At 64.9% G+C, this 57,671-nt stretch carries 42 protein-coding genes, 1 tRNA gene, 1 pseudogene and 1 riboswitch; of the genes and pseudogenes, 26 read left to right on the forward strand and 18 right to left on the reverse strand.

The features are described 5' to 3' along the window. Positions 1-778 precede the first annotated feature (778 nt). The 4 genes from ASF32_RS13200 to ASF32_RS13215 all read left to right on the forward strand — a co-directional run bounded on the left by ASF32_RS13200 (position 779) and on the right by ASF32_RS13215 (position 5,173). On the forward strand, positions 779-1,630 hold the full coding sequence (locus ASF32_RS13200; RefSeq protein WP_082470270.1) for a DNA/RNA non-specific endonuclease: 852 nt from the start codon (positions 779-781) through the stop codon (positions 1,628-1,630). Positions 1,631-1,656: 26 nt separating this feature from the next. Beyond that, entirely contained in the window at positions 1,657-1,956 is a 300-nt protein-coding gene (locus ASF32_RS13205) for a hypothetical protein (protein ID WP_244483640.1), read from the forward strand. A gap of 308 nt (positions 1,957-2,264) precedes the next feature. Then, positions 2,265-3,917 carry an energy-dependent translational throttle protein EttA gene (ettA, locus tag ASF32_RS13210; protein WP_056429151.1) on the forward strand — a complete coding sequence of 551 codons (1,653 nt, stop codon included), beginning with the start codon at positions 2,265-2,267 and terminating at the stop codon, positions 3,915-3,917. Positions 3,918-4,306: 389 nt separating this feature from the next. Then, positions 4,307-5,173, forward strand: a complete 867-nt coding sequence (locus ASF32_RS13215) for a porin family protein (RefSeq protein WP_056429153.1) — start codon at positions 4,307-4,309, stop codon at positions 5,171-5,173. A 130-nt stretch (positions 5,174-5,303) separates the two neighbouring features. Here ASF32_RS13215 and ASF32_RS13220 read toward each other — a convergent pair whose 3' ends face one another. From ASF32_RS13220 to ASF32_RS13230, 3 genes are all read right to left on the reverse strand, one after another. Further along, positions 5,304-6,158, reverse strand: coding sequence for a formyltransferase family protein (locus ASF32_RS13220; RefSeq protein WP_056429156.1), 855 nt, complete (start codon positions 6,156-6,158; stop codon positions 5,304-5,306). Then, positions 6,155-6,925, reverse strand: coding sequence for an SDR family NAD(P)-dependent oxidoreductase (locus ASF32_RS13225; protein ID WP_056429160.1), 771 nt, complete (start codon positions 6,923-6,925; stop codon positions 6,155-6,157). The genes ASF32_RS13220 and ASF32_RS13225 overlap by 4 nt, the downstream gene beginning before the upstream one ends. A 117-nt stretch (positions 6,926-7,042) precedes the next feature. After that, the gene (locus ASF32_RS13230) at positions 7,043-8,350 is read right to left on the reverse strand and encodes a capsular biosynthesis protein (RefSeq protein WP_056429163.1); all 1,308 of its coding nucleotides are present in this window, start codon (positions 8,348-8,350) and stop codon (positions 7,043-7,045) included. 316 nt (positions 8,351-8,666) lie between these two features. Between ASF32_RS13230 and ASF32_RS13235 the strand changes: the two genes are divergently transcribed. The 3 genes from ASF32_RS13235 (at position 8,667) to ASF32_RS13245 (ending at position 13,060) form a co-directional block, all read left to right on the forward strand. Further along, positions 8,667-10,163, forward strand: a complete 1,497-nt coding sequence (locus tag ASF32_RS13235) for a capsular biosynthesis protein (protein WP_348271425.1) — start codon at positions 8,667-8,669, stop codon at positions 10,161-10,163. Beyond that, entirely contained in the window at positions 10,163-11,656 is a 1,494-nt protein-coding gene (locus ASF32_RS13240; protein WP_056429166.1) for an LTA synthase family protein, read from the forward strand. The genes ASF32_RS13235 and ASF32_RS13240 overlap by 1 nt, the downstream gene beginning before the upstream one ends. Before the next feature lie 234 nt (positions 11,657-11,890). After that, on the forward strand, positions 11,891-13,060 hold the full coding sequence (locus ASF32_RS13245; protein WP_056429168.1) for a polysaccharide biosynthesis/export family protein: 1,170 nt from the start codon (positions 11,891-11,893) through the stop codon (positions 13,058-13,060). 177 nt (positions 13,061-13,237) lie between these two features. On the opposite strand, the gene ASF32_RS13250 is transcribed toward ASF32_RS13245, so the two are convergent. Together ASF32_RS13250 and ASF32_RS13255 are read right to left on the reverse strand one after the other, a co-directional pair. Continuing rightward, entirely contained in the window at positions 13,238-14,611 is a 1,374-nt protein-coding gene (locus tag ASF32_RS13250) for an aminotransferase class I/II-fold pyridoxal phosphate-dependent enzyme (RefSeq protein WP_056429169.1), read from the reverse strand. A 66-nt stretch (positions 14,612-14,677) separates the two neighbouring features. Continuing rightward, positions 14,678-22,090, reverse strand: a complete 7,413-nt coding sequence (locus ASF32_RS13255) for a type I polyketide synthase (protein WP_156467805.1) — start codon at positions 22,088-22,090, stop codon at positions 14,678-14,680. A 736-nt stretch (positions 22,091-22,826) separates the two neighbouring features. Here ASF32_RS13255 and ASF32_RS13260 point away from each other — a divergent pair. From ASF32_RS13260 to ASF32_RS13270, 3 genes are all read left to right on the forward strand, one after another. Further along, positions 22,827-22,901: transfer RNA gene (locus ASF32_RS13260), tRNA-Val, on the forward strand. Positions 22,902-23,196: 295 nt separating this feature from the next. Then, positions 23,197-24,633, forward strand: a complete 1,437-nt coding sequence (locus tag ASF32_RS13265; RefSeq protein WP_244483642.1) for a DUF1800 family protein — start codon at positions 23,197-23,199, stop codon at positions 24,631-24,633. A gap of 22 nt (positions 24,634-24,655) precedes the next feature. Then, entirely contained in the window at positions 24,656-25,891 is a 1,236-nt protein-coding gene (locus ASF32_RS13270; protein ID WP_056429173.1) for a DUF1501 domain-containing protein, read from the forward strand. A 37-nt stretch (positions 25,892-25,928) separates the two neighbouring features. Here ASF32_RS13270 and ASF32_RS13275 read toward each other — a convergent pair whose 3' ends face one another. Then, the gene (locus ASF32_RS13275) at positions 25,929-26,348 is read right to left on the reverse strand and encodes a PilZ domain-containing protein (RefSeq protein ID WP_056429175.1); all 420 of its coding nucleotides are present in this window, start codon (positions 26,346-26,348) and stop codon (positions 25,929-25,931) included. A 425-nt stretch (positions 26,349-26,773) separates the two neighbouring features. Here ASF32_RS13275 and ASF32_RS13280 point away from each other — a divergent pair, with 425 nt between their 5' ends. From ASF32_RS13280 to ASF32_RS13300, 5 genes are all read left to right on the forward strand, one after another. Then, positions 26,774-28,534, forward strand: coding sequence for a type I secretion system permease/ATPase (locus ASF32_RS13280; RefSeq protein WP_056429177.1), 1,761 nt, complete (start codon positions 26,774-26,776; stop codon positions 28,532-28,534). Continuing rightward, a complete protein-coding gene (locus ASF32_RS13285) occupies positions 28,534-29,877 on the forward strand; it encodes an HlyD family type I secretion periplasmic adaptor subunit (protein ID WP_056429178.1) in 1,344 nt (447 codons plus the stop codon). Before ASF32_RS13280 ends, ASF32_RS13285 begins: the two co-directional genes overlap by 1 nt. 232 nt (positions 29,878-30,109) lie before the next feature. After that, positions 30,110-30,235 carry a type B 50S ribosomal protein L36 gene (ykgO, locus tag ASF32_RS13290; RefSeq protein ID WP_003601867.1) on the forward strand — a complete coding sequence of 42 codons (126 nt, stop codon included), beginning with the start codon at positions 30,110-30,112 and terminating at the stop codon, positions 30,233-30,235. A gap of 84 nt (positions 30,236-30,319) precedes the next feature. Beyond that, on the forward strand, positions 30,320-30,964 hold the full coding sequence (locus tag ASF32_RS13295) for a hypothetical protein (RefSeq protein ID WP_056429180.1): 645 nt from the start codon (positions 30,320-30,322) through the stop codon (positions 30,962-30,964). Between the two features lie 6 nt (positions 30,965-30,970). Continuing rightward, the gene (locus tag ASF32_RS13300) at positions 30,971-31,984 is read left to right on the forward strand and encodes an alpha/beta hydrolase (RefSeq protein ID WP_056429182.1); all 1,014 of its coding nucleotides are present in this window, start codon (positions 30,971-30,973) and stop codon (positions 31,982-31,984) included. Between the two features lie 7 nt (positions 31,985-31,991). On the opposite strand, the gene pyk is transcribed toward ASF32_RS13300, so the two are convergent. From pyk to ASF32_RS13320, 7 genes are all read right to left on the reverse strand, one after another. After that, complete coding sequence (pyk, locus tag ASF32_RS13305) at positions 31,992-33,428, reverse strand: pyruvate kinase (protein WP_056429184.1); 1,437 nt, start codon at positions 33,426-33,428, stop codon at positions 31,992-31,994. A gap of 195 nt (positions 33,429-33,623) precedes the next feature. Next, positions 33,624-33,893 carry a hypothetical protein gene (locus ASF32_RS13310; protein ID WP_056429187.1) on the reverse strand — a complete coding sequence of 90 codons (270 nt, stop codon included), beginning with the start codon at positions 33,891-33,893 and terminating at the stop codon, positions 33,624-33,626. A 204-nt stretch (positions 33,894-34,097) separates the two neighbouring features. Then, positions 34,098-34,862 carry a glycosyltransferase family 25 protein gene (locus ASF32_RS24565; protein ID WP_082470266.1) on the reverse strand — a complete coding sequence of 255 codons (765 nt, stop codon included), beginning with the start codon at positions 34,860-34,862 and terminating at the stop codon, positions 34,098-34,100. 57 nt (positions 34,863-34,919) lie between these two features. Then, a complete protein-coding gene (locus tag ASF32_RS25340) occupies positions 34,920-36,035 on the reverse strand; it encodes a hypothetical protein (RefSeq protein ID WP_156467806.1) in 1,116 nt (371 codons plus the stop codon). Between the two features lie 110 nt (positions 36,036-36,145). Further along, positions 36,146-38,095 (reverse strand): hypothetical protein, encoded by a 1,950-nt coding sequence (locus ASF32_RS25345; protein WP_156467807.1) that lies wholly within the window; start codon positions 38,093-38,095, stop codon positions 36,146-36,148. 119 nt (positions 38,096-38,214) lie between these two features. Then, positions 38,215-38,712, reverse strand: coding sequence for a DUF1036 domain-containing protein (locus ASF32_RS13315; protein WP_280136559.1), 498 nt, complete (start codon positions 38,710-38,712; stop codon positions 38,215-38,217). Next, on the reverse strand, positions 38,678-40,006 hold the full coding sequence (locus ASF32_RS13320; RefSeq protein WP_056429193.1) for a glycerate kinase: 1,329 nt from the start codon (positions 40,004-40,006) through the stop codon (positions 38,678-38,680). Before ASF32_RS13320 ends, ASF32_RS13315 begins: the two co-directional genes overlap by 35 nt. 205 nt (positions 40,007-40,211) lie before the next feature. Here ASF32_RS13320 and ASF32_RS13325 point away from each other — a divergent pair, with 205 nt between their 5' ends. Further along, entirely contained in the window at positions 40,212-40,958 is a 747-nt protein-coding gene (locus ASF32_RS13325; RefSeq protein WP_056429194.1) for an N-formylglutamate amidohydrolase, read from the forward strand. An 84-nt stretch (positions 40,959-41,042) separates the two neighbouring features. Here ASF32_RS13325 and ASF32_RS13330 read toward each other — a convergent pair whose 3' ends face one another. Then, complete coding sequence (locus ASF32_RS13330) at positions 41,043-41,315, reverse strand: hypothetical protein (RefSeq protein ID WP_056429196.1); 273 nt, start codon at positions 41,313-41,315, stop codon at positions 41,043-41,045. Positions 41,316-41,667: 352 nt separating this feature from the next. On the opposite strand from ASF32_RS13330, the gene ASF32_RS13335 reads away from it, so the two are divergent. Then, positions 41,668-41,976 (forward strand): DUF1244 domain-containing protein, encoded by a 309-nt coding sequence (locus ASF32_RS13335; RefSeq protein WP_056429233.1) that lies wholly within the window; start codon positions 41,668-41,670, stop codon positions 41,974-41,976. Between the two features lie 82 nt (positions 41,977-42,058). After that, entirely contained in the window at positions 42,059-42,325 is a 267-nt protein-coding gene (locus ASF32_RS13340; protein ID WP_018044356.1) for a DUF2312 domain-containing protein, read from the forward strand. Positions 42,326-42,552: 227 nt separating this feature from the next. Here the strand turns inward: ASF32_RS13340 and ASF32_RS13345 are convergent, their stop codons facing one another. From ASF32_RS13345 to ASF32_RS13360, 4 genes are all read right to left on the reverse strand, one after another. After that, positions 42,553-43,893, reverse strand: a complete 1,341-nt coding sequence (locus tag ASF32_RS13345) for a voltage-gated chloride channel family protein (protein ID WP_056429198.1) — start codon at positions 43,891-43,893, stop codon at positions 42,553-42,555. A gap of 24 nt (positions 43,894-43,917) precedes the next feature. Further along, positions 43,918-43,988, reverse strand: a riboswitch (Fluoride riboswitch). A gap of 122 nt (positions 43,989-44,110) precedes the next feature. Continuing rightward, positions 44,111-45,646 carry a DUF882 domain-containing protein gene (locus ASF32_RS13350; RefSeq protein WP_082470274.1) on the reverse strand — a complete coding sequence of 512 codons (1,536 nt, stop codon included), beginning with the start codon at positions 45,644-45,646 and terminating at the stop codon, positions 44,111-44,113. A gap of 221 nt (positions 45,647-45,867) precedes the next feature. Beyond that, on the reverse strand, positions 45,868-47,976 hold the full coding sequence (locus tag ASF32_RS13355) for a L,D-transpeptidase family protein (RefSeq protein ID WP_056429200.1): 2,109 nt from the start codon (positions 47,974-47,976) through the stop codon (positions 45,868-45,870). Between the two features lie 181 nt (positions 47,977-48,157). Further along, the gene (locus tag ASF32_RS13360) at positions 48,158-49,651 is read right to left on the reverse strand and encodes a sigma-54 dependent transcriptional regulator (RefSeq protein WP_056429202.1); all 1,494 of its coding nucleotides are present in this window, start codon (positions 49,649-49,651) and stop codon (positions 48,158-48,160) included. A gap of 340 nt (positions 49,652-49,991) precedes the next feature. On the opposite strand from ASF32_RS13360, the gene ASF32_RS13365 reads away from it, so the two are divergent. The 8 genes and pseudogenes from ASF32_RS13365 (at position 49,992) to ASF32_RS13400 (ending at position 57,666) form a co-directional block, all read left to right on the forward strand. Then, entirely contained in the window at positions 49,992-51,833 is a 1,842-nt protein-coding gene (locus tag ASF32_RS13365; RefSeq protein WP_156467811.1) for a M3 family oligoendopeptidase, read from the forward strand. Positions 51,834-51,892: 59 nt separating this feature from the next. Then, complete coding sequence (locus tag ASF32_RS13370) at positions 51,893-52,117, forward strand: AbrB family transcriptional regulator (RefSeq protein ID WP_056429206.1); 225 nt, start codon at positions 51,893-51,895, stop codon at positions 52,115-52,117. After that, the gene (locus ASF32_RS13375) at positions 52,114-52,500 is read left to right on the forward strand and encodes a type II toxin-antitoxin system death-on-curing family toxin (protein WP_056429208.1); all 387 of its coding nucleotides are present in this window, start codon (positions 52,114-52,116) and stop codon (positions 52,498-52,500) included. The genes ASF32_RS13370 and ASF32_RS13375 overlap by 4 nt, the downstream gene beginning before the upstream one ends. A gap of 107 nt (positions 52,501-52,607) precedes the next feature. Beyond that, on the forward strand, positions 52,608-53,972 hold the full coding sequence (locus ASF32_RS13380) for an AarF/ABC1/UbiB kinase family protein (protein WP_056429239.1): 1,365 nt from the start codon (positions 52,608-52,610) through the stop codon (positions 53,970-53,972). Positions 53,973-54,272: 300 nt separating this feature from the next. Beyond that, the gene (locus tag ASF32_RS13385) at positions 54,273-54,566 is read left to right on the forward strand and encodes an aa3-type cytochrome c oxidase subunit IV (protein WP_056429210.1); all 294 of its coding nucleotides are present in this window, start codon (positions 54,273-54,275) and stop codon (positions 54,564-54,566) included. Positions 54,567-54,660: 94 nt separating this feature from the next. Then, positions 54,661-55,797, forward strand: a pseudogene (locus ASF32_RS13390) (Re/Si-specific NAD(P)(+) transhydrogenase subunit alpha); the annotation flags it as partial. Positions 55,798-55,820: 23 nt separating this feature from the next. After that, entirely contained in the window at positions 55,821-56,261 is a 441-nt protein-coding gene (locus ASF32_RS13395) for a proton-translocating transhydrogenase family protein (protein WP_056429213.1), read from the forward strand. A gap of 4 nt (positions 56,262-56,265) precedes the next feature. Further along, complete coding sequence (locus ASF32_RS13400) at positions 56,266-57,666, forward strand: NAD(P)(+) transhydrogenase (Re/Si-specific) subunit beta (RefSeq protein ID WP_056429217.1); 1,401 nt, start codon at positions 56,266-56,268, stop codon at positions 57,664-57,666. Positions 57,667-57,671: the final 5 nt, after the last annotated feature.

Genomic DNA, 57,671 nt, shown 5'->3' on the forward strand with positions numbered 1-57,671 from the left:
CACAGCGTCCGCCACCGCCTGAAGCTGGCTCTCGGGAAGCGCGCGAAGAGCAGACGTCTCGTCAAGCCCGTCGAGGATCGAGGTTTCTATCCGTGACAATGGCTCACTCACTTCTTTGAATCAGGTAACCGATCGACAGCGCGCCCCACCTGCCGCTATCGGCTTCGGGCGAGACATCCGTCGATCCTGGCTTTGGCGACTTTCATGCAGCGTGGCCGCCGTGACCAACGCGCATTATAACGCTACCGTCGGTCAATGCCACGTCGCCATATCGAGTCTTCTGGCCGTGCCCCACGCATTTGGTGCCTGGAACGGCCGAAGGAGGTAAGGATTTGTGGCTGATCGATCAATGTCGAAGATTGGCTTTTCGCACGGCGATGACTTCACGGCGAGCCCGAATGACCTGTTGTCGACCCCTGTCCGCGATGGTGCTCTTGGGCCTTTCTGCCTGTGTGACGCTTTGTCCTGAACCATCGGTGGCGTCTCCCCGGTCCGGCCAGGGCGTCTGGGACGGCGTCCCGGCGCCGGTCTTCGAATTCAAGCTCCCATGCGACAGACTCGATGGGTGCAGCCATCCCGGCGCGTCGCAGCAGCCCGACCGGCGGGTCCACCCCTTCGAGGGAACGCTCGGCCGGCCCTGTGGCTATCGCTGGCGTCCGACCCCCTCCGGCACGCGCAAGGTCCGGGTTTGCTATTGAGGGTCATCCTTCCGGAAGCCGCCTCGCCGAGGGTGCGCCTCAGGCGGCTGCCACATGCGGCGGCGTTCCTGTTCGTCGGAATGTTGGTTTCGGCGGAGGAGAGCCGGGCGGGCGTCGCCTGCCCCTCCCTGTTCGCTCGCGGACAGATACCGGTGATCGTCAACCGCAAGCTCTCCGCTGAGACGACGAGCCTCTGCTACGAGGCTTTCGCGGTGCTGCATTCGGGCGTGTCGCGCACCCCCGTCTACGCCTCCGAATATCTGACGCGGGCGAGCGTCTCTGCGGCGCGCATCGTCGATCGGACCGATTCCTTCCACGAGGAAGACCGACTGCCGGCGGCTAGCCGCGCCCGGCTCGACGATTATGTCCGTAGTGGCTTCGACCGGGGCCATATGGCGCCTGCCGGGGACATGCCGAGTGAGGCGGCGCAAGCCGAATCCTTCACGCTGGCCAATGTGGTGCCCCAGGACCGTGCCCTGAACCGGGGCCTGTGGGCTGCGATCGAGGAGAGCGTCCGACGCCTCGCCGTGGCGCGGGGGCAGCTCTTCGTCGTCACCGGGACGATCTATTCGGGCACGAGCATCGACTCTCTCGACGGGCGTGTCCTAGTGCCGACGTCGCTGTTCAAGGCGGTGTACGATCCGGCCCGCGGCGAGGCGGCGGCTTATCTCGTGCCGAACCGCGCCGATGCGGACTGGCGGTCGATCCCGCTCGACGAGTTGACGACGCTCTCGGGGATCGACGTCTTTCCCGGGCTCGTCGCTTCCATGATGGACCTGCCCGAACCGCGCACCTATTCCCGGGGCGACACGGCGGGTGGGCGACCGAAAGGGCGCACGCGCGATGAGCCGAGCTTCGAGGAATGGGCCCTTGCAACCCTCGAGCGGATCGCGCGGCGTGTGCTTCGCGAGTTTCTGAAGTCGATCTTCTGAACGCTCGAACGAGACGAGAGGCGGATATGACGAAGCCGGATGAGACCGGAACGGCCACGATGAGGACGGAACCTGACGCCTTCACGCCCTTCGCGGATGACGCCACGGTCGAGACCATCGGCGGCCTCTCGGTGGAGAACGGCACCCTGGCGATCGCCCTTCACGGCAGCCTCGACCTCTCACGGGACAAAGCGGGGCTGGAACGGGCGCGCAGGCTCAGAACCATCGCAGAGGAGATCGTCGCCGTGCTCGAAACGGCCGACCTGCCGGACGAGGTGACGCGAACGGCCTCGAACACGCGAAAAGTCGAGAACCCTTTCGCGTGAGCCGCTTCGGCGTAGCTTCGACCCCGCGCAGAAAGGGCTCTTCCGCTCCGCTTGCGGACCATACCCGTTCTTGCCGCTGACCCGCCGCCCTGGTAGGTCCAACCATTGTCCGACGCGGTGCGGTTTCAAGGATGGCACGACGCCGTTCGATGCCACCGCACGTGGGATGGACCGGGCAGACCAGAGCAACGCGCGCCGCCCTCATGGCGCGCGACCTCGGCGGCGAGCCCCATTCACGCCATTTCCGGCGGCCGATCAAGCGCCCAAGCGCCGCGCCGCCCAGCAATAGTCAAGGATACCGGACGCTCATGGCGCGCGAATTCATCTACCACATGAAGGGTCTGACAAAGACCTATACCGGCGGCAAGAAGATCCTCGATAACGTCAACCTGTCGTTCTATCCGGACGCCAAGATCGGCGTGCTCGGCATCAACGGCTCGGGCAAGTCGACCCTGCTCAAGATCATGGCCGGCATCGACACAGAATGGACCGGCGAGGGCTTCGTCGCCCAGGGCGCCCGCGTCGGCTACCTGCCGCAGGAGCCGCAGCTCGATCCCAACAAGTCGGTGCGCGAGAACGTGATGGAGGGCGTCGCCGAGAAGCAGGCGCTGCTCGACCGCTACAACGAACTCGCGATGAACTATTCCGAGGAGACGGCGGACGAGATGACCGCCCTCCAGGACCAGATCGAAGCCAAGGATCTGTGGGAGCTCGACTCGAAGGTCGATCAGGCCATGGAGGCCCTCGGCTGCCCCAGCGACGAGCAGCCGGTCGCCACCCTGTCGGGCGGCGAGCGCCGCCGCGTGGCGCTCTGCAAGCTGCTGCTCTGGGAGCCGGAACTGCTCCTCCTCGACGAGCCCACCAACCATCTCGACGCCGAGACGGTGAACTGGCTCGAAGGCCACCTGAAGCAATATCCCGGCGCGATCCTGATCGTGACCCACGATCGCTACTTCCTCGACAACGTCACCGGCTGGATCCTCGAACTCGACCGCACCCGCGGCTACCCCTACGAGGGCAACTACTCCGCCTGGTTGATTCAGAAGCAGAAGCGCCTCGCCCAGGAAGGCCGTGAGGATATGGCGCGCCAGCGCGCCATCAATCGCGAGCAGGAATGGATCTCGGCCTCGCCCAAGGCCCGCCAGTCGAAGTCGAAGGCCCGCATCACCCGCTACGAGGAGCTCGTGGCGAAGTCTCAGGACAAGATCGACGCTTCGGCCCAGATCGTCATCCCGATCGACGAGCGCCTCGGCAACAACGTCATCGAGTTCGAGCACCTCAACAAGGCGTTCGGCGACCGCCTGCTGATCGAGGACCTGTCGTTCAAATTGCCTCCCGGCGGTATCGTCGGCGTCATCGGGCCGAACGGCGCCGGCAAGACCACGTTGTTCAAGATGATCACCGGCCAGGAGAAGCCCGATGGCGGCACCATCTCCGTCGGCGAGACCGTGCATCTCGGCTATGTCGACCAGTCGCGCGACGCCCTCGATCCCGGCGCCACGGTCTGGCAGGAAGTCTCGGGCGGCAACGACATCATTTATTTCAACAAGCGCGAGATCAATTCCCGCGCCTATTGCGCGGCCTTCGCCTTCAAGGGCTCCGACCAGCAGAAGAAGGTCGGCACACTGTCGGGCGGTGAGCGCAACCGCGTGCATCTGGCCCGCACGCTCAAGGGCGGTGCCAACGTGCTGCTGCTCGACGAGCCCACCAACGATCTCGACATGGAGACCCTGCGGGCGCTGGAAGAGGCGTTGGAGGATTATGCCGGCTGCGCCGTCATCATCAGCCACGATCGCTGGTTCCTGAACCGCATCGCGACCCACATCCTCGCTTTCGAGGGCGAGAGCCATGTGGAATGGTTCGAGGGCAACTTCTCGGATTACGAAGAGGACAAGAAGCGTCGCCTCGGCGCCGATTCCCTCATGCCGAAGAAGATCAAGTACAAGAAGTTCTCGCGCTGACGACGCGGCCCGGTCCAAGACCGGGCCGATTTCGTATGTCCGGCCCTTGGCCGGGCGGGAGGCCGAGGCGACGATGCCGCACTTGATCGATCGGGTAGCGGCATTGTTCTTGCAAAGCCCTGCAGAACTCCACCCGGTCTTCACCTAAGACCGGCACGATGTCGGCAGGAGGCTCAGCGTTGAAGCAAAGATGATCGAAACGTTACCGATCTCGATGTCTTCGTCTTTTCGCCCCGTCGAACGAAATTTCTAAGGGCGCCGCCTCCGTATCGATGGAGATCGGCCGACGACGCTCGTTTCTACGTTAGGGTGTGGCTCGGGGGTCATAGGCGAGCCGTTTGAGAGGGGCTAATTTGACCTCAAGGTCAGCCCCCACGGACATCCTCATCATGATCGCGAAGCTTCTTCTCGCCGGCACCGCCTCCGTTCTTCTGGCCGGCGCCGCTTCGGCCGCGGATCTTCCGCGCCGCGCCGCTCCCCCGCCGGTCTTCTCGCCCGTCCCGGTCTTCACCTGGACCGGCTTCTATCTCGGCACCCACAGCTCCTACGCCTGGAGCGACGATCAGACGATCCGCACCACCGGCAACGAATTCAACACGCGCGAGAACGTGCGTCTGGACCGTCGCCCCGGCACGTTCCGTTCCGAGCAGGACGGTATCGGCAATGTCGGCGGCGGCATCGGCTACAACTATCAGCTGACCCCCGGTTCAGGCTTCGTCCTCGGCGTCAATGCCGACGTGACCTGGACCGACATCAGCAAGAGCTACGCCTATTTCGGCCCCAGCAGCACGGTTGGAGGCCCCCTCAATCCCGCTAACCTGCGCCAGCGCCTCGACTATCTCGGCACCGTCCAGGGCCGCATCGGCTACGCCTTCGACACGGTCCTCGTCTACGGCACCGGCGGCTTCGCCTACGGCAACGTCAATTACGGCGCCAACTTCTTCAACGGCGCCGGCGCTCTGGCCTATGCCGGCCGCTATAACGACATGGAGACCGGCTACGCTTATGGCGGCGGCATCGAGTGGGCGATCCCCACCGACAGCTTCCTCAACCGTTTCAACTTCATCGGCAGCTTCATCGGCGCCAGCGCCATCACGCTGAAGGCCGAGTACCTGCATTACGACCTCGGCAGCCGCAACGTCCTGGTGAACAACACCGGCCTCGGCGCTCCCTCGACCGGTTCCTACACCTCGCGCTTCAGCACCGAGGGCAACCTTATCAAGGCCGGCTTCAACTACAAGTTCGGCGGCCTCTGAGGTTCGACTCTGCCGGAGCGGTCTTCGCTTCGGTAGTAGAACGACAGCGAAAGCCATCAAACGGCCCGGTCCCCAGGACCGGGCCGTTTTCTCATGATATCAATCCGGCTGCTCCGGCCGGTGGGCGCATTCAAGTCGTCGCGTGCACGCTCAACGCGGCTCGCAGATCGGCGCCATCGACAAGCTTTCGGTTCTGTCTCGCGAGACCCGCCAGCAGCGCCCGGTCCGGGAACGGGCAGTAGGGCAGGGCCTCCGCCACCATGCCTTCGCCTAGGATACCTGCGGCGAGATCGTCGAGCACCCCATCGAGGAGGACGCGCCCCCTCTCATGCAGCAGGATCGCCGCGCGGGTGGCGGTGGTGCCGGACGGAAAGTCCGATGCTTCCTGGGCGAGGATCGCCCCCGCGTCGATTGCTGGCGTCAAGCGATGGATCGTGACGCCGAAGCCGGGAACCTCCTCTGCCAGCGCGTGGATCGTCGGCACCGGCCCACGATGGCGCGGCAGCAGGCCGGGATGGACGTTGATTCCTCCAAGCGGCGCCAATGCCAGGGTCGCGGCGGAAAAGATCTGGTCGAAATGGAACGCGACGATGAGGTCCGGCACATGGGCCTCGAAGGCCTGGACCACATCCGATCCGTTGACGTCATCGATGCGGAGAGTCGGAATACCGAGCGTCCGGCACAATGCCTTGAGCGGCGTCGCCGTGGCCACATGTCCAGCCCCCGTCAAGCGCCGCAGCATTCCCGATGCCGGAGCCAGCAGATCGGGCAGACCGAAATTCACCGCGAGATAGGGCAGGAATGCCGGGCCCGACCGGGCGAGGTGGCGCCGGACCTGGCCGGTGAGACCACCCGAGTTCGGACGCTCCGCATTCGACAGCCCGACAAAGGCGATGTCGCCGGCATGGTCCTGCACGAACTGGCGGGCGGCACGGGCATTCGGCAACGCTTCGAGCACGAACAATGCGATACGGGGGCGCGTCATCGCTTGCTACGCCCGACCTTGAACCGGAAACCGCGCATGGAGCGGCGTCGCAGGCTCTCCGGCAGCAAGGCCGATCCGCGTGCCAGGGAGGCGAGGGGCTCTGGGAAGGCGATGATGTCGAGGTCGCGGGCGAGGCCGCGCGCGATGCGGATAGCCGCCTCCTCGGCACTCATCTCCATCGGACGCCAGCCCTCGTAATCCCCACCCATGGTGGTTTTCACGTAACCGGGAGTCACCACGTTCATCCGGACGCCACGCGGACCGAGCTTGGCGCGCAGCGCCAATCCGTGGGCGAGCAAAGCCGCCTTGGTACCACTATAGGCCGGTGCGTCGGGCAAGGGCGCGAAGGCCGCGAGAGACGAGATCAGTGCGATCTGGCCGCTCCCGCGCGCCAGCATCAGGGTCACGCAGGGTAGGGCGACATTCAGTGCGCCGTTGAGATTGACGTCGACGGTCTCGAACGCCATCGCCTCGGTCTCGATATCCCCACCGGGATGGCCGCCGTTGATGCCGGCATTGACGATGACGAGATCGAGGGGCGTCACCGCGTGCGTCTCGCGTAGCCATTCGCCCACGGCCTGCCTGTCGCGCACGTCGATGGACCGGGCCGCCACGGTTGCGCCGAGGTCGCGGCACGCGGCGGCGACGGTATTCAGCCTGTCGATGCCACGCGCATTCAGAACGAGATGCGTGCCGGGCGCAGCGTAATGCCGGGCGAGAGCCGCGCCGATACCGCTCGACGCACCGGTGATGAGAATGACGGGCATGAGGCCTGTTCTAGAGCATCACCCTGGCAAGCGGGAACCCGTTCTCGGACAAGATGATGCCGTGCCGATATGAAGGCGCACCGTCCCCGGAATGAGTCGAAGCCCGGCGGCGCTCGGTCAATAGACCGGCGCGAGTTCCGGCGTCGTCGTCGTGCGCTCGCGAATCACCCTTGCGGCGGCCAGGGCCGGTGCAGGCAGACGGGCTTCGAGGCGCGAGACGCTCCCCGCCACGGCTCGGTCGATCGACGGACGGGAGAAGAATCCGCCATTGACCTGGGTCCGATGCAAGACGACCCGACGAAAATCCGCGACCAGCTGCATGTCGGGAGCTTCCGGCTTCTTCCAGAAGGTGTCGAGCCCACCCTGATGCGTGAGGCCGGGTATGTTGTAGATCGCATCACCCGCGGCGACCGTCGGACGGCCGAGCTCAAGGGACAGCATCCCTACCGTGCTGTTCACCAGGACGACGCCTCGGCTGCCGGCGATGAGGTTCGGCAGGTCGCCGCCATCGATGAAATCGAGCCGGTCTTCTACGCCATGACGCCGGGCGGAGTTCCTGGCGTGTTTGCGCCAATTGACCAGCCCGCTGTCGAGGGGGTGAAGCTTGATCAGTAGGCGCGCGGCGGTGCTGGCATGGGCGGCAAAGGACGCGATGGCCCGGTCCATGAACCCTTCGACCCCCAGAAAGGGCGAGTGGATGCGAATCTGGTAATCGCTGTCGAGCTGCAATGGCAGCAGGAAATACTCGTGCTTGCGCGCCAGATAGATTTCATTGAGTTCCCGCGCCTGGCGGCGTGTACTGGCCCGGCCGGCGAACTTCTTGATCCAACCGACATATTCCGCCGCGATATGAATCGGTCGGTGGCTGCGAAAATGTGGGAAGAAATAGGGAAAGCCGATATTGGCGACGTTGTAGGCCACATCCCACAGGCTGCGCCGGGCCATGTCACCGCTCGCCGGCATAGCGCGGCCGGCCAGCGGCAGGCGGCGGGCGATGGCGTGGATCTCGTCGGGACAGCGAGGCAGCGAGGAATGGCCGTTGACACCGCCGAGTTCGCACGTGACCCAGTTCGGCCGCAGATAGCCTTCCTCGAACACGTGGATACGGACGCCGAGGGGGCTTGCGGCCTCTCGCGCCGCGACATGATACGGCCGGCAATCGCCGAACAGCACGATATCGGTCACGCCGTGCTCGACGATATAGCCGGCGATATAGGCATCCCAGCCGTCGCGAGGGCCGCGATAATTGTCGGAGCCGAGGCGCCAGAACAGCCAGTCGCCCGATGAAAAGTTGATACGTCGAACCCGATGGCCGCGCTTGAGGAGCGCTTGGCCGAGATCCGCAAAGAAGGGCGACGCGATCCCCTGCAGAAACAGGAAGGTCGCTGGCCTCTCGCGTGTCGTGTCTACGCGTGTCGGCAACATGCGGAAGTGCTTGCTCCTGCGCCCTGCGAGGGCGTGTCGAATGGGCACGTGAGAGCCCTGATCGCACGGATGGTGCATTGCGGCAATTGGGTAGCACGGGGTCCTTAACGGAATTTCTGGCCGCGTGATGTGTCTGCAACATGACGCGCTGGCGACGCCTTTGAGATCCCGAACTCGAACGCTTCGATTGCCCGTTCTCCCACGAGATCGGATCGCGTGACGGCGCGGATCGTCGTATGCCTGCGGCCCCGCATAACCGGATCCGCCATAACCATTGCCCGAGCTTTCGCCACCTTTCCCCCCGGCCGCCTCGTCGGTGCCCCGGCCGCTGCTTGCCACGAGCCGGCCGATTCGGGCTCTGCGAGCCGAGATCGAATCCGTGACCGGTCTCGCCTTCGCTCAAGCCTGGGCTCCGGGCGCCATCGGGGTGATCTGGGGACGGCGCGGGCTTGCCGGGTGGTGCCTGCAAATGGCGAGTCGCCGGCTCCTCTCCGTCGAACCGGGGCCTCTGCTCAGCCCCTACGATTCTCCCGAAAGGGGTCTGTCCAGCCTGCGCTTCACCCTTGACGGAGTTCCGTTCGGTGGCGAGGCCGGGATCCATGCGTTCGACCCTTGGACTCGGCAGCCGATCAGCCTCGGCGAATGCCGCGATCGGGTGGCCTGGCTGGAACGCCGGTTCCGCGACAACGATAGCCTCACCGTCCTCGTCGGCATCTCGCGCTGGAAGCGGCCGGCCCTCGATGTCTTCGTCGGCGGACCGGCGGGTAAGCCCGTTTACGCCATGAATGCCGAGGAGGCGGTGGCGAAGGCGAGGAGCAGGGGACAAGCCGGAAAGGCCCGCATCCTCGCCTGGGCGACGCGGATGCCGGCACATTTGCCGTCGCTCTGCGCGGAGCACGGTATTCCCCTGGCCCGGATCGAGGACGGATTCCTGCGGTCGGTGGGGCTTGGAGCGAGCCTACAGCCGGGCGCTTCTATCGTCGTGGATGACAGCGGCATCTATTACGACCCCCGCACCGAAAGCCGCCTCGCTCGCATCCTGAAGAACGAGGATTTCTCGCCCGAGCTCGTGGCCAGGGCCTCGCTCCTGCGCCGGCTCGTGGTGGAACGGCGCCTGACGAAATACAATGTCGGGCTCGCCGGAAATGCATCGGGGTGGCCCGAGGATCGGCGCATCGTGCTGGTGCCGGGGCAGGTCGAGGACGATGCCTCGGTGCGCCACGGCTCACCGCATGTCCGCTCGAATCTCGAACTCCTGCGCGCGGCCCGCAGCCGGAATCCGGGAGCATTTCTACTCTATAAACCGCATCCCGACGTGGAGGCCGGCTTCCGGCCGGGCGCGATCCCGGAGGCCGAGGTTCTGGCCCTGGCCGACAGGATCGTGGCGGGGCTCTCCATCGTCGACCTCCTCGACCGGGCGCACCATGTGGAGACGATGACCTCGCTTGCCGGATTCGAGGCGCTGATCCGAGGCTTGAGCGTGGCGGTCCATGGCCGCCCCTTCTATGCCGGCTGGGGGCTCACCGAGGATCTCGCACCGGGCGCCGACAGGGGGCGGCGGCTCGCCCTCGACGAACTCGTCGCAGGAGCGCTTCTCGTCTACCCGCTCTATCTCGATCCCGTGGCGATGAAGCCGTGCACGCCCGAGCAACTCCTCGAGCGGCTGAGCCAGAGCCGAGAGGCCGCCGCCCCCTCGAAGCTCGCCCTCAGTCGCAGGGCACAGACCGTCATGCGCCTACGCTACGCCGTTCTGAACCCCATCGTCCGCCTGATCCGGGCGCGACGGGGGATCGGGCGAGGCGGCGACAAGTGATGACTCTGCTCGCAGCTCTCAGCTTGGCGTTGATCGGCTCCCTCGCCATCGAGGCGTGGGATGGTGCGGGCCGGCGGCCAATCGGCAGACGCCCCAGCGAGCTGGCCGTACGACTTGGCGGCTATGCGCTCCTGACGATATTCTGGTTCTGCTTCTCCTGGCGCCCCTGGCTCGCGTCCTTTTCCTGCCTGCTCACCGTCGCGATCCTGGTCGTGGTCAGCCGGTTGAAGCAGGCGGTGATCGGCGAGCCGCTGGTCTTCAGCGATTTCGCCCTGTTGCGCCAGGTGCCTCGCCATCCGGACCTCTATTATACGAGACCGATTACCGACCCGCGCATGGCTGTCCCCCTCGGGGCAAGCCTCGTCGTCGTCGCCCTGTGGTACTGGATCGAGCCTAGCGCGCTGCCTCAAGAGCCGAGCGTCGCCGTCGTCTCGCTTATCGGTCTGCCTTGCCTCCTGGTCGGATTGGCCTCCGGCCTCGCCACTGGAATGGCGGCGCCATGGCTCGCGACCCGGTTTCCCCGACCCGATCTCGACGCGGATTGCGCCCGCTACGGGCTGCCGGCCACGATCATCGCCTATACCCTGCGCTGGACGAGCGACGTGCCGGCTCCCGAACCGGACGATACCGCTGCGCCCGGGCCGGCCGCTCCGGCACCGGTCATTGTCGTCGTCCAGCTCGAATCCTTCGTCGATCCGGCCCGGCTCGGCGGTCCGGATCTGCCATTGATGGAGACGATCCGCCACCGTGCCTCGCGCTATGGCCGGCTGACGGTCCCAGCCCACGGTGCCTACACGATGCGGACGGAGCACGCCCTCCTCACCGGACGAGAACCGGAAAGCCTCGGGTTCGGGCGCTACGATCCCTATCTCAGCGGCGGTGGCGACGAACCGACGAGCCTTGCCCGGCTTGCATCGGGGGCAGGGTACGCCACCGTGTTCGTGCATCCCTTCCACCGCGACTTCTTCCAGCGCGCCGAGGTGATGCGGCGGTTCGGTTTCACCCGGCTGGTGATGGAGGATGATTTCATCGGGGCCGCGAGAATCGGGCCCTATATCGCCGATGAGGCCGTCATGGCCCGCATCCTGGCGGAGGTCGATGCGGTGCAAGAGCCCATTTTCGTTTTCGCCGTGACCATGGAGAACCATGGGCCGTGGAAACGCGGGCGGCTCGACGGCATCACCGAGCCGCTGGACCAGTATCTCCACCACGTGGCCCATACCGGCCGGGCCGTCGAGACCTTGATCGAAGGTCTGGAAGGGCGCGATGCGATCCTGTGCGTCTATGGCGATCACGCCCCATCCCTGCCGACCTGCACGCCCGGCTTCGGCGATACAGCTACCGATTACGCGATCTTCGGCTTCGGAGCGTTCAGGGAAACGCCGCAGCGCATCGATATGAGCGCCGACGGACTCGGTCGTTTCCTCCGATTCCGCATCGGGGAGCGCTCGGCAGACGAGGCCGGATCGGCTATCGCCTCACCATCGTACTGACACGAACGTGACCGACGCGAGACCGCGCATCGCTTCGACCATGCGATAGTAGAGCGATCGTTAAACGATCGAAGAGTTTTGGCGCTATGAAAGGTGGACCGTTCGAAAGGTCCGCTCTCGCACAGGCCCACGTGGCCAGCCAGCGAGACTGGAGATGACGGACGGTGCGTATCCGCCGACCCGACACGTGATCTGACAAGGCACTCGTCGCGGGGGCGGGTCTAGGAGAGTTCGATGTTTCCCAAAGCCACCCTGGCCATTGCCATCGCCGTCACGGTGTCCGGCTGCAACGCCTTCCTGCCCGCCGCCGGTCCGTCGACCTCGGCCGTGGTGGACGGCGCGGATCAGTCGACGAGCGAAGGGACCTTCGCCCGCTACGAGTTCATCGACGTGAACGCCGCGGTGGTGGAGGCCCTGCGCGGACGCCCCCTCGACAGCCTGCTCTCCTCGTTCGGGGATGGACGCATGCCCTCGGAAGCGGTGATCGGCATTGGCGACGCCGTGGCCGTCTCGGTGTTCGAAGCCGGATCGGGTGGCCTCTATTCCGGACCGCTCACGGTCAACTCGATGTCCGCCGGCTCGAAGGCGGCGCAGCTGCCCGAGCAGGTCGTCTCGCGCGATGGCGCGATCTCGGTCCCCTATGCCGGTCGGATCAAGGTCGCGGGGCGCCGCGCCCAGGACGTCCAGTCGCTGATCGAGACCGAGCTCGCCGGCAAGGCGATCCAGCCTCAGGTGATCGTCACCGTGAGCCGCCCGGTCTCGCAATCCGTCACGGTAGGCGGCGAGGCGGTGGGCGGTGCCCGCGTTCCGCTCGGCACCCAGGGCGATCGCATCCTCGACGTCATCGCCACCGCCGGTGGCGTAAGAGCCCCGGTCAGCGAAACCTTCGTGCGTCTGTCGCGCAACGGCAGGACCGCGACGGTGCCGCTGACGACCGTGGTGTCGAACCCCAAGGAAAACATCTACCTGCGCCCCAACGACAACCTCACCCTGGTGCGCGATCCCCAGACCTTCCTGGCCATCGGGGCCCTGGGCTCGTCGAATGAAATCCCGTTCCAGGCCGAGGGCATCACTTTGGCGCAGGCGCTGGCCAAGGCGCGCGGCCAGAGCGACGCCGATGCCGACCCCACCGGCACGTTCCTGTTCCGCTTCGAGCCGGCGCCGGTGGTCCGTCGCCTGAAGCCCGGAAGCCCGCTTCTCGGTACGCCGCTCGTCCCTGTGGTCTATCGGTTCGACATGCGCGACCCGAACAGCCTGTTCCTCACCCAGGCCTTCCGCATGCGCAACCGCGATATGGTCTACGTCTCGAACGCGCCGTTCACCGAGATCAAGAAGATCCTCTCCGTCTTCGCCGCGGCGGCCCAGCCGATCACGACCGGCGCACGCGTGGGCGGAGCGTTCTGAGAAGGAGCGCAAGGGCTCCGGCAATCCCGTACGCCCATACCGACAGGAGACGGGGCGTCCGGCGTGAGCTTCGGACGGCTTGGGCTCAGGGCCGCATTGCCATCATCGTCATCCCATCGTCACGGCATCCCATCGGATGATGCCGTGACACGTGTCGGCCGAGCCGGTCGAATGACCTCAGGGCTTGCCGCGCTTGGCCATCAGCTGCTCGATGAGGGAGCCACCCTTCTCGATCTCCGCGAGTTCCTCGGCCACTGCCGTCACGGTCTCGCGGATCTGCTCCGGCGTGTGTTCGGAGGTGATGAAGAAGCGCAGGCGCGAAGAGCGCTCGGGCACCGCCGGATGGATGATCGGCTGCACGTTGATGCCGCGCTTGTACAGGCGGTCCGACAAGGTGACCGATTTCAGCGAATCGCCGACGATGACGGGAATCACGGCGAGGCCGAGGCTCGTTCCGGTATCGAGCCCATGCTTCTTGGCGCATGACAGGAACAGGTGGCCGTTCTGGCGCAGTCGCTCGACCCGGTGCGGCTCGGCCTGCATCAGGGCAAGGGACGCCTCGGCGGCGGCGGCCAGCGGCGGGGACAGGCCGACGCTGTAGATGAAGCCCCCGGCGGTGCATTTGAGGTACTCGATCAGGGCCGCCGGGCCGGCGATGTAGCCGCCGCAGGACGACAGGGTCTTCGAGAGCGTGCCCATCCAGATATCGACGAGGTGCGAATCGACGTCGCAATGCTCAGCGAGCCCGGTTCCCGTACGGCCGAGGACGCCGAGCCCGTGGGCATCGTCCACCATCAGCCAGGCATCGTAGCGCTGTTTCAGGGCGACGAGGCCGGCGAGGTCCGGCGCATCCCCGTCCATGCTGTAGAGGCCTTCGACCACGATCAGTGCGCGGCGATGCTCGTGGCGCGTGGCGCCGAGCAGGGTCTCCAGGGCGTTGAGATCGTTATGGGCGAAGGAGCGACGCTGGGCTCCCGAGAGCTGGGCCCCGGTGACGATGCTATTATGGCTCAGCGCATCGTGAAAGATCACGTCACCGGGTTCCAGCAGCGCACCGATCGTCGTGACGTTGGTGGCGTGGCCGCTCACCATCACGACGCAGGCTTCGGTCTCGTAATGGTCGGCCAGCGCCTGTTCGAGGCGGATATGGCCTGGGCGCTCGCCGGCGACGATCCGGCTCGCGGAGGCCGAGGTGCCGAACTCGTCGATGGCCCTGCGCGCCGCCTCGCTGACGTCGGGATGTCCGTTGAGCCCGAGATAATCGTAGGACGAGAAATTGACGAAGCCCTTGCCGGCGATGCGCGTCGTGGCGCCCGCCCTGGTCTCGTGGACCCGGAAGAACGGATTGCCGAGGCCGATCAGGTCGGCGGCCGAGCGCTGCAGCCGCAACTCGCGGTAGCCCGGCAGGGTCTCGAATTTCTGCACCGATGCGTCCGTGGCCTTCGGCTCGGGGCGGGGCGCTGCCTGCCGGTTGGCATTGCGGCCGAGCCGGTTGGTGACGAAGCCCGCGAGCGCCGCGCGGCCGCCGTCGGGGCGGGCTGGATTACTCATGCGTGTTGAATCTTCCGATTGACCGATGCCGCCGAACGCGACCGGCCTTTCGGCCGGCCGCGCGGATCATGGCAGAATTTCTTTGATCTGGAGACTGTTCTGCTCGACGAGCTCGTGGAACGGCTCGAGTGTGCGGACATCCACGCCTTCGCTGGCATGGCGCTGGGCGAGGCTCATTACCGCCGCCGAGGCCTCATCGACCGGCGCCGCCACGGACTGGATCAGCGTTTCTGCCAGTTCGACGACGGTCAGGCCCGAGGAGATACCCGAAGGCGGCGCGTCGAGGGCGAAGCGCTCCTGCAGGCTGGCGCCCAGTTCCACACCCATCAGCGAGTCGAGGCCGATCTCGGAGAGGTGGCGGACACGGCTGATATCGTCCTTGGGCAGACGCAGGATGCGGGCAATGTCCTCAACGATGGCATCGGACACGGTCTTGCGCACCGCATCGAGGTCCAGGCTCTTGAGCAAACCACCGATATCGATGGCGGTCACGGTGCCGGATTCCGCCTGCTGGTCGGAACCGAGATCGCCGTAGCTCGGCGAGCGCATGGTCGCGAGACGCTCGCGCGCCTTGCCCCAATGCATCGAGGCAATGGCCAGGACGGCATCGTCGGGTGACGAGCCTTGCCCTTCCAGGGCCCCGGCCATGAGGTCGAGGGAGCGGCGGGCATCCATCGGCGTCACGCCGACGCGGCCGGCCAGGGTCTCCATCACCGCGCGGTTGCGCGCCAGTACGCCGACATCGCCGATCGCGCCCCAGGCGACCGCGAGGGCGGGCAGTCCCAGCGCCTTGCGACGGCGGGCAAGCCCCTCCATGAAACCGTTGGCCGCGACGTAGGCGCCCTGTCCCGGATTGCCGATGAAGGTCGTGGCCGAGGAGAACAGCACGAAGTAGTCGAGCTGCCGCTCGCGGGTGGCTGCATCCAGATGCTCCGCGCCGACGACCTTCGGGCGGATGACCGCGTCGAGGGCAGCCGCGTCGAGATTGGCGATGAGGCCATCCTGCAGCACCATCGCCCCATGGATCACGCCGGCGAGCCTGCGGCCGTCGCCCTCGACCTCGGCAAGGAGATCGTCCACCGCCTCGCGACTGGTGATGTCGCAGGCCATCGCCGCGACGCTGACGCCACGGACCGCCAGATCGGCCACCACCTGCTTGGCTTCAGGGCTCGAGGCGCCCTTTCGGCCGACCAGAACCAAGTGACGGGCTCCCCGGTCGGCGAGCCACCGGGCTGCCTCGATGCCGAAGCCGCCGAGCCCCCCGGTGATGAGATGGACGCCCTCCGACGAGACCCGGAAGTCGGACTTGCGCTCGACCACGATGCTGCCCGGCTTCGGCGGGGCGATGACGATCTTCCCCACATGCCCGGATTGCTGCATCAGCCGGAACGCGTCCGAGACCTCGTCGGCGGTGAAGGGCTGGAACGGCAGGGGCTTGAGACCGCCTTCCGTGAACAGGGCCATCACCTCTCGGAACAGACGCGCCCCGTCCTCACCCTGGTGCTGGAGCACCTGATCGAGATCGACGCCGAAATAGGAGAGGTTCCGGCGGAACGGGCGCAGGCCGATATGGGTGTTGGCGACATAGTCGCGCTTGCCCAGCTCGATGAAGCGACCGAACGGCTTCAGGCAGTTCAGGCTGCGTTCCATCGCTTCGCCGAACAGGCTGTTCACCACGATGCCGACCCCGTCGCCCGTGATCCGGCGGACCTCGTCGACGAAGGCGAGGGAGCGGGAATCGAGGACGTGCTCGGCCCCGAGAGCCTTCACCAGCGCACGCTTCTCGCGCGACCCGGCGGTGGCGATGACGCGGGCTCCCTTCAGCTTGGCGATCTGCAGGGCGGCGAGCCCGACGCCACCGGCACCACCATGGACCAGCACCCATTCGCCGCGCCGCAGCCGGGCGCAGCTGACGAGGCTGTAATAAGCGGTGAGGAAGGCCACCGGCACGGTGGCCGCCGCCTGCGGGTCGAGGCCGGGTGGGCTCGGCGCCACCACGAGCTCGGGCACCACGATATGGGTCGAGAAGCCCGATTGCGCGAAGGCGACGACAGGGTCGCCCACCTTGAAGGCGGCGACACCCTTGCCGACCGAGACGACGCGACCGGCGACTTCGAGGCCTAGACGCGGACCGGCGAAGCCATCCTCCAGGATCTCCTCCGGGAGCATCGACAGGGCCCAGAGCACGTCGCGGAAGTTGAGGCCCGTGGCCTCCACGGCGATCTCGACCTCGCCGCGTCCGGGCGTGCGCCGCTCGGCCGGTCCCCAACGCATGTCGTTGAGGCCGCCGGTGACGCTGCGCTCGAGCTGCGCGGCTGGAGCCGCTACGGCATCGGAGGCGGGACGGCGTGAAAGCTGCCCCGGCGCGAACCGGATCACGCGGGTGGCGTCCGCGTCGAGGATGATCTCCGTCTCGGTGGTGCCGGACAGGATCACGTCACGCAGGCGCTCGGATGCCTGCTTGCTCGGCATCGCAGCGGTGAGATCGATGCGGCGAATGTCGAGGGTAGCGACCTCGTTGGCGAGGGTGCGGGTGAAGGCCCAGAGGCCCGCTTCCACCGCTCCGTCGGCGTCTCCGTCATGACGCGTCGCGCCCGGACAGATGACCCAGAGGCGGGTCTGACGGGTCCCGAGATGTTCGACGCAGCGCTTGAGACCGAGGCAGCGTTCGCGCAACCGGTCGGCGGCGTCGCCCTTGGTGTCGAAGGCTCCGGCGAGGAACACCACCGTATCGGGGGTCTCGCGTTCGAGTTCGAGCAGCGATTGCTCGGAATCGAGGATGATCGAGACATGGACACCGGCGGCGACGAGGAGCGTCGCCAGCGACGAGGCGGTTTCCGCCGCGAAGGAATCCTGCGACCCGATGATGAAGGTGAAGGTCTGGCCGGTGGAGGCCTTTGCCCGTACCGGTGCCTCGGCGAGGAAGAGAAGATCGTCGCCATTGGCCGAGACCGCCCGGTCGACGGCGACGCGGACGAGACCGGTATCGCTGAGCGAACGTTGCCAGCCGGTGATGTCGTCGAGGCGTCCCAGGGGCATCCCGTCCAGACTCTCGAACCAATCCGGCAGCAGACCGAAAACGAGATCGCGGAAGAGCGAAGCGCCCGGCTCCACCGCCAGCAGGAACCCACCCGTGGCGAGGGCGTCGGCGATCTTGCCGAGAAGGCCGCGCTCGGTCCGGTGCAGGACGTTGCTTGCCAGGATCGCGTCGAAGCCGCCTTCCGTCAGGTCGGCTTCGTCCTCGATCACGGTGACGCCGCGCGGCAGGGCGAGGCGAGCGCGCTCGGCGAGGCGGCGATCGGTCTCGAACACCGTAAGGTGCGCGGCGATTCCATCGGCGATGGCGGCCGCCTGGGCCGAGAGCGGCCCGAACCCGAGCTGAAGCAGGCGCAGGGACCGGTCCGTCGGAAGGTCGGCGCGGGCGCCGTCGAGGATACCGGCGATCACATCCGAGGATGCACGAGCGCTGGCGCTACGCAGGACGAAGGCGTCGAGAGCGTTCTGCGACAGGGTGGGCTGGCTCGCGAGGTCACCGTCGAGGAGGCGGGAGACGACGGCGCCGAGATCCGCCGTGAGCACCAGTTCGGCGGACAATTCGGGATGGTCGGCCGCGATCCAACGCATGATCTCGTCGGGGGCGGGCAGGGTCACGTCCTTGCGCAGAGTCCAACGCGTTCCGTCGAGGGTGGCGAGCCCGCTGCTCTCGAGGGCGTAGAGGGCGTTCAGCAGCCAGGGCCGCATCGATTCCGGCACACGATCGTCGATGGCGACGGTGCCCGAGCGCTGCAGCCCTTCGGCCATGCGGTAGGCGAGGGAGGTGGCCCAGCCTTCGAGGAGAAGATGGCCCGGCGAGAGTGCAGCATCGGCGGGCGCGAGAGCCGCCTTGATGCCTGGACGGACCGCATCGGCGATGCGGGCGCGGCGATCGAGGGGGATCGCGGTCGGCTCCGTGGCGAGTTCCGACCTCTGCGCGATGGCGTAGGCGGCGAGATCCTGGCCGGACTTGGCGCGCAAGGCCTGGAACCGGCCTTCCCGCAGGGTCGCGATGACGTCGCCGGCCTCATCCACCAAGGTGAAGTCAGCGAGAATGCTGCGCTCGTTGCAGCGCCGCGTGCGGATCATCGCCCGGGCGATGACGGCACCGGGCCGAATCAGCCGGATCTCGCCGAAACGCACCGGCACATAGGCCTTGGTCGATCCCTCGCCCAACAGGTCGGCGAAGAGCAGGATCAGGCCGTGGAAACAGGCATCGAGCCGCGCCGGCACGAGGCCGAAGCGCGTATCCGGCTCCGCCGGCTTGAGTTCGGAGACGATCACGGTCTCGTCCACACGGGCGCTGAGGGCCACTTGGCGGAAGCTCGGCCCGAAATCGAGACCTGAGGCGGCGGCGAGACGATACAGCCCCTCTCCCTCGACGGCGTTCTCGGCCGGGATGATGATGTCCTGCCGGGGACGCGCCGCGAAGGTGCCGTCCACGATCTTGGCGGAGGCGTGCAACTGCCAGCCCGCCTGGGTCAGCCGAGGCCGGCTGAGGATCTGGATCTGGTTGCCGCTGCCCGAGAGCCGCACGGCGACTTCGCGGAGGGCGTCCTCACCGAAGACCATCGGCGACTGGATTTCGAACTCGGCGAGGACGACGTCGTCGCTGCGCATCGCCTCGCGGGCGACACCCAAAGCCATCTCGATGAAGGCCGCACCGGGCAGGATCGCTTGGCCGTCGATACGGTGGTCATCGAGTTCCGGCACCGTGGCGATGTCGAGATGGCCGTTCCACTCGAGCCCGTCGGCCGAAAGGCGCGATCCGTAGAGCGGATGATAGGCGCGGGCCGTCGCGGCGCCCACGCCTTCCGAGGTCTCCGACAGCCGGAACGGCCGACGCTGCCAGGGATAGGTCGGAAGCGCGACATCGCCCTTCGGGTTCTCGCCGAAGACCGCCGCCTCGTCGACGGCGGCACCGTGGACGAGGGCCGAGGCCAGGGCGCGGGCGAAGGGGTCACTGCCAACGGGTTTGTTGGTGAGGACGCCGACCGTTGCGTTCTCGATGCCGAGGGGCTCGATGCAATCGCCGATATGCGGCAGCAGGGTCGCCCTTGGGCCGACCTCGACGAAGATGCGGGCGCCCTTGCGGGTCGCTTCCTGGACAGCCTCGCAGAAGCGCACCGGCTCGCGGATGTTGCGCCACCAATAGCCGGCGTCGAACTCCCCGCCCTGCAGCACGGCCCCGGTCACGGTGGAGACCATGGGGATCGTGCCGGGATGCGGCTTCAATCCTCCGAGATCGCGCAGCAGCGGCTTCTCGGTCGGGTTCATCAGCCGGCCGTGGAAGGGGTAGGCGAGGTCGAGCTTGCGACCACGGCGGCGCTTGCGCGCCAGCGCCTTCATGGCCGCGTCGATATCGGCGACCGGGCCCGCCACGGTGACGGCCTTCGGGCTGTTATAGGCGGCGATGTCGAGGCTCGGATAATCCTCGAGGAAGATCTCGATCTCCTCCACGGGTGCCAGCAGCACCGCCATGGTGCCGAGGCCGCGCGTCGTCTCCTGATGCTGGCTGCGGTAGAAGATGACCTTCACCGCCTGTTCCAGGCTCAGGATGCCGGCTCCCTCGGCCGCCGCAATCTCACCCACGCTGTGGCCGAGCACGTAGGACGGGACGAGACCGGCGGCCTTCAGGGCCGTGGTCGAAGCGCTGGAAATGGCGAAGATCAGCGGCTGCGAGACCCGCGTGAGGACCATGCGCTCGGCCAGATCCTCGGCGAACAGAGCTTCCTTCAGCGACCAGCCCGAGATCTCGGCGAACAGGACGTCGATCCGGTCGAAGGCCGACCGGTAGATGGCGTTGCGGTCATAGGCCTCCCGGCCCATCCCGACCCATTGGCTGCCATTGCCGGAATAGACGAACGCGATCTCGGCGCTACGGTCGACGGCGGTGCCGACCCGGGCGATGTCGGTCTCCTCGGCATCGGCGACCGCGCGCAAGGTGGCGGGCAGGTCTGCGTCCATGGGCATGGCGAGGCGGGCCGACAGTCGCTCGCGGCGATGAGCGGCGGCGGCGGCGATCCGCACGGTCTCGGCGGAATCTGCGCGTTCGAACCGATCGGCGTAGTCGAGAGCGAGTTCGTTCAGCGCGGCGCGGCTCTGGGCAGAGAGGAGTAGTAATTCTGGCCCGCGCCCGGCATCGCTCGAGGCAGAGGCCGGCGCGCCGTCGGTGAGGACGATGTGGGCGTTTGTGCCGCCGAAGCCGAAGGAGTTGACGCCGGCGAAACGCTCACCCCGGCCACGCGGGATCGCCAGCGGCGCGGTGACCACCGAGAGATTGAGCTTGGTGAAGGGAATGTCGGGATTGAGAACGGTCGCATGCAGCGAGGGCGGCAGCAGATCGTGCTCGAGGGCGAGACTTGCCTTCAGAAGACCGGCGAGGCCCGAGACCGGCTCGGTATGTCCGATATTGCTCTTGATCGAGCCGATCGGCAGCGGCTCCTTGCGGGGCCGGCCGATCTTCCCACCGATGGCGCCGGCCTCGATCGGGTCGCCCACCGCCGTGCCGGTGCCGTGCGCTTCCACGAAGGCGACCGCATCGAAATCGATCTCGGCCTCGCGATAGACCTGTTCGAGCAGCGCACCCTGTGCGTAGCCGGAAGGCAGGGAGATGCCGGTGGTCCGGCCGTCGGAATTCACGCCGCTCGCCGCAATGACGCCACGCACGGTATCGCCGTCGCGCGAAGCGGCCCGCGCCGATTTCAGGACGAGAACGACGCCGCCCTCGGACCGGACATAGCCGTCGGCATTGGCCGAGAAGGCTTGGCACAGCCCGGTCCGCGACAGCATCTGCGCGTTGGAAAAGCAGATGAAGTTGAAGGGGCTGGCGAGCAGGTTCACGCCCGCCACGACCGCGGTGTCGATCCGGCCACTGGCGATCGCCGCGACGGCGGCATCGAGCGCTACGAGCGAAGAGGAGCAAGCTGTATCGACGGTGAAGCTCGGCCCCTTCAGGTCGTAGATGTAGGAAATCCGGTTGGACAGGATCGAGAGCGTGTTGCCGGTCGCCGCATAGGCATCACCCGACGAGGTATCGAGGACGCGCAGGTTTCCGTAGTCGAGGGACGAGGCGCCGACGAACACCCCGATCTGCGACCCCGCCACGGCGGAGGGACGCAGACCCGCATCCTCCAGGGCCTCCCAGGTCAGTTCGAGGAGGAGCCGCTGCTGCGGGTCCATCTGCTCGGCTTCGCGGGGCGAAATGCCGAAGACGCCGGGATCGAACGACCAGATGTCGTCCAAGACGCCCGCCGACCATGTGTAGCTCTTGCCGCGCTCCTGCGCGCGTGGATGGCCGAACCGCTCCAACGACCAGCGATCGTCAGGGATACGCCCGACGGCGCAGCGGCCCTCGCTCAGAAGCTGCCACAGGCCATCGACGCTTGCAGCGCCGGGCAACCGGCACGAACGGCCGACGATCGCTATGTCTGTACGCTTGATCACGTTCGGTTCGCACACGCTCTTGATCGAGGACATCGCCGTCTCGCACCTGCAGCGGACAACCGACGTGAGGATGCATAATATGCAGCCGGAACCGTGTCCAACCCATGGCAGCTTTGCTGCAGCAGAGAGGCCGGAGGGATTTCAAGATACGGATAGTTTCACGGGCTGATAAAAATCACACAGTCATGATTACGGCAGCATTCAATATAGGCCGCTACTTCAACCGCACGTCTGAAACTGTACAAACTTATCCCGCATCGGCATAATATCAAACATTATTAACGCACCGCGCCATCGGTTTTCAGAATTATTATTGTATTACTACAATAAAAAATCGACACTTAGTAACAAACGTGACTTAATTTGCATAACTCAACAATCTATGCATCAGAAAATCCCCAATGCTAATGCACCTGTCATATTTGTGATAGTATAGTAAAATGTGATTTATAGCATATTCTTCGACTATCATGAAGGTGTCGATTTTTCCATTTTCCTTATTGATAATGCCTGGAGTAAAAATCCACTTACGCTCCTTCACGATATTCATTCAAGCACCTCTATGCTGCGCCGCAACATAAATGCCTCACTTAGAGCTCGATGGGATAGGGTGGTCCCATCGAAGAAAACGCGGCCCGGATCGAAGGAACGCCTGCTTTCCGCGAAAAGGCCCTTGACGCCCGTTCCAGCCGAAAGCTATACGCCGCTCCTCGCTGCAGCGGAAACGCTTCAGCCGGGGCGCGTAGCTCAGCGGGAGAGCACTACCTTGACATGGTAGGGGTCACAGGTTCGATCCCTGTCGCGCCCACCATTTCCCTTCGGGCGAGATGGACGAGAGAACAAAAGCCCCGGAAACGGGGCTTTTTCTCGTTCTGGCAGCCCCTCCGTCGTGAACGCACGACTTGCTCGTACGTCGAGGCTTCCGCGTCCATCGCGCCCCAGGCAGCGAATGGCAGTTGTCTCATGCCAGCCACTGTCACGCTTGCGTGAGCCGCCGTCCCGGTCACAGAACCGCCTCAGACAAAGAGTGTAAGGCGAGCGCTTTCATTCGGTGCCGGGCATCTCGGCCACCGTGCCGGATGCCGGAGATAATGATGAGCCGAAACTTGGCATTCTCGAATGCGGTCGGACGGTTCGGCCTCGGATGCAGCGCCATCGATCTGCGCGCCCTCGACGATCCGCGCGGCTACGTTCGCGCTCAGCTCGACATGTCGGTGACGGCGCCCGAAGCCAAACTGATGTCAACGACCGATCAGCTGCAGGCAATGATGCATCGTCGTCAGCTCGCGAAGCAGCGCCGCGAAGCGATGGCGGATGCGGACGGTGCCAAGGTCAAGCTAGGCAGCAATATGCAAGATGGTGCCATGGCGATGGCACCCGGCGCAGAGCCATCAATGGGTGGCGGCATGATGGAGAACGACTCCGAGGCCAAGGCCACTCAGGGGTCGATCACGAAGAACGCCGATGAGCTGATCACCTGGCTCAGACTGGCGGCGGCGACCGAGGCACCACTGCACGAGCGGCTGTTTCTACACTGGACCAATCACTTCACCATCGGGGCTGGGAAGGGGAAATCCAGCCTTACGGCGGGTTCGTTCCAGCGCGAAGCCATTCGGCCATTCATTCTCGGCCGCTTTCACGACATGGCCAAGGCGGCGATCCTGCACGCCTCCATGCTCTATTATCTCGACAACGCATCCTCGATCGGCCCCGATTCTAAAGTCGGGCGCATCAAGAAATCCGGCCTCAACGAGAATCTCGGACGCGAGGTGCTCGAACTCCACACACTCGGCGTCGACGGGGGCTACAGTCAGGCCGACGTCACGGCATTGGCCTCCGTCCTCACGGGCTGGACCGTGGATCTCAACCCAAAATCCGAGACTTTCGGCGAGGTGGTGTTCCGTGAACGGCTGCATCAACCAGGGCCGAAGACCATCCTCGGTAAGCGTTACGCGGAAGCGGGAGCAGAGGAGTTTCCCGCGGTCCTAGCCGATCTCGTCCGCCACCCATCCACGGCACGCTACGTGACGCGACGGATGGCGCGTGCGTTCGTATCGGAAAAGGCGTCGGACTCTCTTCAGAAGAACCTCGCCAAGGCCTTTCAGGACAGCGACGGCGACCTGAAGGCCGTGACCGCCGCGCTGATCCAAAACGACGAGGCCTGGACCGCCGCTCCCGTGAAGCTCCGCTCGCCGATCGAGTTCCTCGCCGCGACCGGTCGCCTCCTCGGACAAGCGCCGGTTAGGCCATCGCCGAAAGCCTCGCTTCTCGCGATGGGCCAGCCGTTCCTGGCCGCCCCGTCACCCAAAGGATGGGCCGAGGAAGACGATGCCTGGGCGACCTCGGATGGCATCAAGAGCCGGATCGACTGGGCACAGCAATGCGCGACGTTCAACGCGAACCATGTCGATATCCGCAAACTCGTGGACGACCGGATCGGCGGCTATTTCTCGGATGAGACCCGGCGCGTCATCAGGCAGGGCGAAAGCCCCGAACAGGCATTGGCCTTGCTGATGCTCAGTCCGGAATTCCAGCGGCGCTAGCCGGTCGAGAGGCGATGACCCCATGAATCCTCAGGAACACGCCCACCTGCCGACGCGCCGCAACCTGCTGCTCGGCGCCGGCGCCCTCTTCGCCTGGCCCTATGTGCCGAAGGTCTGGGCCGCGTCCGGCCGCGACCCGCGCTTCCTCGTGGTGGTGCTGCGCGGTGGGCTCGACGGCCTGTCGGCCGTGATGCCGGTGGGCGATCCGCAATTCGCTTCGATCCGCTCTGGCTTCAAGCTGTCCCCGATGCACACGCCCTTCCGGCTCGATCCGCTGTTCTCGCTCAATCCGGCCATGCCGAACCTGGCCGACCTCTATGCCAAGCGCGAGGCCACGCTGTTCCATGCCGTCGCTACCCCCTACCGCGCCCGCTCGCATTTCGACGCGCAGGAGGTCCTCGAGAACGGGATGACGCGCTCCAGTTCCGGCGTCGATACCGGCTGGCTCAATCGCGCACTGTCCCTCATTCCGAAGGCCAAGGGCATCGAGCTGCGGCCGGCCAAGGCTCTCTCCGTCAGCGCGACGACACCGCTGATCCTGCGTGGTCCGGCCCAGGTCGAGACATGGCAGCCGCAGACTCTGCCCTACGCCTCGGCCGATACGCTGATGCGGCTTCAAGCGCTCTACGACGACAAGGACCAGGCCCTGGCAAATGCCCTGCGCGAGGGTGTGCAGGTCGACGATTTCATCGCCTCGGATCCGAGCATGGCGGCGATGGGCAAGCAGCCGTTGAGGGGCCCCAACAGCTTCGCCTCGGCCGCCCGCGCTGCGGCCTCGCTCATGGCGCCCGTCACCGGCCCCCGCATCGCCGTGATGAACTTCGACGGTTGGGACACACACTCGTCCCAGGGTCCCTATGAGGGGCGTCTCGCCAGGAACCTGGCCTCCCTCGATGCCGGAATAGCGGCGATCAAGGAGGGACTCGGCGCCTCATGGGCACAGACCTCCGTTCTGATCGTCACGGAATTCGGCCGCACCGTGCATGTGAACGGCTCCTCCGGCACCGATCACGGAACGGCGACGGTGGCCTTCCTCGTCGGAGGCGCGGTGGCAGGGGGACGGGTGATCGCCGATTGGCCGAGCCTGAAGGAAAGCGCCCTGTTCGAAGGTCGCGACCTCGCGCCGACGACGGATCTGCGCGCCGTGATGAAGGGCCTGCTGATCGATCAGTTCGGGTTCGAGGAGAAGGTCCTGTCGGAAAAGATCTTCCCCGGCAGCGAGAAGGCCCCCGGCATGAGGGATCTGCTTCGGGCCTGACCTGCGCGAGGCGCGGAGACTACGCCATCGGCCCTCGTCAAAAGATGGAGGGGGTCCGTCTGCGCGAAGGGATGCCGACGCCGCCCGGTTCATCGACGTTTGGGGGCGCCTCTACGGCGATCTCCACGGCCGGGGGCAGCTGCGCGACCTGTTTGGCGCGAGACGGCGCCACCTTCCCGACGCGCTCGATCCTGACGCCGACATAGTCGCCCCGCCTCCAGGCGAGCTTCACCATGCAGACGAAGTCACGGCCGATGATGCGGAGCAGAAAGGAAGGCGGCAAAGCTTGGTAGGACGGGATGCCGAGCTTGGCACCGGATTTGGAGACGTCCTTCACGGTGCAGGGGATTTCGCTGCCGTCCGGAAGGCGGATATTGGCGATCCAGTTGGTTGAGTTCCGGTCCTCGCGCCGCGGCACCGGATCCTGCGACTCGCCCGTCTCTTTGTCCGACCGCACTTAAGACGCTCCGGCGTTTCGCCATTACTCGCATCGGCATAAGCCGAGAACGTTTACGGACATCTACTGGCAATCGGAATTTCTCGCGGTGCTTGGCGACCGATACGCGAGGTCGCGCGATCCGAAGCATAAGGCATCGCGGACTTCATCGTCTCCGGATCGGCCCAGATGCGAGGGGACTTCGCCAGCCAAAAGATGCACCTGATCACCCCCACAAAGGCTGGATTGGACCATCACAGGCGCTGCTGGAGAAGCACCCGCCGGACGCAGGCGGTCATAATCCAACCGCACGGACATGTTTTCGAGTTCTCGAATTCACACTTTTCTTCTAAGAGGAAGAGAGTGTCCGACCGCCGTTCGCAAACGGTATCGCAGACTTTCCTACGAACTAAGCTTGACAATCGAACGTGACGGCGGGGGCGGCAGTGGCTAAGGGGCGGGAATCGGCCGAGATCATTTCGGCGTTGGCAAGTTGCCGGACAGCGTTCATCGGCGTCGCGGTGATGAGCGGTTTGGTCAACATTTTATATCTGACCGGATCGTTCTTCATGCTCGAAGTCTACGACCGCGTCATTCCGAGCCGCAGCGTGCCGACACTGGTCGGCCTGGTGATCCTCGCCCTCGTTCTCTACGGATTTCAGGGCATTCTGGAGACGATCCGCTCGCGTATCCTTGCACGCGTCGGCGCGGCTCTGGACGAAGCCCTCAGCGCGCGGGTGTTCGACATCGTCGTACGGGCTCCCCTGAAGGGTGCCACCCCGGGCGACGGGCTGCTGCCCCTGCGCGATCTCGACCAGTTGCGTGCCTTCCTCGGCGGCACGGGCCCCTCGGCCTTCTTCGATCTGCCGTGGATGCCGATCTACGTCTTCATCTGCTTCCTCTTCCACCCCCTCATCGGCGTCGCCGCGCTCGTGGGCGCCGCGGTCCTGGCCGTCCTCGCCCTGACCACGGATCGCTCGACGCGTGGGCCCTCGCAGACCGCCACGGCCCACGGCATGCGCCGCAACGGATTGGCGGAAGCCGGCCGCCGCAATGCCGAGGTGCTCGCCGCCATGGGAATGCAGGGACGTTTCGCCGATCGCTGGGGTGGTGCCAACCGCGACTACATGCAGTCGCAGATGAACGTCTCGGACGTCGCCAGCGGTTTCGGTGCGGGCTCGAAAGTGTTCCGCATGGCGCTGCAATCGGGTGTGCTCGCCCTCGGTGCATGGCTCGTCATCAACAATCTGGCTTCGGCCGGCGTCATCATCGCCTCGTCGATCCTCGTCGCCCGTGCCCTGGCTCCCGCGGAACTCGCCATTGCGAACTGGAAGGGATTCGTTCAGGCGCGCCAGAGTTGGGCGCGGCTCTCGGAGCTGTTCGCGCGACTGCCTGCCGCCGAACAGCCCCACGCGCTGCCCGCTCCGTCGCAGAGTCTCGTCGCCGAGAACGTCACCCTTGCTCCGCCCGGAACCCAGCGCATCGTCGTCCAGGATGTCAGCCTTTCGCTGCAGCGCGGACAGGGGCTCGGAATCATCGGCCCGAGCGCGTCGGGCAAGTCCAGCCTCGTCCGCGCCATCGTCGGCGTCTGGCCTCCCGTTCGCGGCAAGGTCAGGATCGACGGCGCGGCCATCGACCAATGGTCCAGCGCCGATCTCGGACCGCATATCGGCTTCCTGCCCCAGGAAGTGGAGCTGTTCGCGGGCACCATCGCCGAGAACATCGCCCGGTTCGATCCCAACGCCCAATCGGGTGCCGTCATCGCGGCGGCCAAATCGGCGGGCATCCACGAGATGATCCTGCGCCTCACGGAAGGCTACGACACCCGGATCGGGGAGGGCGGCGCCGGCCTGTCGGCGGGTCAGCGCCAGCGTGTCGGCCTGGCGAGGGCGCTTTATGGCGACCCCTTCCTCGTGGTGCTGGATGAACCCAACTCAAATCTCGACGGGGAGGGCGAGAACGCCCTGACCCAGGCCATCGTCGGTGTGCGGCAGCGCGGCGGCATCTGCATCGTCGTGGCGCACCGCCCCAGCGCCCTGGCGGCCGTCGACATGATCCTGATGATGGCCGACGGGCGGGCCCAGGCCTTCGGCCCCAAGGACGAGGTGCTCAAGCGCGTCCTCCGGTCGACCCCGGCTCCCGCCGCCGAGCCCGTCGCCGCACAACGAACCGGCGCGAACGTCGCCACCCTGCAGGAGAGCGCGTGATGGCCATCGCACTGTCGCCCGTCGGACTTCCCGCCGCCCAGGTCCGCCCCACGGCCAACGGGTCCATCCGCCGCCACCTTGCCGTCGCCATCGGTGTCGGCGCCGTCCTCGTCGTCGGCATCGGGGGCTGGGCCACCTTCACGATGATCTCGGGAGCGGTGATCGCTCCGGGGCAGCTCATGGTCGAATCGGATGTGAAGAAGGTCCAGCATCCCACCGGCGGCGTCGTCGGTGAGTTGCGGGTGAAGGAGGGCGCACGGGTCAAGGCCGGCGACATCCTGATCCGCCTCGACGAGACCCAGACCCGCGCCAATCTCGACATCATCCTGAAGGCGCTCGACGAATTCGCGGCCCGCCGCGCCCGCGACGAGGCGGAGCGTGACGGCGCATCCGAGATCACCTTCCCGGCGGATCTCCTGGCCCGCAAGGCCAAGGATCCGTCCGTCGCGCATCTGGTGGACAGCGAAACCCGCCTGTTCCACGCCAGGGTCGCCGGCCGCGAGGGCCAGAAGGCGCAGTTGCGCGAGCGCGTCTCCCAGCTCGGCGAAGAGATCAAGGGCCTCACCGAACAGGCCGCCGCCAAGGAGCGGGAAACGGCGCTGATCGGGACCGAGCTGAAAGGGGTGCGCGAGCTCTACGGCAAGAACCTCGTGCCGCTCTCGCGCGTCACGGCGCTCGAACGCGACGGCGCCCGGCTGCAGGGCGAGCGCGGGCAGCTCATCGCCTCCACCGCATCGGCCAAGGGAAAGATCACCGAGATCGAACTGCAGATCTTCCAGATCGATCAGGACATGCGCACCGAGACCGGAAAGGAACTCGCGGAGATTCGCGGCCGCTGGTCGGAATATGTCGAGAAGCGCATCGCCGCGGAGGATCAACTCAAGCGCATCGACATGCGCTCGCCTCAGAACGGCACGGTCCACCAACTGACCGTGCACACGATCGGCGGTCTCGTGGTTCCCAGCGAGCCGGCGATGCTGATCGTGCCCGACGCCGACAAGCTCATCGTCGAAGCGAAGATTCAGCCGCAGGACATCGACAACGTGCGTGTGGATCAGCGCGCGGTCCTGCGCTTCCCGGCCTTCAACCAGCGGGTGACGCCCGAGATCGACGGGATCGTGAGCCGGGTTTCCGCCGACGTCTCGCAGGACCCGAAGAGCGGCATGACCTACTACACCGCGCGCATCCGCATGACGGAGGATCAGGTGGAGCGCCTCGGCAAGGTCCAGCTCGTGCCCGGCATGCCTGTGGAAGCGTTCATGCAACTCGGGGACCGCTCGGTCATCTCCTACCTGACTAAGCCTCTGACGGACCAGATCGCCAAGGCTTGGCGCGAACGTTGACGGCTCCGAGAGGCGAAGCATGGAGACCCCGACCATGCGTCGGGGCGAGAGTTTGAAGAATCCGCATCATGGGCAGGTCGGTTGCATCTTGCCTTCAGGCGCTCAAGCCTGATATGGCAACCGCCTTTCCGCGATGCGTGAACTGCCATCGCCGAGGACGCCTTACCGAGGTGCCTCGTTCCCGAGACCCTATGGACAGGCGGCGGGCTCAAACCCGGCCGACGTGAGACCGATGAAGATTCGCAACTCCCTCAAGTCCCTCCGTGGCCGTCACCGCGACAACCAGCTCGTGCGCCGTAAGGGCCGCGTCTACGTCATCAACAAGACGCAGAAGCGCTTCAAGGCCCGCCAGGGCTGAGGCTGCGGGCTGCCCGGCAATTCGGGGCAGCCGCGTCAAGCCTGCCTGTTGACGGCGGCGTGAAGGGCGAGGAAGCTCGCTCTCATGACGCTGTCCCGGCACCTCGGCATTCTTTTCAACGCTGCGCTCCTGAGCGCCGCGTTTTTTTCGTTCGGGGCATCGTCCGCCGACGCTCTGCCTCAAGCGAGTCAGGGCCGGGAGACCGGACAGGTCAGGGAAACCGAGAAGGATGCACCCAGGAAGGTGCAGGCGCCGAGCCTCGAAGATCTCTATGCGAGGCTGAAGGCGTCCGAGGACGATGCCGAGGCCAAGGGTATCTCCCGCCTGATCGAGCAGCGTCTCGGGCGGTCCGGCAGCGCCACTGCGGATCTCCTCACCGAACGTGCCCGCCAGGCGATGTCGGGCCGCGATTATGCCCTCGCCGTCGAGTTGATGGACCGCGCCACCACCCTCGAGCCGCAATGGGCGGAGGGCTGGAACCGGCGGGCCACGGTGTTCTGGCTGCTCACCGACCAGACCAATGCCGTGGCCGACCTGCAGCGGACGCTGGTGCTGGAACCGCGACATTACGAGGCCTGGGCGGCACTGGGCCGGATCTACCTATCGATGGATGACAAGCGCCGTGCCCTCGACGCTTTCAGGCGCGCCTCCGCCATCTATCCGCGCATGGAGAAGCTCCAGAGCGCCATCGACCGGCTTGTCCCCGAGATCGACGGACGGGACCTGTAACCGGACATGGTTCTTCTGCACTGGCTCGGCCTGATCGCGGGCGCGATGCTCGGATTGATCGTCAGCGTGCTCGCGGCCGGCGCTCTCGTGACCTTAATCGTCACCCTGCGGGTCGGCACCAAGTTCCCGCCGCTCGGCCCCTCCGTGGAAGTGGCGGGCGGACGGCTCGCGACGATCCAGGCCGGTCCGAATCCTTCCTCCAGGGGAACCATCGTGCTCCTGCACGGGGCTTCGGCCAATGCGGCCGATCCGATGGAAGGTGTCGGCCGCAGGCTCGCGGAGAGCGGTTTTCGCGTCATCGCCTTCGACAGGCCGGGATACGGCTGGAGCGACCGCCTCGGCGGCCGCGATATGGCGAGTCCGGCCGCACAGGGACACGCCATCGCGCAGGCTATCGAAGGTATCGGTACCGGCCGCGTGATCCTGATGGGGCATTCCTGGGCCGGTGCGCTGGCCACCGCCATTGCCCTCGACCATCCGGAGGTCGTGTCCGGCCTCGTGCTGGTGGCGCCGATGGCGATGCCGTTTCCCGCCATGGCGCCTCTACCATGGTATTACCGCCTCGCGTTGAAGCCCCCGGTCGCTTGGCTGCTCAGCCGCACCGTCGCGGCACCGCTCGGCCTCTACTATCTCGAACGCGCAGGGCGTGCGGCCTTCCGGCCGCAGGAAATTCCCGGAGATTATCTCGACCGTAGCCGCTCAGCCCTGGTGCTACGCCCCGCGACGATGTTGGCGAATCTCGAAGACCTGATCGGCCTACCCGCTGCCTTGGCGGCCCAGGCTCCGCGATACGGTACGATCGCCGTGCCGACGGTGATCGTCTCCGGCGATGCGGATGCCGCCGTGCCGGCGACGCGCCATGCGGAACCCTTGGCCAGGACTATCCCCGGCGCGCGCCTCGTTCTGCTGCCAGGCATCGGCCACATGGTGCCCTATATGGCGACGGATGCGCTCGTGGATGCCATTGAGCGCCTCGCCGCCGAGATCGGCGCGACGGAAACTGAACCCGTCGCGCCCTGACAGTCGATCAGGCTCTCGCGGCGTGATCGCGGGTGACGAAGGCGATCCGCACCAGGTTGGTAGCGCCCGGCGTCCCGAACGGCACGCCCGCCACGACGATGACCCGGTCGCCGATCTCGGCGAAGCGCTCGCGAACGGCGAATTTCGCCGCGCGGAAGGCCATGTCGTCCACGTCGCTCGCATCGTTGGTGACGATCGGGTGCGTGCCCCAGCACATGGCCAGCCGCCGGGCGGTCTCGCGCTTCGGCGTGAGGGCGATGATCGTGGCGTTGGGCCGCGAGCGGGCGAGACGCAGGGCCGTCGATCCCGAATGCGTCCAGGCCATGATGGCGGTGAGGCCGAGAGCACCGACCATCTGATGCGCCGCCGCCGCGATGGCGTCCGACGCGGTGGCATCGGGCTCGGAGCGCTGCGCCGTCAGGATCGTCCAGTAGAGCGCGTCGCGCTCCACCTGTTCGGCGATACGGCTCATCATCGAGATCGCCTCGATCGGGAAGGCGCCGGAGGCGCTCTCCGCCGACAGCATCACCGCATCCGCGCCCTCGTAGACTGCCGTCGCCACGTCCGAGACCTCGGCGCGGGTGGGGACCGGCGCGGTGATCATCGATTCCAGCATCTGGGTCGCGACCACGACGGGCTTGCCCAGACGCCGCGCACCACGCGTGATCCGCTTCTGAACGCCGGGCACCTGTTCGAGCGGCATCTCCACGCCGAGATCGCCGCGCGCCACCATGATGCCGTCGGAGATCTCGATGATCTCATCGAGACGGGTCAGCGCCTGTGGCTTCTCGATCTTCGCCATGACCAGCGCGCGGCCGGCGGCGACCTTCTTCACCTCGGCCACGTCCTCAGGGCGCTGGACGAAGGAGACCGCGATCCAGTCTGCGCCGGCATTGAGGCCGGCCTCGAGATCGCCGCGGTCCTTTTCGGTCATCGCCGCAACCGGGATCACCGTGTCGGGCAAGGACACGCCCTTGCGGTTGGAAATCCTGCCGCCGATGACGACCTCGGTCACCGCGCGTCCCTCGGAGACTTCGGTCACGACGAGGCGCAGCTTTCCGTCATCGATGATGACGACGTGGCCGGGCTCGAGCGCGGACAGAATCTCGGGGTGAGGAAGGTAGACGCGATGGATGTCGCCCGGCGTCGGATCCGAATCGAGCACGAAGGAGGCCCCGTTCTCGAGGATCGCGCTGCCCTCGGCGAAGGCGGCGACCCGCAGCTTCGGGCCCTGGAGATCCACCAGGACGGCGATGGGCCGGCGCAACTCGCGCTCGATGGTACGGATCACCTCGATCTTCTCGGGCAATTTCTCGCGCGGAAGGTGGCTCATGTTGAGCCGGAACACATCCGCACCGGCGCGGAACAGTTTCTCGATCATCTCCGGCGTATCGGAAGCCGGACCGAGGGTGGCGATGATCTTCGTGCGGCGCGAGCGTTTCACTCCGGTCTCCCGTTTTCTTATGATTCCGCCTGTCGTGACCGACCGGACGAATGGAGGGCGAGCGGTCACAAGCACCGGGGCGGGTCGCGCGTCAAGGCTCTGTAGCGACCAACGTATTCTTCGATCGATCTGGAGCTTTGGTCGCGGGAGCAATGCGATGAGTCGAGCGTAAGCGGTGTCCTCAGGACCCGTCCCTCAGGGCTGGGGTGGCCGGGTGAGCCCACGGCAGCAAGTTGTCGAGACAGCAGGGTTGGGAGTGCGCTCGGCGACGAGGGTAATGACGTCGGCGAAGAAGGCGCGTGGCGCCAAGCCGTTCCGTTTGGCGGTTTCGACGAGCGAGGCGATCCCTGCCCAGTGCCAGCTCCCCGCGTGCGACCAGGCAAACAGTGCGTTCTCGCGCATCCGTGCCAGGGGCCGGCTCGTACGCTCAACCATGTTCGAGACTGTCTCGAATCCGTCCGTCATCGAACACCAGGCTCAAAGCCGCCCAGCGGATCACCTTGGCCAGCTTGCGCCTGCGCAACCCACCCCCGCCGCCCCGTCAGGGACTATGAAAGCTATCCAGCACCCTGGCCAAGCCCCACATCGGCTCCTACGTCTGCCTTCTAATCAAAGAGGCTGATCACCGTCGAACGGTTCGCAGCAGCCTGTGGAATTGCTTCAAACCACTTATCCGGCGAGGCCGCGCGTTACCTGCATTCGCGTACTCACGCCACCATCGTCCTGTTTTACCAGCGAGGGGGTCAAAACATAGGCTCTGATAGTATCCTTAATCGCACGTCGCCTAACAACATTCTTAAAGGTGGCGCCACGGCGAGCAAGCTTATTAGCCAGCAGATCCATATCCTGCCCATTTAACGAAACGACCATAACTTGTCCATCAATCGGTGCTATAATACGGTCTTGACGGATGATATCAAGAAGTCGTCGCGCTCCCTTTCGACTAAGAAAGTAGCCATCTAATCCCGCCGCCTGGACTTTAGAATCCTTATTGAACTCCAGCATAGCCTGAATCACTGGCACAGTTTTTTGCGTATCCTTGTAAAATGTCGATTTTTTATAAATCATTCGGTTGTTCGCGTAGCAAAGATCATAGTCTTCTGGAATATCAAGCTCTGCAAAGCGAAGCGGAAAAGCCCGGATCGGCGCGGCGTCATCCTCAAGGACCAATGCATTATCGACATCGCCAGACGCAATTTTTTGCCAGACACTAATATGGCTTAAGGCACAGCCCAGTTCTCCGTCGCTTAACGAACGACTCGGTGTCTGAGAGAAAAAACGCGTCAGAGCGTCAACTTTACTACCGTCTACACCAGAAACTCGCTCAAAAGACAAATCGAATGAAGCGAACCGCTCACGGGCCCGCTCTAGCCTATTAATATCTCTATCGAGGTTTATAAGGTATATTGAATAGTCAATCTGAGTATTATTCATAATTATTTTTCCCGTTTTTACTGTGCAGCCAGCTTTCTTATCAGCGCATCGCTCCGTTCATAATGCGGCAAGACCAGCAGCCTTATTACGTAAAATTTTAAGATGTCGCCGAGCGAGTTGTTCAAGCTTCAAACTATGCAAATCACTTTTGGCATATTTGATAATCTTAACCAACTCCTCCACATCGACGCCCTGATTCTTACGAATAAATCTTGCAAACGCATCTATTGACCCATCGCGACTTTCGGCATCATACGGATCGATAACTGCCAGCCTTCGCAATGCATTTCCCAATGAAAACATATCACGGGCCGCTCTTAGCACTACAATAGCTTTGCGAATATGCTCCGGCTCAGCATTCATCACAACTCTATTGGCCAATCGGCACGCGACAAGATTTTTTCCATGTTCAAAGCAGTATTGAGACATATTTAATAAAAACTCTACATCCTTCCGGCGGGCGCGCCGAATTGATCGCACATAGGCACGGCTTTTACGCTGCCCGGAGATCACGTCGACGGCGAGCTTCTTGAGCAAATCAAGGCGTCCGAGGTACCTCGATGCTGCATGCCCAACGAACGTCACAGGAATGTGCTCAGCATTTGGGGCGTCAATGAGATTGATATGCTTTGCATCGAAATGAAGGGGGTCGTAAACGAAGGTTATATTAGCGCTTTTGTTAAGAACTGTATTTAAGCTCTCATTTTTTAACTTGACCATATGGGAAAAACGCGCCCATCGTTTGTCAAAAGGCGGCTCTTCAAAGTTCGGCGTCACCTGAGGAACAATAGCCAGGATATTGGAGATCTTTAATCTCTCCGAAAAATATAATGACGCGTACGCCCCCATACTGACACCATAAGACGAGACAATTTCATATCCGGATGCGATCTTTTCACCCAATACAAGGGCGGCTTCCATCTCCTGAACGTGCCACCAATGGCTGGAATTTGAAATAAAGCACAGAAGATCAAACCCTCGCGAAGACAGAAATTTCTCAGCAAATCCCAACTTACTTATGTCGGCTTTAGAAATCACCGCAGGAGTAAACGTTATAACTAATATTTTGCTTTGGGTAGCTTGCTGTACCCTGACAAGCTGGACCGCCTTAGTATCATAAATAATACTACGCGTTACAGGCCTATGTTCCGGCATATCGACAGGATCTTGCATAAGATAAACTCGATGCTCGAATTCGCAGTGGATTGCTTCGGCGCTAGCCGCCGAAGCTTTACAAGACTATTTTAATCAAACCAAAATTATCCTGGATCTACCAGTCGGCATTATGAGCCCGTGTTTCGAGCAAGGATCGGGCTTGTTCCTCCGATAATCGTTGAATTTGTATAATCAAAGGAGCCATAAGGCATTCCGTAATCTTCTACGTTACCAATCTTGATATATGGCTTTTCTACGAGCTGGTTGTAAGTATAAAATATTGCATTCTGGTCGACCCACCAAGCTTTCTTTCCACTCTTCAATACAGCGTGCAAATGGCCCGCCATATCCTTTGCCATCAGATGCGCGGCATAGCGACCGTTCATGCTATCGGTGAGGCATACACACGCGGCGTTAACTTGAAGCCAGGGACAAGTCCGAGGGAAACGATAAATGTGTCGCGTATTATTTACGTCGCCCAAGCCCATCTTCCGGTGATTTTGAACTGTTCTTATGGTGTCATATATACGCAGCGCGATATCAAATTTATGACTCCTTATGCCAGTGATGAGTTCGATCGGGTCTTTTCTAAAGCTGACATCGATATCTGTTAGGAGAACGTGCGAGGCTACCTTTTCGATGAACAGGGGCGCCTTCAAGAATCTCATGCTTGCATAATAAGCTGGGTTGACATCTTTTTTAGGCTCGAAGGAGAAAGAAACGGGTGCAAAGGCAAGAAGGTCATCAAGGAGATCTTTCAAATCTTCTTTTGAACCCGATATATGAAAATGTACGCGCGCCTTGCTCCCCACATCCCGCAATGATTTTATATAATCTGTTGCATACCGACGAAAATACACACTATCGGCACAGCAAACCAAAGCATCATCGGTAAAATCGGAAAGATAGAATTCGATGTCTCGGTTATCCAAGAGATAGTCTGCATCATCGCTCTCATTCATTTCGAGCAGGAAACTCGTCGCCCCGGATTGCGCAAACGGACTATCATCGGCCGAACAGGCCGAAAAACAGTTCCAGGCGGCTCGTTTATCCCCCTTCAGGAAGGCACTGATACCCAGGACCATCTGAGCATGATAATCATCCCGGCCTTTTAGAAAATCTTCGACAAAATCAAGTAATTCGTTTCTATATTTATCATTATCCCAAAATGATACCGTATTACTTGTCTTTTGGAGATACAAGAGAACAACGCGAGAATGCGTATCCGGATTGTCTCGAATGCGGGATCTCAGAGTTTCGAGGATGAGCTGTTTCGTATCTTCTTCTGCAGCATCCGCATAAGTAAATAGCTCTTTATTATTGACAAAGTCCAAAACCTCACTCAGAGAACCGACTTTTAGGAATTGGGCCAAAGATTCCTCGGAGAGAGTGGATGCTAAACCCAATACCTGGAGCTTACCTTCATCGTTTCGAAACTTTTCACGCAGCCCTTGGATGAATGCGAGCCCTCCCGAATCCTTAATGACATTCAGGTTTGCCCCAATGACTGCACCTATTTCCTCGAAATAAGATTTATCTTGATATTGGAACTGCGAAATAATTGTCTTAACTACGTTGGCAAGGTCCCTCGTGGCGAGAACTGGATCGTACTTGAACCCGTCCCCTGCTGCCTTTAATGCGCCTGAAATATTCTTTTGGAACAAAAGGCCATAAATCTTCAACTTGTTGTAATCATACCCTTTCTTCGAATTCTTGAGTATCCTTGCAACAGCTGTCTTGACGGCTCCCGCCTTGTAATCCTGCTTAACTCTGTTGTATTTCTTTGTCTTGATCTCCGCCATTACTTTTCCAGCTCTTGCGGCTGCTTGGGAGCTGTTTTTTAAATCCACTTCCGATAAAGCTTCCAGCGCGGGAAGCGCCTCCCCTAGAGCACTATGGAGGTCCGCAATCGCCAGATGAGCCTTTGAGCGCAAAGACGGTGATTCGTTGGATAAATCTTTGAAATCTGAAATGAGCTCCAAGACTTCCGTTCGCTTGGGCGTGCGAAAAAAATGAACTTTAAGAACTTTTGATTTACGATGGGACAGCGCTCGATATTTGGTCTGATCAGACTTCATGAATGAGCTCCTTAATCAATGCAGAGTTTATGAACTAAGCTGGTCATGCAGGCTGCGGTCGGCATTCTTCATCCAGTAGAGCCGGCGAGGCTTCTGGCATTCCATGCCCGCAAAGTCTATCACGGGGCCCCCGCCGGCTGGCTCGGATCCGTGAGCTGGATCGTCCAGCTTTTCTGCTCGCCGGTATCGACCTCATAGAAGCCGTTGCGATCGAACCCGCGGGCGAGGCAATCCTCGACGCCGTGGATCGTGAACTCGGCGTCCTTGGTGCACATCAACGAGCGACCGTTCCATTCTCCGCCGCGAGTATAGTCCACGGCGAACACGTAATAGAATCTCGAGGCGAGTGCCCCGCGCAGCAGGGTCTCGCAGCCCTTGGGGGCCACGTCCCACCAGCCTTCCGTCACCCACCCCTGGCCGTCGCGATATCCAAGTGCGATGCCGACCTTGCTCCCGGTTTGGTTGCACATACGGAGGTCCGCTTGGGCCGGCAAGGGCCGAGCGACGAGGCAGGCAAGAACGAGGCCGGCCAAGACCGCCCCCCGCCCGTAAATGGGAGAGGGTCGGCGACAGCTCACGTCGTCAACCGACGAGAATGATACGGCAATCATTGACATTGGTGCGTGTGGGACCCGGTTGGACGAGGTCGCCGATCGTGGCGAAGAACTTCGTCGAATCATTGTCCGCCAGCATGGCAGCCGGGTCGAGGCCGGCGGCGCGGGCGCGCTCCAGTGTGGTCGGGTCGACAAGCCCGCCGGCTGGATCGGTGGCCGCGCCACGTCCGCCATCGGTCCCGTCGGTATCGGCGGCGATGCCGAGGATGCCGGATTCGCCATCGAGGCCGATCGCGAGGGCGAGGGCGTATTCCTGGTTCGGGCCGCCATGGCCCTCACCGACGATGGTCACGGTGAGTTCGCCACCGGAGATGATCGCCACCTTGCGGCCGGCCGCCTTCATCTCCTTGGCGAGGGCGGCGTGTTCCGCCGCGACCTCACGGGCTTCCCCCTCCACATCGGGGCCGAGCATCACGACCTCGTAGCCGGCGCGCTTCGCGGCCTCCGCCGCTGCATCCAGGGCGTCGATGGGACGGGCGATGATGCGGTACTCGGCGCGGGCGAAGGAAGGGTCGCCCGCCTTCGGCGTCTCGTTGGCCGGGTCGTTGAGGAGCGCCTTGGCGGTCTCCGGCAAGGGAATGTTGCGGCGCTCGCAGATCTCGCGCGCGTCGGCGAGCGTCGAGGGGTCGGGCACGGTCGGGCCCGAGGCGATCACCGCCGGATCGTCATGCGGCACGTCGGAAATCGCCAGCGTCAGGATCGAGCGCGCGTTGCGGGCCATCATGGCCAGCCGGCCGCCCTTGATCCGGGACAGGTGCTTGCGCACCGCGTTGATCTCGTTGATCGGCGCGCCGGAGCGCAGCAACGCCTTGGTGATCGCCTGTTTCTCGCCGAGGGTGAGATCGCCGGCGGGCGCGATCCAATTCGCCGATCCGCCACCCGAAAGCAGCACCAGCACATCGTCCTCCGGACCGGCATCGGCGGCGATCTTCAGGGCGTCGATAGTGGCATCGATGCCGGCCTGGTCCGGTACCGGGTGTCCGGCCTCGACCATGCGGATCATCGGGGCTTCTTCGCCGTAGCCGTGGCGGGCCACCGCCAGACCGACGATGCGGCTCTCGTCGACGCCGTGCTGCTCCCGGTAGAACCGGCTCGCGACCGCGGCCATGCTTCCGCCGGCCTTGCCGGCACCGAGGATGATCAGCCGACCCGTGCCGGGGGCGGGCAGATGCGGCACCAGGCAGCGGGAGGGATGCGCGGCGGTGATCGCCTCGTCGAGGAAGCCGAGAAGCAGGCCGCGAGCGGCGTCGTGGGACGAAGAGGAGGGAGCGGGCGAAGCGTGTGAAGGCGCGGTCATGGCGTGTCCGTGTCTCATCAAGGTCCGATCGCGCGGGCCGGATTGCTTGTCCGCCGGATTATTGCCGTGGCGGCGCGATCGCCTATACGTGCTGTGCCCGAGCCCTGCCGCCTCGGCAAGCGTGCGATGACCCGACCGGCGGCGTGTTTCATGCCTGAAGAGGGGGATTTCCTCCCGATCGGCCCCGAAGGACCGTGCCCGCCTCATGTTTCCGCCGCATCCCGTCGAGACGATTCCCGGCGATCCCGCCTCGGGTCTCCTCCTTATCTGCGAGCATGCCTCGAATCACGTTCCGGAGGATCTGGCGCAGCTCGGGGTGCCCGAGCGGGAATTCGCGCGCCACATCGCCTACGATATCGGCGCGGCCGAGGTCACCCGGCGGCTTGCGGCCCATCTCGGCGTGCCGGCCATCCTCACGAGGTTCTCACGCCTGGTCATCGATCCCAACCGGGGGCGCGAGGACCCGACGCTGGTCATGCGTCTGTCGGACGGCGCCGTGGTGCCGGGCAATGCCAGGATCGACGAAGCCGGAAAGGAGGAGCGCATCCGGCGCTTCTATGTGCCCTTCGACGAAGCAGTGGATACGGCCGTCGCGCAGGCCACGGAGGCAGGCGTGCCGCCCTCCATCGTCACGATGCACAGTTTCACGGCCTCGTGGCGCGGCTATATGCGGCCCTGGCATGTGGGCATCCTGTGGGACAGGGACGACCGTATGAGCGCGCCCCTCATCGCCGGGCTCCGCACCGACCCGGCCGGGCTGACGGTGGGCGATAACGAGCCTTATGGCGGCGGCCTGCCGGGTGACACGATCGATCGCCACGCCATCGCACGCGGCCTTCCCAACGCCCTCGTGGAGATCCGGCAGGATCTCATCGCCCTGGAGCCGGGCCAGATCGAATGGGCGGCGCGTTTCGCCAAGCTCCTCCGACCGCTGATGCCGAAAGACGGCTGACCTTCATTCCGCGATGAACAGAGAGCACATACGAAAGCGGCGGAGCTCAGGCCCCGCCGCTTTCGTCATTCCGTCGGCCTCTGTTTAGCGGGGGCCGCCCGAGGTACGGCCGTACTGCCAGACCGGGAAGCTGTTCTGCTCGGCATTGCCTTCCTGGGCGGAATCGACGCTGCGGCGGCTGACGACCGACCCGGTGGTCAAGTCGTCATCGGCGACGACCTGACGGCCTGCACTGCCGGGAGCCGCATAGGCCGAGATACCGGCGGGCGCATTATAGCTCTGAGCGAGAGCAGGCGAAGCAACGACGCCGAGGCTCAAAGCAACAGCAGCGACGGCGGAAGCGAGACGAGTATTCATGACTAAGTCCTATTGAATGTCGCGGTCTCCGTCAGAGGGCGGTGGGCCGTGAGTTCTTGTGTAGCCCCGATGTAGGACGAACCCTGCCGCAACGTCGTGCGGTTTGGCACCTGCATGCGCGAGACGCCGGACGAGCGCTGATTTGAGGCCCTGCGATGCGCCAGGCGCAAGAGAGCGAAGAGAAATGTCCGGCGCCTCCCGCATTCTCGCGGGAGGTCATGCGCGCGCAGGGACGCCGGGAAAGCCATGCGTCCGAAAGCCATGCGCCCGAAAACGGGACCGCGCGTCAGCGATGGTATATCCTCGCGTGAAAGCGGTGACCGCCCGCGAGCCGAAGGATGAGGAAACTGCCATGACCGAGATCGACACCGCCACGCAGACCGAATTGGAAGCCGCGGTGTTCCGCCGCCTCGTGGCGCATCTGCAGACGCGCAGCGACGTCCAGAATATCGACCTCATGAACATGGCCGGCTTCTGCCGCAACTGCCTGTCGAACTGGATGAAGGACGCCGCCGACGAGCGCGGCCTGGGCCTCAGCAAGGACGAGACCCGCGAGCGCGTCTACGGAATGCCCTACGAGGAATGGAAGCGGCTGAACCAGGCCGAGGCCACGCCCGAGCAACAGTCGGCCTTCTCGAAGGCGCAAGCCGAGCCGCACTAAGCTTCCGGTAAGCGTGATCGCTTAACCAGCCTCTTCCGGCGCATCCCACCCGATGCGCCCCAGATCAGGAATTGAGACGCTCATGGCCGCTTCCGCCGCACCCGCCGTCGATGCCTCCTCGGTTGCCGCCGACCAGCTCAAGAGCTTCATCGAGCGCATCGAGCGCCTGGAGGAGGAAAAGGCCGGCCTCGCCGGCGATATCAAGGACGTCTATGCCGAAGCCAAGGGCACCGGTTTCGACGTGAAGGCCCTGCGCAAGATCATCTCCCTGCGCAAGAAGGACCATGCCGAGCGGCAGGAGGAAGAAGCCATCCTGGAGCTCTACATGCAGGCCCTCGGCATGGTGTAGCCCGACATCGCGCGGCGCTCCATCGAGGCCGAAGGCGGCCGTCTTCCCCTGACCGACTGGGCGGAAGACGGGTCGAGCTGATGCTGACCGTGCTCACGCCACGTCGCACTGAGCCCGGCGGGCTCGCCTCCGCGCGGCGGCACGGACTGGCGTGCGACACGGCAGACCTCCTTCCTCACGACAAGAAATGAGGACCGGGCGGGAGGTGCTCGGTGCCTCCCGCCGCCTCAGCGCCGGGTCCGTTCGCCGCGCAGGGTGGCCCCGGCCTCGACGGCCCCACCCTTGGAGACGGCGATGCGCTGCGACAGGTAGATGCCGCGATGGCCCGAACAGGCATAGGCGGTGAAGCAAGCGACCGCGATGGCGACGCCGTGTGTCGCCCCGAACAGTTCGATCCCCATCAGCGTACAGGCAAGGGGGGTGTTAGCCGCTCCCGCGAAAACCGCCACGAAACCGAGAGCCGCCATCAGGTCGAGGGGTGCCCCCATCAGGCCACCCAGCGCATTGCCGAGGGCTGCACCGATGAAGAAAAGTGGCGTCACTTCCCCACCCTTGAAGCCCGAGGCCAGAGTGACGACGGTGAAGAGGATCTTCCAGGCCCAGGACCAGGGGTGGACCTCCGGCCCGAAGAAGCTCGCGATGCTCAGGCCTCCCGGATCCGGCGCCGCGACGCCGAGGCCGAGATAGTCACGGGTGCCCAGCGCATAGACGAGGCCGATCACGGCCATTCCACCCAGGACGGGGCGCAGGGGTCCGTAGGGAATCAAGCGCTTCAGCCAGCCGCCGAGGAGGTGGTTGGCTTCCGCGAAGACGAGCGCCACGAGCCCGAAGGCGATGCCGGCGACCGCTGCCTTTGCCAGCAGGCTCGGATCGAGGGCGATCGGGCCGGTCACGTCCGCGAGATAGGCGATGCGAAAGAGGGAATGATGGATGCCCCAGGCCTGGCAGGCCCAATCGCCGATGACAGACGCCAGCAGGCAGGGAATGAGCGCGCCATATTCCACCCGGCCGATCGCCAGGACTTCAAGAGCGAAGACGGCTCCGGCGATAGGGGTGCCGAACACCGCCCCGAACCCTGCGGCCACGCCTGCCATCAGCACGATGCGGGTGGCCGCCGGATCGAGCTTCGCCAGCCGCCCGATGCCGCTGGCGAGGCTGCCGCCGAGTTGCACCGCCGTACCCTCCCGCCCGGCCGAGCCGCCGAAGAGGTGTGTGACCACGGTGCCGAGAAAGATCAGCGGTGCCATGCGCAGGGGAACGCCGCCCCCGGGCTCATGAATCTGATCGACGATGAGGTTGTTGCCGCCCTCCACGCTGCGCCCGACACGGTGGTAGAGCAGGCCGATGGCGAAGCCCCCGACAGGCAGCAGGAACAGCAGCCACGGATGCGAGAACCGGGCTTTCGTCGCGACGTCGAGACTCCAGAGAAACGCTGCGCAAAGCGTGCCGACGACGGCCGCCAGCGGCACGAGGATCACCGCCCAGCGCGCGAACGCCACCACCCAAGCCGCGCATCGCCTCGTGGCGCGCTTAAGCCCGGCAAACCGATTTTTGAGGAAGGCGAGCATGGCTCCACCGTCTTGCTGAATGGCAAAAGGGTAGGAATCATCAGCCCTTATGGCGGTTCGGCTTACGCCCGGCAGAATCCATTGCCAGGGCCTTCGTGTCCCGTGGCCGGCAGCGCGTCAAGCCGGGGCGGCTCCCCGTACCCAACGATGCGCAGCCCATCACCGCCGCCCCGGTTTCGGCATCGACGCTGGTGGGCGACCCTCGCCGTCGCGACGTTCAGCGACCGGCGGCCACAGCGCGGGTGGACGATCCGGTGAAGCGCGCGGCGGTGAGGTCGTCGCCGGGGCTACGTCCCGAGAAACGGCTGCGCACGCCGCTTTCCGCCTGAGCGACGAAGCCGGCCGGCGCGGCATCGGTGCGAGCACGCGACGGGGCGACATGAACGGGCGAGGCGCGGCTAGCCGGCGCGGTCGAAGCGGCGGCCACCTCGAACAGGGCGCGCAATTGCGTCTTCGCGTCGGCATCGGCCGGCACGGGCCGGGCCAGGCGGGCGGGTGCGGCAGGAACGGTCGGCGTCGCGGCCATCCCGGTGGGGCCGAGGCTCGCCACCTGGATGGAAGGCCGCGGCGGCGGCAGAGGCATGGTGAGCGCAGCGGTGACGGCGGCGAGTTCCGAGGGCCGGCGTGGCGGCAGCGGCACGTCGATCAGGCTCGATTCTGCATCGGCGGCAGCGGTCGGTTTGGCGACCTCCTGGGTGAGGAGGCTCTGCGCATCGCGTTCGTCACGGCGCAGAAGAGCACCTTTGAGGGCATCGGACGCGGCCGGGGCGGCGTAAGCCAGAGCCTCGGGCGTGCCGGACTGGTCGTCCGGATCGGCACTGGCCACGAGAACGGTGGGCTTTGCCCGAGCCCTGGCCGGAGCTTCGGGCGGCGGCGCAGGGGTCTTGGAGCCGCCACCGAAGAGGCTGGCGAAGAAGCCCTTGATGCTCGGGCCGTCATCCTCCTCCACCGTCGCGACCTGGGTCACGCCGAGCACGGTGCCGCCACGGGCCAGCACTTCGGCACGGGCAAGCTCGTAACCCGGCAGGGGCCGGTTGTCGGCGGGCAGGTGCACGGTCTTGCCGTCGGGGAACAGGCGCGCCAGCTGGTCATGGCTCATGCGCGGCCAGGAACGGACCGACCCGACATCGAGATGGACGAAGGGCGAGCCGGCATGGGGATACCAGCCGACACCGCCGCGCTGCATCCGCATACCCACCGCACGAAGCTGGTCGATGGAGACATCCGGCAGGTAGAAATCCATCGCCTTGCCGAGCATGTGCTGGCTGAACTCGGCCACGGCGCGCGACCGGCGGCGCAGCATGGCGTTGGTGCCCGGTGACCGATAGGCCGAGACCACGGTGATCGGCTCCTGCGAGCCTACCGACCGGTAGGCCTCCCACACCGTGTCGAACAGGCGCGGGTCCATCTTGGTGGGCTCGTCCATGCGCCAGTCGCGCAGCATCCAGTTGAGCTGTTCCAGCGCGGCCCGGTCGTAGCGTCCGTCACGTTTAAACGTGATCGTGGCGCTTTCTTTCGTATGGGTATGGTAGATCGAGAGGGTGCGGGTATCGCCATTGGCGACCGCATCCTGCGTCCCCCGCGTGCCCGCGCCGAGCGCCAGGGCGATGCCCGATGCCACGATGATCGCGCGGCGTAGGCGAGGGCGGGAAGAGGCGTTGCGAAGATAGACGAGCAGGCGCGAGGCAGGCTGGGTGGATCGATCGGCCGGCTGGGCCTCTTCTCGTAGCGAACTGCCCACGATCGTCCTCACCTCTGCCAGACCGCGCGTTGTCGCGCGGATCATGGTGAACGCAAGGTTGCCGAAAACCGTAAATGGACGGTTATCGGGTCCTCAGCCATTCGCCGGTCTCCAAAACGGCTAGGTTTGAACCGTGGCGAAATCGTGCCGGCGCGCCGGCACGATCAAGACGCCGCAAGAGCGGCATCACACATTCTGGCTCGCGTGACATTCACGCAACAAGAGGAGGCGCGCTACCACCAGCCGCGGGAGACCGGGGCCGGGGCAGGGGCTGGGGGGGCTCCCCATGGATCGACGCCTGCAGCCTCGGCGGACCGGGAGGCGCGGACGGGAGCGGCTCCGGCTGACACGGCGGGGCGCGACACCGTACGACGAGCCTCTGTCGACGGAGCACTCGCACCCGGTGCCGATGGCGCGGGTCGCGCGGCGACCTTGGCCGGAGGCTTTGTGGGTGCCTTGGTCGGAGCTTTGGCGACGAGCAGGCTTCCCGGCGCGAGGCCGAGCGCGATCTTCATACGCGCGTCGTGGCCGTAGAGATCGGAATAGGTGCGCAAAGCCCCGTGATCGTCCGCCGCGAGGGTGAAATACGCGAGATGGACCGGCAGCTTCTCCGGCAGGCGGATGGTGCGCTCGCCCTTGCCGATGAGCTTCTTCAAGCGCTCGCTCGACCAGGCTTCGGGAAGCACCGAATCGGCGAAACGGAAGGGATCGTCCACGCGCACACAACCATGGCTCATCGCCCGCTGGGAGGCGGAGAACAGTGAGCGGTTGGGGGTGTCGTGCAGGTAGACGGCATGGTTGTTGGGAAACAGGAACTTGATGAAGCCGAGCGCATTCCGCTCGCCCGGCGGCTGGCGCACGGAGATGTTGCCGTTGCGATAAACGACCTCGTAGCCGCGACGAGCCGCGTAATTCGGGTCACGGGCCAAGGCGGGCAGGAACTCGTTCTTCAGGATCGAGGGTGGCACGTTCCAGGATGGGTTGACGACGGCGTATTCCATCATCCCCGAAAAGACCGGCGTCGGCGTCTCGGTCTTACCGACGATGACGCGGGTCTCGTCGCGCACCGACCCATTGCGGATCACACGCAGGCGAAATTCGGGAATGTTGACCAGAACGTAGTCGCGTCCGAGATCGCTCGGCAGCCAGCGCCAGCGCTCCATGTTGACGAGAACCGTCGATTCCTCGTCGCTCGCGCGTGCAGACGGCTCGGACCGGCCGAGGGCGGCGACGGTCTGTGGCGTGAGCGTGCCGGTGGCCGGCAGACCACGGCCCCGCTGAAACTTCGCCACCGCGGCGGACACGGCCCCGTCGAACGCAACTGGCTCGCCCGACGCGGCGTCGAGGGTACCGGCGGTGCGGGTCGGCAGACCGAAATGTTTGCGCAGGGCAGGGACACGGGGATCGTGCATCCCAACCTTCAGGACCGGTCCGGCGGGAATCGACACGGGCGACGTCGCTATGGGCGCGCCGTGAAGATTGCGCAGGCTGGCGAGCCGGGCTTTCAAGGCGAGGTAGCCGGCCTGCGCCGGGTTGTAGCCCTGCAGCGCGGCTCCGGCCTGCGGGCCGGCGCTGGCGACGCGCGCCAGAACCGCATCCGCTCCGGGAATGTCGAGGGTGGGCGTGATCAGGCGCGAGACGGCGGCCAGGTTGACGCGCGCGCCGCGCGCATCCTTGGCGTAGAGCACGATGGCGGCCGAGAGTTTCAGCTCGATCTCGGCGGTCTGGGCCTCGGTCAATCCCTGTGTGCCGATGACCGGTACCGGATAGGCCTGAACGTTGAGACCGTCCTCGGCCGCGAGGGCGAGCCGCGACGCGGCGGCCTTGGCGGCAGCCGTGAAGGCTCCATCGACCACCCAGACCGGCTTGAAGGCGCCGAGCCCGTAGAAGGCCTGCATCGCCTCCCGATCCTTCGTGCTCAGGCGGGCGAGAAGGGGGGCCGGATCGGCGAGACGAGCGGCCAGGGCCGCCCCCATCGGATCGGTCGGCACCGGAGCGGCGGCCACCGCGGCGGCGGGCTCGGAGCCCGTTTCAGCCTTCGAGGGTGAATCCTCGACGCTTCTGGTCTCCGACGCGCCTTCCCGGGGGGCATCGGATGGGACCTGCGCGGAATCTCCCGCCACGGCGGGCTCTGCCGGGTTGGGAGAGGGGGATACGGGCGAGGAGATCGCCCCGGTCGCCGCCGTATCGGCCTGTTCCTGATCGGATGAGACCGAGGGCGTGGCGGCGCTCTGCACAACGGACGGAGTCTGGTCGAGCCGAGGCTCGGCCCTTGCCGCGTAGCCGACACAACCGACCATGAGGGCGGCCAGTGCGACGGAGGCGGAGCGCGAAGCGCCCATGATGAAACTCCCGGGACCGGCCGTATCGGCCGTGTTTGCGGTCAAACAATCGCTGCTTGCGCAACCGCTTGCAACGGCGCGCGGGCAACAGTGGAGGCTTGCCGGGATCTCCCGGCCCGAAACGCAGTGCCTTGACGCACATCCCGGCCAGACGGGCCGCGACGGAAACGCTGCCTCACTCTCAGGCGGCGGCTTCGTCGCTCTTCTCGTCGTCGTCGAGACCGAGATCCTTCAGCTTGCGATAGAGCGTCGACCGGCCGATGCCGAGGCGCCTCGACACTTCCGACATGCGCCCCCGGTAATATTGCAGAGCGTAGCGGATGATCTCCGCCTCCAACTCGTCCATCGGCTTCATCTCGCCGGTCTCCTCGGTGACGAGGGTCATCGCGTGGGGGTCGCGGACTTCGACGCGGACGATTTCGCGCACCGGCTCGGGCATGCCGGCCTGAACCATGGGCTGGACCGGGGCGGCCGGAATGCGCACGTCGAACCCTTCCACCTGCGCGGCGATCTGCGGGAACTCGGACACGGTGAGCTCGTCGCTATCGGCGAGCACCACGGCGCGGAACAGGGCGTTCTCGAGCTGGCGGACATTGCCGGGCCACCCGTAGCGGCAGAGCAGCGACATGGCCTCCGGCGTGATCGCACGGACGCGCTTTCCTTCCTCGGCCGCGAAGCGCGCACAGAACGAGCGCACCAGGTCCGGGATGTCCTCGCGGCGCGCCCGGAGCGGGGGCAGGGTCATCGGGAAAACGTTGAGGCGGTAATACAGGTCCTCGCGGAAGCGACCCTGCTTGACGAGGTCGAGGAGCGAACGGTTCGTGGCCGAGATCAGCCGGATGTCGATCCGAACGCTGCGCTTGGCGCCCACCGGATCGACTTCGCCCTCCTGCAGCGCGCGCAGGAGCTTCACCTGGGCATCGAGCGGCAACTCGCCGATCTCGTCGAGGAACAGCGTTCCGCCCGAGGCTTCGACGAACTTGCCCATATGACGCTCGGTCGCGCCCGTGAACGCGCCCTTCTCATGCCCGAACAGGGTCGATTCCACGAGATTGTCGGGGATCGCCCCGCAATTGACTGTGACGAAAGCCTTGCCGCGCCGATCGCCCGAACCCTGGATCGCACGCGCCAGCACTTCCTTCCCGACGCCGGACTCGCCCTCGATGAGGACCGGGATGTTGGACTTGGCCGAACGCTCGGCCAGCCGGATCACACGCTCCATGTCGGGACTGCGCGAGGACAGGTCCTTGAAGGTGAGCGAGCCGGAGGCGCGCCGCCGCATGCGACGCACCTCTTCTTCCAGCTGATCGACCTTGAGCGCGTTCTTGATCGACACCTGAAGCCGCTCGGCACCGGCCGGCTTCACCACGAAATCGGTGGCGCCGGCCCGCATGGCGTTGACGACGGCGTCGATGGAGCCGTTGGACGTCTGGACGATGACGGGCGTGTCGAGGCCCGATTGGCGCATCTGGGCCATGACGGCGAGACCGTCGAGCCCGCCTGGCATCACCAGATCGAGGAGCACGACGTCGATAGGCTCGCCGGACCGCAACACGGACAGCCCGTCCTCACCGCTCTCGGCGACCTTCACTTCGAAACCGAGGCGACGCACCATCGCTTCGGCGAGCCGGCGCTGGACGGGATCGTCGTCGACGATGAGGACCGTTGTCGACATGCGGAAAGCCTCGACCGTGTGCTGTGAAAGGTGATCGCCCCCAGGATATCGCCCTGCGAACCAGCCACCGGTGTTTCGTTTCGATCCGTAGGGTGAGCGAAGAGCGTAAAGCTGTGCTTAACGACGATCCCACTTTCTTTCCTGATGGTCCACTCCTCGGGCGGGTTGGGCCGGCGGAGGCTCTGCCGGAGATTCGTTGCGGCGGAATGCACCGACTCGGTTGATCACGCGGCCCTGGCGCTCGATATCAACCCCGACGGCGCGGGAACGCCGCTTCAGGATCAAAGTCACCATGTCGAGCCGAGCCGTCGTTCATGCCAGCCTGCCCAGCGCCGCCCGGATGCCGGCCGGCCAACGATCGGAAGGGACCAACGTCGCGAGGGCTGCCGCTCTTGCTCTCGACCTCGGCTCGCTTCCCGAATGGGATCTGAGCGACCTCTATTCCGGAATCGATTCGCCGGACTTCCGTAGCGACATCGCGCGGGCGGAGCGCGAATGCAGCGATTTCTCGGAGCGCTGGAGCGGCGTCATCGCCGAGATCGCCGCGGGGCCCGATGCGTCCTCGCGGCTCGCCGAGGCGGTAGCCGCCTATGAGGCGATCGAGGACCGGCTCGGCCGCCTGATGTCATTCGCCGGCCTCGTCTATTCGGGCGACACCACGGACGAGCGGCGCCAGAAGTTCTACGGTGACACTCAGGAACGCCTGACCACGGCCTCGGGCCACCTCCTGTTCTTCGCCCTGGAGATCAACCGCGTCGACGACGCCCTGATGGACGCCGCCATGGCGGAAGGCCCCCTGGCGCATTACCGCCCCTGGGTCGAGGATCTGCGCCGCGAGAAGCCGTTCCAACTCGACGACCGCACCGAGAAGCTGTTTCTCGAGAAGTCGGTGACCGGACGTTCTGCCTGGAACCGGCTGTTCGATGGCACGATCGCCTCCCTGCGCTTCCCCCTCCAGGGCGAGATGTTCACCCTGGAGCCGACGCTCAACAAGCTGCAGGACCCGGACGGGGCGGTGCGGAAGGAGGCGGCCGGAGCCCTGGGCGACGTGTTCCGCGCCAATCTGCGGACCTTCGCCCTCATCACCAACACCCTGGCCAAGGACAAGGAGATTTCCGACCGCTGGCGCGGGTTCAAGGATGTGGCCGACGACCGCCACCTGTCGAACCGGGTCGAACCCGAGGTGGTGGCGGCCATGGTAGACGCCGTGCAGGCGGCCTATCCACGCCTCTCGCACCGCTATTACAAGCTGAAGGCGAAGTGGTTCGGCGTCGACGTCCTGCCCTATTGGGACCGCAACGCACCGCTGCCGCGAGTGGAGCAGCGCACGATTCCCTGGGCCGAAGCGCGCGACATGGTGCTCGACGCCTACGGGGCCTTCTCACCGCGCATGGCAGACATCGCCAAGACCTTCTTCGACCGCCGCTGGATCGATGCGCCGACACGTCCGGGCAAGGCACCGGGCGCGTTCGCTCATCCCACAGTGCCCTCGGCGCATCCCTATGTGCTGGTGAATTACCAGGGCAAGCCGCGGGACGTGATGACCCTCGCGCACGAACTCGGCCACGGGGTGCATCAGGTTCTGGCCTCGCGCAACGGGGCGCTGATGGCACCGACGCCGCTGACGCTGGCCGAGACCGCGAGCGTGTTCGGCGAGATGCTGACGTTCCGGCGCCTGCTCGCCTCCACGACCGACACGGTCCAGCGCAGGGCCATGCTGGCGGCCAAGGTCGAGGACATGATCAACACGGTCGTGCGCCAGATCGCGTTCTATCTCTTCGAGCGGAAGGTCCATCTCGCCCGCGCCGAGGGAGAACTCACGGCCGAGCAGATCAACGGCCTCTGGATGTCGGTGCAGGCCGAGAGCTTCGGCCCGGCGATCTCACTCGATGCGGGCTACGAGCCGTTCTGGGCGTATATTCCACACTTCATCCACTCGCCGTTCTACGTCTACGCCTACGCGTTCGGCGATTGCCTCGTGAACTCGCTCTACGGCGTCTACGCCAATGCGGAGGAAGGCTTCGTCGACCGCTACTTCGCGCTGCTCTCTGCCGGTGGGTCGAAGCCCTACGGTGAGCTCCTGGCCCCCTTCGGCCTCAACGCCAGCGACCCCGCCTTCTGGCAGATCGGCCTCAACATGATCGAGGGGATGATCGTGGAGTTGGAAGCGATGGAGGGATAGGGGCCTTTGCGCTGCGGTCTTTCCGTTGTACAGAACGTACAACGGAAAGATGAATTGCCATGAAGCTCGAAGTAAAAAAGATCGGAAATTCCACTGGGCTCATCCTGCCACGGGAATTGATCACCAAGCTCAATCTGCGGCAGGGCCAGTGGCTCCACATCACCGAGATGCCCGATGGTGGAGTGCGGCTGACCCCTTACGATCCTGATTTCGACAAGGCGATGGCGATCGTCGACGACATCATGGAGGAGTATAAGGATACCTTGCGGGCGCTGGCGCAGTGACCGAGCCCCGTTGGTTGACCTCTGAAGAGGTCAAAGTCGCCCACGAGCGCCAGCTCGTCCGGTTTGGTGGTCCTCCTGGTCTCAGAGACGAGAACGCACTCGAATCCGCTTTGGCGCGGCCTGTGAATCGCTGGCGGTACGAAGACGGCGATTTAGCGATACTGGCTGCGGCCTATGCATTCGGTCTCGCGCGCAATCATGCCTTCATCGATGGCAACAAGCGCATCGCCTTCGTGGCGATGACATTGTTCCTACGGCTCAACCACGTTGCTTTCCGCCCGGATCAGGCCGAGGCGACTCGAATGATTTTCGGTCTCGCCGCGAGCGAGATCGACGAGGACGGCCTCACGCGTTGGATCCGCGACAACTGGCCAACGGCGTAGCCCCTTCCGCGACGCAAGTTCCGCGACCCATGGGCCCATGGCCCTGGTACCCTTGGGGAAGGAGCCTATCTCGTGGTGACACTCCTTCGTCGCGCAGAATGGATTCGATGGCCGATCACGACAACGAAGCCAACCGCTTCTCGGCGCGCGCCAGCCGCTATGCCCGGGTGGGTGCGAATGTGGGCGGCGTCGCCGCGCGCATGGCCGGCGCCAAGTTCTTCGGCAAGGGCGAGACCCCGACCAACGCGGCGGCGTTGGCGCAGGCCCTCGGCGGGCTGAAGGGCCCGATCATGAAGGTGGCGCAGCTGCTCGCCACCGTGCCGGATCTGCTGCCACCGGAATACGCGACCGAGCTACAGAAACTGCAATCCGACGCGCCGCCCATGGGAGCGGCGTTCGTCAAGCGCCGGATGATGGCAGAGCTCGGACCCGATTGGCAGAAGCGGTTCGGCTCCTTCGATCTCAGGCCCGCCGCCGCCGCCTCCCTCGGCCAGGTCCATCGCGCGACCGGCCTCGATGGGACACCCTTCGCCTGCAAGCTTCAGTATCCCGACATGCAATCGGCCGTGGAGGCCGATCTGAAGCAGTTGGAAATTGCCTTCGCCCTCCATCGCCGCCTCAGCTCGTGGCTCGATACCCGCGAGATTGCCAAGGAGATCGGCGCCCGAGTCAGGGAGGAACTCGATTACGAGCGCGAGGCGAAACATGCCGCCCTCTACGGGGCGGTATTGCAGGACATCGCGGATGTGAGGGTGCCGGCGATCCACACGGATCTGTCGACGAAGCGCCTCCTCACCCTGGGCTGGCTCGAGGGGGACAGGATCCTCGACTTCACCGAGGAGCCGATCGAGATCCGCAACCGCCTCGCGCAGGCGATGTTCAAGGCGTGGTGGCACCCTTTCAGCCGAGCCGCCGTCATCCATGGCGACCCGCATCTCGGCAATTATACCGTGTTCTCGGAGGACGGTGAGGCGCGCGGCATCAATCTTCTGGATTACGGCTGCGTTCGCATCTTCCACCCCCGCTTCGTGGGTGGGGTGGTCGATCTCTATCGCGGTCTTCTCGACAACGACAACGCCCGGATCGTCCACGCCTACGAGGTCTGGGGGTTCAAGAACCTCACCAAGGAGCTGATCGAGATCCTCAACATCTGGGCGCGGTTCATCTACGGCCCAATTCTGGAGGACCGCACGAGGACCGTGGCCGATGGGGTCAAGCCCGGAGAATACGGGCGGCGGCAGGCCTTCGAGGTGCACCAAGCCCTGAAGCAGCGCGGCCCCGTGACGGTGCCACAGGAATTCGTCTTCATGGACCGGGCGGCGGTGGGGCTCGGCGCGGTGTTCCTGCACCTGCGTTCGGAGCTGAATTACCATCGGCTGTTCGAGGCCGAGATCGAGCGCTTCTCCCTCGAAACCCTGACCGAGCGGCAGGGCACGGCCCTGATGGCGGCAGGCCTTCCGCTTCCGGTCTAGGTAAATCGCGAAGCGGCTTCCGGCGAACCCGCCTTCGAACACCGGCGATCCGTCGAAGACCGGGCGGGTCCGCTTCGGCCCGTTCCCACGAATCTTGTTCGCCACCGGGAAGCACCGAGGGGCGCGCACGACCGCCTGCCGGTAAGCTCGCCCATGACAGGCGAGGATGAACTGTCATTCCATTGGATAAATCCCGCTTCCCATATTTTCGCCAGTCGGTATCTCGATTGCGAGCGATCGAGGCTTGCGCTAAATCCGCTTGGAACCAATCAAGATGATGACCAAGGGGACGAGCGCAAGATGGCTGATGCGAAGAGCGTGACCGGCGTGCATTACAGCCCGGCGATGGACGAGAAGACCCACGAACAGACCTATCGCGGCTTTGTCCGGTTTGTGGAAATCGGCACGGGCGTGGTGATCTGCTGGGTGCTCGCCCTGGCCGTGGGCGGTATTCACGAGGCTTGGCTCACCGCCATCTTCGGTGTTCTCCTGTCGGGAGCCGCCGGCGCCGTGGGTGCATTCGTACCCAGCATCGGCTGGAAGGCACCGTTCGCGGTGGCGCTCCTGCTGGCGCTGTACCTCTTCTTCGCGTGACGTAGCCCAGGATCGCTGGTATACCAGCGATCCGCGGCTCTATATTCCTGCTAAGCCGCGGCAATCGAGCATGATTGCCGAAGGAGGTCTTTGAATGCGCATCGCTGTCCTGACAGAGTCGGATCCCGCTGAGCCGCGGGTGGCGGCGGTGCCCGATACGATCAAAAAATTCAGAGGACTCGGCGTCGACGTCACGGTCCAGTCCGGCGCTGGCCTGAAGGCCGGTGTTCCGGACGCGGAATACGAAGCGGTGGGCGCCAGCATCGCCGCCACGGCCGAGGAGACGGCGAAGGACGCCGATCTCGTCCTCAAGGTCAGGCGTCCCAACGAGGACGAGCTGAAGCTTCTGAAGAGCGGCGCCACCGTCGTCGCCATCATGGATCCCTACGGGAACGAGACCGCGCTGCAGGCCATGGCGGATGCCGGCATCAGCGCTTTCTCGATGGAGCTGATGCCCCGCATCACCCGCGCCCAGGTGATGGACGTCCTGTCCTCCCAAGCCAATCTCGCGGGCTACCGCGCCGTGGTCGATGGCGCCGCCGAGTACGGGCGCGCCATGCCGATGATGATGACCGCCGCCGGCACTGTGCCGGCCGCCCGAGTCTTCGTCATGGGTGTCGGTGTCGCCGGTCTCCAGGCCATCGCCACTGCAAGGCGCATGGGAGCGGTAGTGACGGCCACGGATGTGCGGCCCGCCACCAAGGAACAGGTCGAATCCCTCGGGGCCAAATTCGTGGCCGTGGAGGACGACGAGTTCAAGCAGGCCGAGACGTCCGGTGGCTATGCCAAGGAAATGTCTGCCGAATACCAGAAGAAGCAGGCCGAGCTCGTGGCGACGCATATCGCCAAGCAGGACATCGTCATCACGACGGCGCTGATCCCCGGTCGGCCGGCCCCGAAGCTCGTGTCGGAATCCATGGTCGCGTCCATGAAGCCGGGTTCGGTGCTCATCGACCTCGCCGTCGAGCGCGGCGGCAACGTCGCCGGTGCCGAGGCGGGCGAGATCGTCACCACCGAGAACGGCGTCAAGATCGTGGGCCACGTGAACGTCGCCGGCCGCCTCGCGGCCACGGCGTCCAGCCTCTACGCCAGAAACCTGTTCGCGTTCGTCGAGACTCTGATCGACAAGGAAGCCAAGGCCCTCGCCATCAAATGGGATGACGAGCTCGTGAAGGCGACGAACCTCACCCGGGACGGACAGGTAGTCCACCCCGCCTTCCAGCCCAAAGCAGCCTGACCCCGGCGGAGAGACAGATGGCCACCCTTCCCCCCGAACAGGCCGCCGAGCAGGCACGCGCCGCCGCTGCCGCCGCCCGTGCCTCCGCCGACCAGGCGCAGAGCATCGCCGACAGCCTCAGCCAAGGCCTCAGCCATGGCATCTCCGTCGTCACCCATGGCGCGGTCGATCCCACCGTCTTCCAGCTCGCGATCTTCGTGCTCGCGATCTTCGTCGGCTACTACGTGGTGTGGTCGGTGACCCCGGCGCTCCACACCCCCCTGATGTCGGTCACCAACGCGATCTCCTCGGTCATCATCGTCGGCGCGCTGCTGGCGGCGGGCGTACCGTTGATCGAGAAGGGAACCGGCTGGGCTCGCTTCTTCGGCTTCGTGGGCATCGTGCTCGCCAGCGTCAACATCTTCGGCGGGTTCCTCGTCACACAGCGCATGCTCGCCATGTACAAGAAGAAGGCTTGAGACGATGTCCCAGAACGTCTCCGCCCTTCTCTACATCGTCTCCGGCGTCCTGTTCATCATGGCGCTGCGGGGGCTCTCGCACCCGACCACGTCGCGGCAGGGTAACCTGTACGGCATGGTCGGCATGGGCCTCGCGGTCCTGACCACCCTGGTCGGCCATCCGCCAGCCGGATTCGGCGCCTGGATCATCGTCCTCCTCGGCCTCGCCATCGGCGGCGGCGCGGGCGCGGTGATCGCCAAGCGGGTGCCGATGACCGCCATGCCTCAGCTCGTGGCCGCCTTCCACTCCCTCGTGGGTCTCGCCGCCGTGGCGGGTGCGGCCGGCACGCTCTATGCCCCGCAGGCAGTCGGCATCCTCGAGAACGGCCATATCCATAAGGAATCGCTGTTCGAGATGGCGCTCGGCGTCGCCATCGGCGCGATCACCTTCACCGGTTCGGTCATCGCCTTCGCCAAGCTCGACGGACGCATGTCCGGCAAGCCGATCATGCTGCCGCAGCGGCACGCGATCAACATCGCCCTGGGCATCGCCCTGGTCGGCCTGATCGCCGTGTTCATCGGCACCGAGAGCAAGGCGATCTTCTGGCTGATCGTGGTGCTGTCCTTCGTGCTCGGCGGGCTGCTGATCATCCCGATCGGCGGCGCGGACATGCCCGTCGTCGTGTCGATGCTCAATTCCTATTCGGGTTGGGCGGCGGCCGGCATCGGCTTCACCCTGGGCAACCTCGCGCTCATCATCACCGGCGCCCTCGTCGGCTCCTCCGGCGCGATCCTGTCCTACATCATGTGCAAGGCGATGAACCGCTCGTTCATCTCCGTGATCCTCGGTGGCTTCGGCGGCGACGCCGCTGCGGCCGGTGCGGGTGGGGCTGTCGAGACGCGCCCCGTGAAGCAGGGATCGGCCGACGATGCGGCCTACATCATGAAGAACGCCGAGCGCGTCATCATCGTCCCCGGCTACGGCATGGCGGTGGCGCAGGCCCAGCACTCGCTCCGCGAGATGGTGGACCTTCTCAAGAAGGAAGGCGTCGACGTGAAATACGCCATCCACCCCGTCGCCGGCCGCATGCCCGGGCACATGAACGTGCTGCTGGCGGAAGCCAATGTGCCCTACGACGAGGTCCACGAGCTCGAGGACATCAACGGCGACTTCCCCCAGGCGGACGTGGCCTTCGTCATCGGCGCCAACGACGTCACCAACCCGGCCGCCAAGACCGACAAGACCTCGCCGATCTACGGCATGCCGATCCTCGACGTGGAGAAGGCCAAGACGGTCCTCTTCATCAAGCGCGGAATGGGCTCCGGCTATGCCGGCGTGGAGAACGAGGTCTTCTTCCGCGACAACACCATGATGCTCTTCGGCGACGCCAAGAAGGTCGTGGACTCGATCGTCAAGAACCTTTGAGCGAC

It is taken from the genome of Methylobacterium sp. Leaf91 (genome assembly GCF_001422815.1).
Taxonomy (GTDB): domain Bacteria; phylum Pseudomonadota; class Alphaproteobacteria; order Rhizobiales; family Beijerinckiaceae; genus Methylobacterium.

Coding starts and splice junctions, on each gene's coding strand:
- ASF32_RS13200 (WP_082470270.1), top strand. CDS start 779: ATGTTGGTTTCGGCGGAGGAGAGCCGGGCGGGCGTCGCCTGCCCCTCC.
- ASF32_RS13205 (WP_244483640.1), top strand. CDS start 1,657: ATGACGAAGCCGGATGAGACCGGAACGGCCACGATGAGGACGGAACCT.
- ettA (WP_056429151.1), top strand. CDS start 2,265: ATGGCGCGCGAATTCATCTACCACATGAAGGGTCTGACAAAGACCTAT.
- ASF32_RS13215 (WP_056429153.1), top strand. CDS start 4,307: ATGATCGCGAAGCTTCTTCTCGCCGGCACCGCCTCCGTTCTTCTGGCC.
- ASF32_RS13220 (WP_056429156.1), bottom strand. CDS start 6,158: ATGACGCGCCCCCGTATCGCATTGTTCGTGCTCGAAGCGTTGCCGAAT.
- ASF32_RS13225 (WP_056429160.1), bottom strand. CDS start 6,925: ATGCCCGTCATTCTCATCACCGGTGCGTCGAGCGGTATCGGCGCGGCT.
- ASF32_RS13230 (WP_056429163.1), bottom strand. CDS start 8,350: ATGTTGCCGACACGCGTAGACACGACACGCGAGAGGCCAGCGACCTTC.
- ASF32_RS13240 (WP_056429166.1), top strand. CDS start 10,163: ATGACTCTGCTCGCAGCTCTCAGCTTGGCGTTGATCGGCTCCCTCGCC.
- ASF32_RS13245 (WP_056429168.1), top strand. CDS start 11,891: ATGTTTCCCAAAGCCACCCTGGCCATTGCCATCGCCGTCACGGTGTCC.
- ASF32_RS13250 (WP_056429169.1), bottom strand. CDS start 14,611: ATGAGTAATCCAGCCCGCCCCGACGGCGGCCGCGCGGCGCTCGCGGGC.
- ASF32_RS13270 (WP_056429173.1), top strand. CDS start 24,656: ATGAATCCTCAGGAACACGCCCACCTGCCGACGCGCCGCAACCTGCTG.
- ASF32_RS13285 (WP_056429178.1), top strand. CDS start 28,534: ATGGCCATCGCACTGTCGCCCGTCGGACTTCCCGCCGCCCAGGTCCGC.
- ykgO (WP_003601867.1), top strand. CDS start 30,110: ATGAAGATTCGCAACTCCCTCAAGTCCCTCCGTGGCCGTCACCGCGAC.
- ASF32_RS13295 (WP_056429180.1), top strand. CDS start 30,320: ATGACGCTGTCCCGGCACCTCGGCATTCTTTTCAACGCTGCGCTCCTG.
- ASF32_RS13300 (WP_056429182.1), top strand. CDS start 30,971: ATGGTTCTTCTGCACTGGCTCGGCCTGATCGCGGGCGCGATGCTCGGA.
- ASF32_RS13310 (WP_056429187.1), bottom strand. CDS start 33,893: ATGACGGACGGATTCGAGACAGTCTCGAACATGGTTGAGCGTACGAGC.
- ASF32_RS24565 (WP_082470266.1), bottom strand. CDS start 34,862: ATGAATAATACTCAGATTGACTATTCAATATACCTTATAAACCTCGAT.
- ASF32_RS25340 (WP_156467806.1), bottom strand. CDS start 36,035: ATGCAAGATCCTGTCGATATGCCGGAACATAGGCCTGTAACGCGTAGT.
- ASF32_RS25345 (WP_156467807.1), bottom strand. CDS start 38,095: ATGAAGTCTGATCAGACCAAATATCGAGCGCTGTCCCATCGTAAATCA.
- ASF32_RS13315 (WP_280136559.1), bottom strand. CDS start 38,712: ATGTCAATGATTGCCGTATCATTCTCGTCGGTTGACGACGTGAGCTGT.
- ASF32_RS13320 (WP_056429193.1), bottom strand. CDS start 40,006: ATGACCGCGCCTTCACACGCTTCGCCCGCTCCCTCCTCTTCGTCCCAC.
- ASF32_RS13325 (WP_056429194.1), top strand. CDS start 40,212: ATGTTTCCGCCGCATCCCGTCGAGACGATTCCCGGCGATCCCGCCTCG.
- ASF32_RS13330 (WP_056429196.1), bottom strand. CDS start 41,315: ATGAATACTCGTCTCGCTTCCGCCGTCGCTGCTGTTGCTTTGAGCCTC.
- ASF32_RS13335 (WP_056429233.1), top strand. CDS start 41,668: ATGACCGAGATCGACACCGCCACGCAGACCGAATTGGAAGCCGCGGTG.
- ASF32_RS13340 (WP_018044356.1), top strand. CDS start 42,059: ATGGCCGCTTCCGCCGCACCCGCCGTCGATGCCTCCTCGGTTGCCGCC.
- ASF32_RS13345 (WP_056429198.1), bottom strand. CDS start 43,893: ATGCTCGCCTTCCTCAAAAATCGGTTTGCCGGGCTTAAGCGCGCCACG.
- ASF32_RS13355 (WP_056429200.1), bottom strand. CDS start 47,976: ATGGGCGCTTCGCGCTCCGCCTCCGTCGCACTGGCCGCCCTCATGGTC.
- ASF32_RS13360 (WP_056429202.1), bottom strand. CDS start 49,651: ATGTCGACAACGGTCCTCATCGTCGACGACGATCCCGTCCAGCGCCGG.
- ASF32_RS13365 (WP_156467811.1), top strand. CDS start 49,992: ATGCCGGCCGGCCAACGATCGGAAGGGACCAACGTCGCGAGGGCTGCC.
- ASF32_RS13370 (WP_056429206.1), top strand. CDS start 51,893: ATGAAGCTCGAAGTAAAAAAGATCGGAAATTCCACTGGGCTCATCCTG.
- ASF32_RS13380 (WP_056429239.1), top strand. CDS start 52,608: ATGGCCGATCACGACAACGAAGCCAACCGCTTCTCGGCGCGCGCCAGC.
- ASF32_RS13385 (WP_056429210.1), top strand. CDS start 54,273: ATGGCTGATGCGAAGAGCGTGACCGGCGTGCATTACAGCCCGGCGATG.
- ASF32_RS13395 (WP_056429213.1), top strand. CDS start 55,821: ATGGCCACCCTTCCCCCCGAACAGGCCGCCGAGCAGGCACGCGCCGCC.
- ASF32_RS13400 (WP_056429217.1), top strand. CDS start 56,266: ATGTCCCAGAACGTCTCCGCCCTTCTCTACATCGTCTCCGGCGTCCTG.